The organism is Bradyrhizobium barranii subsp. apii (genome assembly GCF_011516635.5).
Classification (GTDB): Bacteria; Pseudomonadota; Alphaproteobacteria; order Rhizobiales; family Xanthobacteraceae; genus Bradyrhizobium; species Bradyrhizobium barranii.
The window spans coordinates 1,484,009-1,541,679 of the sequence record NZ_CP096255.1; the positions used below are offsets into that span (position 1 = coordinate 1,484,009).

Sequence of the window (57,671 nt, forward strand, 5' to 3'; positions counted from 1 at the left end):
CGATGAACAGTCCTGGCACCGTCGGGTCGAGCCCGCGCGAGACCAGGTTGTCCAGCAGGGCCTGAACCGTTACGGCATTCTCGGTCGCCCCTTCCACCAGCGCCAGCGGATGCTTGTTGCCTTCGCCGTCAACTCCGATCGCGGCGACCAGCACGAGATCGTCGCCGAGATGCAGCCCGTCGATTTGGACCACCAGAAGGTCGAGCGCGGACAGATCGGCGGCCATGAAGTCAGCCAGCCGCGCCGCCGACAGCGCTACGAACCTCCGCGAGGCCGCCGACTTCGAAACCCCGATCCGGGCGGTGCCGGCACGTCACCCTCGGGCAGCACGGCCGAACCGGAGCGTCGACACATTGATCAGCATCAGGTTCATCGCCCAGCGACCCAGCCAGACCCTCCTGCGCCGCCGTTTCCCAGTTCGGGATCGTGACCTCGCCGCCATCCACGCCCCGGACCCGCGGACGCTCGACCTCGATCTTGCCGCCGTGGAAACCAATCCGTCCCCGCGTTCGACCCCAACGGTGCGCCCGCCGCGCCGCGTCGCGACCGTGGCGCGGCCCGCAGGCCGCCACAACATCCGCCTCCATCGTCGTGCCGAGCGCCTCCATCCCTGCCGCAAGGCAGAACCGATCGAAGCTCGCCCGCACTTCTGCAAACGCTTCGTCCACCGCCGCGGTCGCCGACGAACCAGCCGGTTTGATATCTCTCGTCATGGCGTTGCTCTCCTTTATGGAATCAGCACCCCGAGCCTACCGGCTCAAGGTGGGCAACGCCGACCTCTTCAGAAATTCAACAGAACCCGGGAGTACGTCATGAAAGCTGATGCGCGCCTATGAGTGAGAGTCTCATCTGATCAAAGCCGTAGCGGGCAGATCAGGACCGAGTCTTGCGGGCGTCGCGGTAACGCGGCGTCTGAAGTGTAGACAGGGGCCATGTGGGGTGCGGGATTGAGCCACGAAATGCTGAATGTCACGGAGGCCGAGTGTGTTCCCGACCACGAAGGCAGAATGTGCGCCGTCGCTAAGCGAGACGGTGATGCTCCGTCGGGGTCGAAGGCCGGATCACGCATGGAAAGCACGCATCGGAACATGAGAGGCCCGACCGGGTCCGCCGGAATGTAAGCGCGAATTTCTCCGCACCTTTTGCTTTTGAGTGCCCTGATGCATGAGGTGTCCACCAAAATAAGTGGACACCTTGTGATGAGCGACGATGATCAGAAACTGCGGGTCAGGCTTGTTGGCCGGAACGGTCGGCGGCGCTACGAGGCAGCATCGAAAGAGCGTCTTGTCACGGCCTGTCTTGAGCCTGGGGTTTCGGTATCGAGGCTTGCACTCGAATATGGGGTCAACGCGAACCTCCTTCGGAAATGGATCAAGAAGCACACCGCGACCAGGTCGCTGCCGCCGTCCTCACGCCCGGCGTTCATCCCGGTTCAGCTTGAGGGGTCCGCCGATCGGGCCTTGTCGCGGCAAGGCAGCGTGGCGGCGGTGGAGTTGCCGTCGACTTGCGATGAAGTGCGAGGGTCGGAACCCAAGGGAGCGCCAGCTTTTTGTTCTCCCGCCAAAGTGAGCGTGTCCTTGCCGAACGGCGTGAAACTCGCACTGGAATGCGGCGATGTGGATGCCTTGACGGCGATCATCGGAGCCCTTGGCCATGTTCAGACTGGGCGGTGACCTGCAGGTCTATCTGCACCGTGAGCCGATCGACTTCCGGGCTGGCATCAACAGCCTTGCGGTTCTGGTCCAGGAGACGATGGCACTCGATCCGTTCGCTCCGGCGGTTTTTGCGTTTTGCAATCGCCGTTGCGACCGGATGAAGCTGCTGTTCTTCGATCGGTCCGGCTTTGTGCTGGTCCTGAAGCGGCTGACCGAGGACAAGTTCCGATGGCCGCGCCGCCAAGAGGCGGTTGTCACGCTGACGACCGAGCAATTGCATTGGATTCTTGACGGCATCGATATCGATGCGATGGTCCGCCATCCGGTGCGGCAATATCAGGTTGCCGGCTGAGCTCTCGAGTTGAGCGGTTGACGCGTCGGTACGGTTCAGATTCAAGAATCCGATGAATCGAACCGGCGATCCGAGTGTTGAGGTGCTGTTGGCGCGCATTGCTGCGCTGCAGGCGGAGAACTGTCAGCTCACGGAGCGCGTCGTCAAGCTCGAGGAAGAACTGGCGCTGGCACGCCTGCATCGTTTTGCGCCGCGCAGCGAAAAGCACGTCGATCGTCTCTTCAATGAAGCCGAGCAGGCCGCCGATGAGGATGACGCCGGCAGTGAAACGAACGATATCGCGGAACTTCCGGACACGGGCTTGCCATCCGTCGAAAGCGCGCCGGGAAAGAAGCGCGGCCGCAGGCCGCTGCCGGCGAACCTGCCGCGCGAGCGCGTCGAGTATGACCTGCTCGACGATCAGAAGGCGTGTCCTTGCTGCCGTGGCCAGATGCATCGCATGGGCGAGGCTGTCACCGAGCAACTCCATATCGAGGTGAAGGCGAAGGTTTTACAGAATGTGCGCTTCAAATATGCGTGTCGCCATTGCGATCGCACCGGGATCAACGCACCTGTCGTGACCGCGCCGATGCCGACGCAGCCCTTGCCGGGCAGCGTTGCCACGGCCTCAACGCTGGCGTTTGCGCTGGTTCATAAATATGTCGATGGGACGCCGCTCTACCGCCTGGCGCAGGCCTTCGGACGCGCTGGAGTTCCTGTCAGCCGTGGCGCTTTGGGCCACTGGGTGATCGGCTCGAGCGAGAAGCATCTGCATCGCATCTACGACGCCCTGAAGCTGCGGCTCAGATCACAACCTCTCATCCATGGCGACGAGACGACGGTTCAGGTCCTCAAGGAGAAGGACAAAGAGGCCACCAGCACATCATACATGTGGGCTTATCGCAGCGGCAGGGACAGTCGCGAGCCGATCGTTCTTCTGGATTATCAGCAGGGCCGCGGTCAAATCCACCCGCAGACCTTCCTTGGCGATTACCGCGGCATCGTGATGAGTGACGGCTATACCGCATGGCGCACGCTGGAAGGGGCCACCCACATTGGATGCATGGCCCACTCCCGGCGGCGCTTTGTCGATGCCCTCAGGGCGAGGAAGAAGGGCGGCGGTCCGCCTGAGCAGGCGCTGCGGTTCTTCGACCAGCTCTACCGGGTTGAAAGGCAGGCGCGGGACGGAATACCGGAGAAGGGTAAAACACAGGCCGACTGCATTCGCCGCTTCCGCCAGCAACATAGTGTCCCCATCCTCAATGCTCTCAAGGTATGGCTCGATGACATGGCCCCGAAGGTCTTGCCTGACAGCAAGCTCGGCGACGCCGTATCCTACACCCGAAACCAATGGGAATATTTGACGCGCTACACCGGGGACGGCAGCATGCCGGTCGACAACAATCTTCTGGAGCGCGACATCAGGGTTTTTGCAACTGGCAGGAAGAGTTGGTTGTTCAGCGATACCGTGGACGGAGCCAAGGCCAGTGCCGTCGTCTACAGCCTGATGCTGACCTGCCGCGCCTCACGTGTCGAGCCGTTAGCATGGTTGCGCCACGTCCTCACCGAATTGCCTCAGCGCGCCGGCAACGCCGATATTACCGACCTGCTGCCCTTCAACTTCCACAAAACCGCCACTGCCTGAACGGCCCGGTATCGCCCGATACGAGGGCAATCCATCAAAAACGCCGCGTCAACGTGCGGGGAAAATCGCGCTTACGCCGGAATGATCCCCGGTGGGGGATGGCGGCAAGGCAACGCCGGAGCCGCCATCCGAGCTGAGGTCGGGAGTCGGACTGGGTTATATTACCGATGAAGCCGTCGAAGGAAACGAGACGGGCTGAGGGAAGGAGCCAGCTCGAGAGGAGCCCAAACGAGAGGGACAAGGACCGGACACAGAGCCGGGGTGCCTTGCCGCCCAACCTCGCGAGGGTGAACGCAGCGGCCCGCAAGGCCGCCCGTACCCAATTCACGGCTCTGCTGCATCACGTGAATGTCGAAGCGCTCGAACGAGCGTTCCGGCGTCAGAAGCGGCGGGCAAGCGCGGGGGTCGATGGGATCACGGTGACGGATTACGAACAGAACCTAGTGAGCAATCTCGAGGAGCTCTGTCAACGAATCCACACCAACCGATACCGGCCGCAGCCGGTCAGGCGTGTACATATCCCGAAGGCAGATGGTGGACGGCGTCCACTCGGCGTGCCAACGCTGGAAGACAAAATCGTTCAAGGCGCGGTCGCCGAGGTGCTGAGCAGCATCTACGAAGTCGACTTCATGGGGTTCTCCTACGGCTTTCGGCCGGGGCGTAACCCACATCAGGCTCTCTCAGCATTGCATACAGCGATCATGAGCCAGTACGTGAACTGGGTGCTCGATGCCGACATTCGCAACTTCTACGACTCGATTGATCACGAGTGGCTGATGCGGATGGTGGCGCACAGGATTGCCGACCCTCGGATCCTCCGGCTCATTCGGATGTGGCTCGAGGCCGGTACCCTTGAGAGCGGAGAATGGTACGAAACGGACAAGGGGACACCGCAAGGGGCGGGCATCAGCCCGTGCCTCGCCAACATCGTCTTGCACTACGCCCTCGATCTCTGGGTGCATCAATGGCGCCGTCGGCACGCGAGCGGTCGGGTATCGATCGTGAGGTATGCCGATGACTTCGTGATGGGCTTCGAACGGCTGGCGGATGCCCGACGCATGATGGCAGACCTCAAGGAGCGACTGGCGCGCTTCGGCCTGGCACTCCACGAGGACAAGACGCGGCTCATCGAGTTCGGCCGTTTACCGGCCATGGCTCGACGACAACGCGGCGCACGGCGTCTAGATACATTCGCCTTCCTCGGCCTCACCCACTACTCTGGGTGGACCAGGGACGGCAGATTTATCGTAAAACGCAAAACGCAGAGCAAACGCATGACGCGAAAGCTGAAGGCGTTGCGGCAGGAAGCGTGGCAGATCATGCATGCCCCGATGGCGACACAGCATCGCTGGTACTCCAGCGTGCTGCGCGGCCACTACGGCTACTATGGCGTCCCACACAACTGGCGCGCTCTCAACGGATTCCTACAGGAGGTCCGGCGCATCTGGTTCACCTGCCTCAGGCGGCGGAGCCAGAAGAACCGGGACAAGGGCTGGGACTGGTTTGAGACTGTGGAAGCGCGTTTTCCCTTACCCCGGGCACGTGTCGTTCACTCATGGGCGTAGGAGCAAACCGATGCGGGTGACTCTCGAGAAGAGCCGGGTGCGGGAAATCTGCATGCCCGGATCTGTGAGGGCGAAGCCGAATGGCTTAGCTACTCGACCATCCCCCCGAACTCTCCCCGCGCAGAGCTTTGTGCGGATCGGCACGTAGGCCCACAGCATCGTCCGATATTACGGGAGTGGATGTCTGCGTATGCGAGTTGTTCGGTGCCCGTGACATCCTGGAAGCGATGTAGAACCGACCAGCTTGCGCAAGAAGCGACTTAGAATGGAGGACAATTTTGAGGTGAGCCCTGAATTGAGGGCAGAGGCGTTCAGTGATGGTAGCGGCCGGTCAGGAGACCTGGTTCGCAAACTGACCCTTTATTCGTTCGGCCTCTTCCCTCGACAGTTTCTCGGCCCTGTCCCCGTTTCTTAAAAGAGCCGGCCCCTTGCGTTCTCGATCGTAAACCATCCAACCTTTGGTGCCCTGACGAACGATGAACCGTTGTGCTGCCAATTCCCAGGCGGCCTCCAGTTGTACCTAGAAAAGAAGCTTCGACACGGGCAAAATGCCTAGGGCGAGGCGTTGGGCTGCCGAGAGCCAGAAATCAACTCAAGACCCGATCATGACCTGTGCAAAGCTGCAGTGGAGCTGGCGGCTTTATGAGGATATCGAGTGTGGCGCGCTTCTCCGGTAAATGCGACGATCGCGGGGATGCTGCTGATCAGATCCGCGCTTAATTCCTTGGGGGTGCCGGGTCGGCGAGCTCTAGTCGAAGCCTATCCGCGCGCTTCCGCCGTGCTCGGTTCCGGCGCGGTACGAAGTATTCGAGGCGCCAAAGATTGGAGGCATCGGAAATCGTTCGTCCCGTCGTTAACGGCCGAGCAGACGCCGTTGAGGCAGTGGTGTTCCGACTTAGCGACGAGTCGTCTTACATTGCATTACCGGTTCAGAGATGGTCGTGGATGGTAGTCTCACGATCGGCGTCCCACAGAAATCTGAAGCGCCCGAGACAATTTTCTGATTGCTATCGACTGAATGACGCGAACACACCGTTTTCGTGCGCGGTTGTCAATTATGTCAGTTGCGGCCACGTATCCAAAGTATTATGTCGCTCGATCCAATTACGCGCCTTGGATAATGTGGGTTTATCGTGCCAGCCAGCATGGTAGTCGAATTCGCGGATGGACTGTTCAGCAGTTCGTCTGCGAATCTCTTCGCGTCAGCCTCGCTTGGAAAGGTTCTGGTTTCTCGAATGGGGTATCGATTTGGCCCCTTCGACTGGTTGAAGGAAACATACCAAGTGTGTTGTAGCCATATCCTTTTCGTGCTCATCGGCCGATGATGGTGGTCATACCTCCATCAGCAGTCAATTGCGAGTATTGGTAGTTGATCGTTTGCGGCAATTGTCGTCGATGAAGGGGCTTGACTATTTGGCAGGTCGTCGGATCCACCCAGCGCAGAAGGTCGGCAAGAAGATCAGGTTACACCGGCAGACTTGACCACGCCTCGCGCCGCGGAAGCCTGAACAGGTTCAGGCCACGCCTGCTGATGTCCTCAAGCTGAAATGTGCCCACCAGGATGCGACGCAGCCGGCGGCAGCGAAGGAGGGTGTCATAAGGAATGTGTAAGCAGGTTTCTGTGAGTTTACCCTACCGAGGAGACTCACATGACGACGATAACACCTGAACTGCTTGATCAACTGCTTGCTAACTATGAGAAGCCCGAGGACCTGACCGGAGACAACGGGCTGTTCAAGCAGCTGAAGAAGGCGTTGATCGAGCGCGCGCTCGCCGCCGAGTTGAGCGAACATCTCGGCTATGAGAAGGGCGATCCGGGCGGTCGAGGGACGGGCAACAGCCGCAATGGCACCAGCAGCATGACGATCCTGACCGAGGACGGCGAGATCGAGATTGCCATACCGCGCGACCGCGCCGGCAGTTTCGAACCGCAGCTCGTCGCCAAGGGCCAGGACGCGGTTCGATGGCTTCGACGACAAGATTCTGGGCCTATATGCCCGCGGCATGACGGTGCGCGAGATCCAGGGCCACCTGGCCGAGGTCTCACCCGATCTCATCAGCCGGGTCACCGATGCCGTCCTCGATGAGGTGCGGGAGTGGCAAAATGGCCTTCGTGTCCCGGAAGGACCGCAAGGCGATCCTGCCCGCGATCAAGGCGATCTACCGGGCCGAGCACGCCGATATTGCGCTTGTCCGCCTCGAGGAGTTCGAGGCCGAGTGGGGCAAGCGCTATCCAGCGATCGGAGCGGCCTAGCGGAGCGCCTGGGATTACGTCGTGCCATTCTTCGCCTTCGCACCGCGCACCCGCAAGATGATCTACACCACCAACGCTGTGGAGGCGCTGCATCGCTCGTTGCGCAAGATCATCAAAACGCGCGGCAGCTTTCCAAACGATGACGCGGCGTCGAAGCTGCTCTATCTCGTCGTCCGTGAACAAGGCTCTAAGCGATTGAGCGAGAGTCTGTTTTTCGGATTTGAGACGGTTTGAGATTGCAGGGATTGGGAGGTAAAGACCGCCAAAGCCTGCAAATTCGATTGTGGATTGAACGAAGCCGCTGCCGCGGCGTAGGGGGCAAGGTGGCATAGATCGCCTCCTGGCTGAGAGGATGTGGGTGTTGGAGCCCACCCCCTCAGACAGGAGTATCGAGATGGCCGATTTGAGCCCTCTTCGCCGCCGCATGATCGAAGACATGACCGTCCGCAATCTGTCGCCGGCGACGCAAAGATCCTACATCAGCGCGGTTTCGAAGTTCAGCCGCTATTTTGGCCGATCGCCTGACCGGTTAGAGCTGGAAGACGTCCGCGCCTTCCAGGTGCATTTGGTCTCGACCGGCATCTCATGGCCGGCGCTGAACCAGATCGTCTGTGCGCTACGGTTTTTCTACGGCGTCACGCTCGGCGAGGCGCTCATCCCAGAGCGCATTCCCTATGCGCGAGAACCGCGCAAGCTGCCGGTCGTTCTCAGCGCCGACGAAGTGGTTCAGTTTCTTGAAGCGGTATCGAGCCTGAAGAGCCGCGCCGCGCTCACCACCGCCTATGCGGCCGGGCTCAGGGCCTCGGAGGTTGCGGGACTGCGGATCGAAGACATCGACAGCGCCCGCGGCGTCATCCAGGTGCGCCACGGCAAGGGCGCGAAGGATCGCAACGTGATGCTGTCGCCCCAGCTGCTGGGCATCCTGCGCACCTACTGGCGGCTCGCCCGGCCGCGGCTTTATCTGTTCCCTGGTCGTGACGAAGATCATCCGATCGATCAGACCGTGCTGCATGCCGCCTGCCGGTCGGCGGTGAAGGCTGCGGGCCTGACCAAGCGCGTCACGCTGCACACGCTGCGCCACAGCTTCGCGACACATCTTCTCGAGAACGGAACCGATATCCGGATCATCCAGGTCTTGCTCGGGCACAATAATTTGTCGTCGACAGCGCGCTACACGCAGGTCGCCACCGATACGATCCGAGCGACGCAGAGCCCGCTCGATCGCCTGTCGCTGGAGGTGACGCCACCTGGATGACCCGCAGCGGGATGCGGGTCATGACCCGCTCCGACATCCGCTCCAACAGGCCCGCCATCGAGATTGCCGATATTCTGCGCCGGCATGGCGACGCCTATCGCCGTGTACATGCCGGTCATCTGGGGCGGGTCGAGCGGCGCGTGATGAGCGCGATCGTTGCGTGCCGGACCGAGGCGCTCGGCGGCCACATGCAGGCTTGCGACGACTGCGGCACGACACGCGTTGCCTATAATTCCTGCCGCAATCGGCACTGTCCGAAGTGTCAGGGGAGAGCCCGAGCCGCGTGGCTCGCCGCGCGTCAAGCCGACCTGCTTCCGGTTCCCTATTTCCACGTCGTCTTTACACTTCCCGCACCGATCGCCGCGATCGCTTTCCAGAACAAGGCCGTCGTCTATGCCATCCTGTTCAAGGCTGCCGCCGAGGCGATGACGACGCTCGCCGCCAATCCACGCCGGCTCGGCGGTGCGATCGGCGGCGTCGCCGTCCTCCACACCTGGGGACAGACGCTGATGCATCATCCCCACGTCCATTGCGTCGTTCCGGGTGGCGGCCTCTCGCCCGATGGCGCGCGCTGGACCGCTTGCCGACCGAACTTCTTCCTGGCCGTCAAACCGTTGTCCAGACTATTTCGCACACTTTTTCTCAAACGTCTGTCGGCAGCCTTCAACTCCGGTGCCTTGCGTTTCTTCGGCGATCTCGGAGCTCTGGCCGAGCCGGCTGCCTTTGCGGCCCACCTCGACGCCATGCGACGCATCAACTGGGTTGCTTACGCCAAGCGGCCCTTCGGCGGACCCGCACAGGTCCTGGCCTATCTCGGCCGCTACACCCATCGCGTCGCGATCGCCAACAGCCGGCTCGTCGCACTCGACGACGATCATGTCGCCTTCTCATGGAAGGACTATCGCCAAAACAGCGCGACAAAGATCATGAATCTCAAGCCCGATGAGTTCATTCGCCGTTTCCTGCTTCATACGCCGCCTGACGGCTTCCACCGCATCCGCCACTTCGGCTTCATGGCCAACCGCCATCGCGCTGCCAAGCTCGCCCTTTGCCGCGAACTTCTCGATCATGAGCGAACAGCCCCAAACGATGGCCAGCCGTCGCCTGTGGATTCGGAGGCTCAAACCTGGGCCGAGGTTCCTGCCTGTCCCGATTGTGGTGGCGTCATGCGCATCATTGAGCGCTTTCGACATAGCTTCAGACGCCCCAGCCCTCGAACATCACCGTTCCGATGCGACACATCGTGAGCCAAGTCATGTCGTGCACGACGATCATCATTCGTCATTTCGCTCCCAGCGTCTCGATCATCGCGGACGATGTCGAATCCGTGCTGTCACACTGCGCGACAACAACCGTCCGATGCAGCAAAAGGCCTATCGCGATCTCAGGCGAAGCGCGTCTGATCTCAACTCTTCCAGGATGCGCACTCCTGTGTCTCTGCCTCACGCGCCGAGCCAGCAGATCGGGCATGGCGATCTCGAACAATCCCCATAGCTGCAAAACCGCGAATAGCCTCCCGCGCCTTCGTTCAATCCGGCTTCAATGAGGTCGCGTCATAAGCGCCTGCCGCGCCCTCGCGTGAGCGCGACCTCACAGAACCCTCCAGATTCCCTTTCGCAGCGGACCATGATTCTGTGTTGCATCGGAGGGGACGATGCGACCGAAGAAGCACAAGACGACGGGATCGAACGACCTGTTCCGGGCGCGGCTGGACCAGATCATCAATCTGAAGCACGAGCTGGTTCTGTTGGCCGGCAAGATCGATTGGGACTGGATCGACGGCGAGATCGCGCCGCTCTACAGCGAGAACGGCCGGCCGGGGATCGAGACCCGCTTCATGATCGGGCTGCTGTTGCTCAAGCAGATTTACGGGCTGTCCGATGAGGGGATTTGCGAGCGCTGGGTCCACGACCCGTATTTCCAGTACTTCACCGGCGAAGAGTTCTTCCAGCACGCCTTCCCGCACGAGCGATCGGACCTGAGCCATTGGCGCAAGCGGCTCGGCGACAAGCTGGAACTGCTGCTGGCCGAGAGCCTGCGGGTGGCGCACGAGGCCGGCGCGTTACGCGGCCAGGACCTCAAGCGGGTCACGGTCGATACCACGGTGCAGCCAAAGGCCATCACCTTTCCGACCGACGCCAAGCTGCTGCATGCGGCCATCAAGGGGCTCAATCGCCTGGCGAGAAGGCACGGCGTCAGGCTGCGGCAGTCCTATTCTCGGATCGCCAAGGCCGCCGCGATGATGGCGGGCCGCTACGCCCATGCCAAACAATTCAGGCGGCATCAGCGGCAGTTGCGTATCCTGCGCTCAAGGCTCGGCCGGATCATCCGCGATATCCGCCGCAAGATCGACGGCCAGCCAGCCCTGGAGGAGGCGTTCGCCCTTCCGCTTGGCCGGGCCAGCCAGATCCGCTCGCAGCAGCAGCGCCAACGCGGCTGGAAGCTTTATTCTTTCCATGCCCCGGAGGTGGAGTGCATCGGCAAGGGCAAGGCCTCCGCGCCGTACGAGTTCGGCGTCAAGGCTTCCATCGTCACCAACAACCGCCGAGCTCCCGGCGGTCTGTTCGTGCTACACGTCAGGGCGCTGCCCGATAATCCGTATGACGGTCACACCCTGCGCGACGTCATCGACCGCACCGAGGCACTCACCGGCTGTCCGATCGAGCGGGCCTATGTCGACAAGGGGTATCGCGGCCACGACGCTCAAAATCCACGTCGCGTCTTCATCTCCGGCCAGAAGCGCGGCGTCTTCGGGATCATCAAGCGCGAGTTGCGCCGCCGATCCGCCATCGAGCCCATCATCGGACACCTGAAGGCCGAAGGTCACCTCGGGCGCTGCTACCTCAAAGGCCGCGCAGGAGACGCCGCCAACGTCGTCCTCTCCGCCGTAGGCCACAACTTCCGCCGCATCCTCGCCTGGCTGAGAGATTTCTTGGACCTGTTCCTGATCCGGATATGGCGCACGTTCACATGTCCCATCCCGCTCAATTCGGATTCTTAACGGACGACTATCTCGCAATCAAGAATGCCGGCCTGCGCTGGCGACGCCCGGTCGAATGGACCTCCGCGATGGGCCAGTTTGCCATCCGGTTCGGCGAGCGCTTTCCGGGAACGACGCGATGACGAACGGCATCACGGCAACGGTCATGATGGCTCGGCACGCCCCTTCGCCGTCAAGTTCCTCGCCTGCGGCGCGCCGCTCCGCTCCGCGGCTTCGGGACTTGAACGCTCGGTGCGGCCAAGCAAACTCATCCACCATGCCGCTGATGCCTTGTTCTTGATGCCGGGAGACAAATTCGCCCTTCACAGAAACCCCTGACACAAAAGTTCTGACAATCCCAGCGCCAGCGCGGCCCTGGCTCGTCTGCTGCTTTAAAAGTACGGCTTCTTGCTTCTTCTCTTCATACCGCAACTCGTGCGGGCGGTCGTCAGCAGCCGCTCGCACGCTTTTCCGAGGGCGCGATGCATGTTTCGCGGGATCGTGAGCACGGATTTCAGGGGATCGTGAGCAGAGATTTCAGACGATCGTGAGCACGGATTTCGCGGGATCGTGAGCAGCTTTTCAGCAACTCAGCCCGCTTCGGCCGACAACTCAACCGGCTTAGGAACTGCCTCGTCAGTGAACGAGGAAGGCCGATGCCCACCCAGAGATTGTCGATGCGCCGGATCAAAGAGGTTCTCCGCTTAAAACATGTTCAAGGCTTGCCGGAGCGAGCCATCGCGCGCACCTTGGGCATCAGCAACGGCGCCGTGCACAGCTATCTACGCCGAGCCGGGGCTGCCGGGCTGAACTGGCCGTTGCCGGCCGGAATGAGCGACGAGGACCTGGAGCTGCTGCTTTTCCCGGCGCCGAGGCCTGCGTCGCAGAGCCCCCAGCGGGCCGTTCCCGACTGGGGCTATGTCGACAAGGAGCTGCGCCGACGCAACGTGACCCGTCGGCTGCTGTGGGACGAGTATCGCGCCACCCATCCCGATGGCTTCGGCTACACCTGGTTCTGCACGACGTACGAGGCCTGGAAGGGGCGAGCCCGGCCTTCGATGCGGCAGACGCATCTGGGCGGCGAGAAGGTTTTCGTGGATTTCGCCGGCGACACCATCGACGTCATCGATCCCTCAAACGGGGAAGTGCAGTCGATGAAGCTGTTCGTCGCGGCGATGGGCGCCTCCAACTATACCTATGCCGAGGCCTGTCCAAGCGAGGGGCTCGCCGACTGGATCCGGGTCCACATCAATCTTTTCGCCTTCCTCGGCGGCGTGCCGACATTCGTAGTCTGCGACAATCTCAAGGCCGCCGTCACCAATCCCGACCGCCACGATCCCGGCCTCAACCGAACCTATGCCGAGATGGCGAGCCATTACGGCACGGCCATTCTCGCAGCCCGGCCGCGGCGCCCAAAAGATAAGGCAAAGGTCGAAGTTGCGGTGCAAGTCGCCCAGCGATGGATTCTGGCGCGGCTGCGCAACCAACGCTTCTTTTCGTTGGCGGAGCTGAACGCAGCCATCAAAACACTCGTCGTCGAACTCAATGCAAGGCAGATGCGCGACTTTGGCGCCAGTCGCGCCGAACTGTTCGCCGAGCTCGACAAGCCCAAGCTTACAAAGCTGCCGGACCAGGCTTACGCTTTCGCACGCTGGAAGCGATGCCGGATCGGCCCCGACTATCATATCGAGATCGATGGACACTGGTATTCCGCGCCGTATCGGCTCATCCGTGAGCTTGTCGACGCACGCATCGATGACAGAACGGTCGAGATCTTCCACAACGGCCGCAGGATCGCCAGCCACGCCCGCGCGCCCAACCGGCGGGGCCACACCACCATCGCCGACCATATGCCCAGCGCCCATCGGCGCTACGGTCAATGGACGCCCGCCGGAGTGATCGTCGCCGGCGAGCGGATCGGTCCGTCGACCGCCGCCTTCTTCCAGGCCGTGATCGCGGCCCGGCCGCATCCCGAGCAAGGCTTTCGCACCTGCCTCGGCATTCTGTCACTGGTCAAAAGCTACAGCGCGGAGCGCGTCGAAGCGGCCTGCCGGCGCGGCATTCTGATCAAGGCGCGATCCGTCGCCTCGATCCGCTCCATCCTCCAGAACGGTCTGGATCGTACCTTTCTCGACGAGCCCTCCGAACACCAACCCCTGCGCCACGGCAACATCCGCGGCCGCGATTATTTTCACTGAAGCCAAGGAGACCTGTATGCTCAACCATCCCACCCACGAACGCCTGATCGAGCTCGGCTTGAGCGGCATGGCCAAGGCCTTCGAGGAGCAGCGACGATCGCCTGATCTCGAAGCCTTGCCGTTCGAAGATCGCATCGGCCTGCTGGTCGACCGGGAAGCGGCGGAACGCGACACCAGGCGGCTCACCACGCGCCTCAAGCTGGCCTCGCTCCGCCAGAATGCCTGCGTGGAGGACGTCGATTTGCGCACGCCGCGGGGTATCGACCGGGCCGTCTTCGCCAAGCTCGCCAGCGGCGACTGGATCGATCGCCACGAGAATTTGCTCATAACCGGGGCGACCGGATTGGGCAAAAGTTGGTTAGCCTGTGCCCTCGGCCACAAGGCCTGCCGAGATAATCGCTCGGTCCTCTATCACCGCGTCCCAAGATTGTTCGAAGCGTTGGGGCTCGCGCGGGGCGATGGACGTTATGCCCGCTTGCTCAAAACCCTTGGCCGCGCCCAGGTTCTGATTTTGGATGATTGGGGATTGTCGGTGCTCACCGCTGCCGAGCGGCGCGATCTACTGGAAATCCTTGACGATCGCCATGGCCGCTCCTCCACCATCGTAACCAGCCAACTCCCTGTGGACACATGGCACGAAGTTATCGGAGATCCCACGCTAGGCGACGCGATTCTGGATCGCCTCGTCCACAACGCTCACCGCCTCCAGCTTGCTGGCGAAAGCATGCGAAAACGCAACGCCAAAACCATCACCCTTGACGAGCAGCCAGAACGCTGACCCTATCACCGCCTCGGCCGGAGCGAGGCTGCTCACGATCGTCTGAATTCGGCGCTCATGATCGCGCGAAATCGCTGCTCACGATCACTGAAATATGCACGCGACTAGTCAACCGCGCGCGTCCTGTTCTTCCCTCTCTCTTTTCGTCGTGCCCGTTTGGTACGCGAGTTGCTGAGAAACGTGCGGGCTTGGCTTCTCAAACATTCACACTCGCGACCCCATGAGATGGCCAAATCTGCTCAGCCCAGACTTGCGCTTGGGCGGTTTCTCCAAGGCAGCGCCCGCGTCATTTGTAGCCACCGCAGCAACATACTCAGGAGGCCAAATTCCCCGATCATTCTCGATCCAAATTGCTGAGCTTGAAAGTTGGCTTTGGGCGAGCAACTTAGTTGCTTGATCCGAGACCCCGCGCCGCACAGTTCCCCTATTCATTGGAGGATACCGGAGTCCTACGGATAGCGACGGCGTGCGCCCTCCTCCATATTCTATGCAAGCTAGGATTTTGCATTTCCTTCCTGGGGCTAGAGCCAACGCCGCCCGCATGCATTTTGAGCGGGCGGCGTTGTGCTTTCTACAAACAAACGTCGCAGTTCAGGGCGTTGCCTCGAGGGTCGGCGTCGCGTCTCGCGTCGCAAGCGCACAGGCAGGAAGCTTCAGTGCTTCGCATCACGCAAATTCACTCGCACGTAGGCCTGCTCGTTGCAGATTGATTGCGCGCTTACGCGCGACTGCAACCCTGACGCACTGCAAAACTCGAATCGGAATTTAAGTTGTGCATCTATCGAACCACAATGTCGGCTTCTAACCAATCTGGAGGAGCGATCATGGATTCACGAATGGACCTGCCACTGAAATTTCATCCAGCGGCATTAGAGTGTCGGGATCTTGGACGCCAAGTGGCGCGGTTGGAGCAACGAACGATCGGCGAAGCTGGTCGGGGTTGCGTAGCCGATCGTCCGTTGCGGTGAGGTGGGCTGCATAGGCCGCGGGGGGTGACATACTACAGCGACGAGTGAGGCTGCCGGAGATTGTCATCGTCGACCCAGTTGGCGATCTTGGCGCGGGCGCCGCCAAGATCGAAGAACAGGGTCTCGTTGAGCAGCTCATCGCGCATCCGGCCATTGATGGGGAAGACGGCCCCGCTCCCTCGGCGCCGGCGATATGCTGGCGATGGACGAACCAGCTAACAGCCAGCAGTTCACCAATGGAAGTCGCGACAATTGGGTTGGACGTTTCGAAGCACGTATTTCACATCCATGCCGTTGATGGCCAAGGCCAAGTGGCCTGTCGCCAACGCCTCCGGCCAGGCGAGATCGTGTCGTTCTTCTCCTCGCTCGTACCTTGCCTAGTCGGCATTGAGGCCTGCGCGACTGCTCACAACCGGGCGCGGGAGATTCGCCAGTTGGACACGATGTGAGATTGATCCCGCCAGCCTATGTTAAACCCTACCTACGAAGAGGAGCCAAGCATGACGCCGTTGACGCGGCTGCAATCTGCGAAGCGGTCACCCGTCCCAATATGCGGTTCGTTCCAATCAAGAGCGTCGAGAACCATGGCTTCTTGATGCTTCATCGTGCAAGAGGCTTTGTTGGTCCGCCAACGGGCCACGACAGCCTGCGCCACTCGGGCTCATTTTGCTGAGTTCGGAATCATTGCCGGGCAAGGCCGGCAACGGGCGGACGGTCTGGTGGGCTTGTTGGATGACGAGGAACTGATGCTACCGGCCCACGCCCGAATTGCACTAGCCGTCCTTGTGAACCAACTGAAGGAATTGGACCGGCAGGTCGAGGCCATCGAGCGCGAGCTAGCTCAGATCCAACGAATAAATCCGATGGCGAAGTTGCTGTCCTCGATTCCAGGGATCGGTCACATAACGGCCACGGCTCTCGCCGCGACCGTGCCGGATGCGACAATGTTCTGCTCCGGGCGCGAGTTCGCGGCCTGGCTTGGCCTGACGCCTAAGCAGAATTTCACCGGCGGGAAGGATCGGCTCGGCCGGATTACGAACAGGGCGATTCCTATCTCAGGCACTTGCTTGTCATCGGAGCACGTAACGTCGTTCGGTGCCCAAAGGCACGCTCCCGGGTTGGAGGCGGCTGGATCAAAGTCCTGCTTGAACGGCGTCGGACATGGTCGTCGTCGCCATCGCCGTTGCCAACAAGTCTGGCCCGGATCGTCTGGGCGATGACTCTCTCTGGAGGAAATAATCAGTGGCAGGCAGCGAACTTGATTGCACAACATTCGACCGATCTTGATCTGAGACCGACAACATGCATGAATTAGATTCCCTTGTTAATAGAAGCACGTCCGCTGCGCAACCTTCGCCAATAGAGACTTTCGATGGAAGCTCGTCCCGTCCAATAATTGAACTCTTCAAAGGCATCGAACAGATGTTGGCGCCTCTATTTCAACGTTCTTACGAATGGGGCTCGAAGGAGTGGAAAGTCCTATGGGATGCAATCTTGGAGCAGTACGAGCACAATCAAGATGCGGTACTGGCTTCGATTTCACAGGCGCAATTGTCACGGCGCCCAGCACGATCAGCCGGCTTCGCTCCGGGCCCTTATCAGCGCAATTATGGGCCATGCAGGAGCGGCCCCAAGGTCAGCGTCTTCTTCGTCCAGAGCTCGGACGAAGTTGCCGGGCAGTCCTCTCAGGGGGCCTCAGTTAAATCGGACGCCAAATGCCCACGCTGCTTTGCTTTACATTTCTGGATCTGAAATGCGGGTCAGCATCTTCACGTGCGGTCCCGCCCGCTTGAAGATCGGCTCCCAAAAGGCATAGGCCGTCTCGGCGAAACTCGCGCTTATGCTGAACTTCGTGAGCGCAGCCCGATATGCGGCCTGTCGCCCGCAGCCTTGCCTCTCGACAAGGTGCCAGATGAATTGACCGACCTGGCGCGCATACGTGCTCGGACGAGCTCGGTGGTTGGGTACGATCTCAAGCCGCATGGTCCCGGTGTCGCGCGTCTCCGGTTCGATGAGATTGGCAAGCCAAATGAAGATTGATGGATCAATGCTCGCAGCATAGCCGTCGCGCTTGAGCTGCTGATTGATCATAGAGAACGCGCTAGCGGCTTCTCTGAAGCATTCGCTCAGGATGAAGTTCGCCTGAGTCTCCAGCTTGCCGCTCTGAAGATCGTCCAGCAATCTGACCGCCTCGTCAGTGAGCCGCCGCATGTATCGCAGTTGCGGCTGCCCCGCGCCGTCGGCAGGTTCCTTCTGCACGATCAACTCGGCCGCATCCGCGCGGAACTCTGTTGCGGCTTCTTTGAGAGCGGTCAAAAAGTCGCCTTCAAGACCGGAGCGGCCGATGTCTTTCGGTGCCGCTTCCCTCCCCACCCGTGTCTCTACGAGATTGGCAATCTTCACCATCATCTCAGTCGTAGCGTCGGAATCTAGAAGTTCGTCCTTGCGCGGCGCCGCCGCATTCCGAGATTCAAGCACCGCAACGGCACCCGGAGCCGTCGCTTGCCTCGCAAGCATTGTTTGATCAGGCGTCTTCTCTCCTGTGTGCTCCGATCGCGGATTGGAAGCGGCAATCCCGCTGGACAACACAAACAGGCCATCGTCAACGGCTCGGCTCGCCGCCGCGGTAAGCTCCACCAGCGAGCGTCGCGCACAGCGCGTATGGCTAGCACGACGCCTTTTTTTCGTGTGGCTCATGATCTAACGACCCCTCGACAAGCGTTTTCAAGACCCAGCGCCAAAGCTCACGAACTTCCTCCGAGGCTCTTCCCTCTTGTGCAAACTCGGTTACGCCTAATCCGGCCCCAAGCGCGTCCTGGTGGACATTGCGCTGTCCGACATAGGGATGCGCAAGCACCCCGAGCGAATTGAGGGACGTTGCAGCTTCACTCAAGCGGCAGCCCCGCGGTGGCGTCTGATTGAGGACGAAAGCGAATCGGCGGTTGAGCCTACGAATAGCAATCAGTGTCGGTATCGCAGCTTCGATGTCGGCCAGACTCGGACGCACTGGGATCAGGCAAAGATCGCCCCTCGCGATGGCGAGCACGGCCAGTGCATTGTTCGTGGCGGCGGTATCGATGACCGTAAGCCAGATTCCCTCAGCTTCAAGGCTGACGAGAGCCACTTCTAGTTCGGCGGGATCGGAGATCCGAACGACCCGCGGATAGGGATGGCAACGCCGCTCTTTCCATTTTGAAATCGTGCCTTGTGGATCCGCCTCGACAATTGCGACGCGCTCCCCGTTCCCCATCGCCGCGACCGCAATGCCAACCGCCAGCGTGCTTTTGCCGCTTCCGCCTTTTTGGGTGACCAGAACAAGGACATGCATATCCTGCGCTTCCCGGATGACAACGAGATGAGACGCATGAGTCGTCGGCTGCATGGGCGTCAGTCAACTACCAACCTTGGGAATTGATGGAGAGGACGGGCACATGGCAATCTTCGTCCTATACCCGTCAGGGACGGTCGATACGAAGCTGGGTTTAGAGAATGAAAAAGGTCCTGCTGGGCACGGTAGCCCTGATCGCGCTGGTTGCCCCTTCCTCTGCCGCTGATCTGGCCGCGGGGCCCTACGTCAAAGCGCTCCCAGCGGTCATTCCAATCTATGATTGGAGCGGCTTCTACGTCGGCATAAATGGCGGCGGCGGCTCCGCGCATCAATGCTGGGACGTGGTCAACGCCGGAGGCGCGATTGTCGCTCCGCCCGTCGGCATAGGGTTGCCATAATGCGACGGGAGGCACGGTCGGCGGTCAAATCGACTATCGCTGGCAAATAGCCAACTCGCTGTTTGGCCTGCAGGCGTAGGGCGACTGGGCCGATTTCAAGGGCTCCAACGCCAACCTCGCTTTTGCAGGCGTCCAGGATGAATCCAAGCTTGATGCATTCGGCCTGTTCACGGGCCAAGTCGGCTATGCCTGGAATAACATGCTGCTCTATGTGAAGGGTGGCGCTGCGGTTGTCCGCGACAAATACCGGGTCTTCGATTTTGCGACTGGGCTGACTATCGACAACGGCAGCGAAACTTGTTGGGGCGGCACGGTAGGGGCGGGCCTTGAATTTGGCTTCGCTCCGAACTGGTCCATCGGCGTTGAGTACGACCACCTGTTCATGGGTCATCGGGACGTGGACTTCTTTTTTCACCTGGACTCGTGGGTGGTCCGGCGGCCGCTTTCGCGGGGACTGCCCGTATCAGTCAGGACGTCGATATCGGTCTGGTCCGCCTGAATTACCGCTGGGGTGGCGCGGTCGCCACGACATATTGATCTTCGCCGGAACGGAAGCGTTCGATCACACGGAGCGCTAGAGACAATCCTTGACGCGCGTTGCTCCTCTCTCAAGGTAGTCATCTGGAACGCAAGTTCGCCACATAAATCGGCGCTGGGACCTCTGAAGCAGAGCGCTTGTCGCAAATGCAGGTGTGAGAGGCCGGCCGATCGCGCCGTTGGTGCTAAGTCAGCAGGAGCGGACGTACTTGGAGAGGCACGTTCGTCGTCACCACGTTGCCCGCTCGCTATCTGAGCGGTACCGCGCGATCCTGTGGTGTGCGGACGGCTTGCCTTAGCAAGTCCGTGGCTGCCAAACTCGGCCTCCATGAACACACCGTTGCCAAATGGAGCCATCGCGTTTTGAAGGATCGCTGTGATGGTCTGCTTGAAGAGGCGCGCCATGGCTGACCTCGCACCATCAACGCCGATCAGGTTGCCGCGGTGATCGAACGAACGTTGCGGCTGACGCCAGCCGACGCGACGCCCAGTCGATCCGCTCGATGGCGGCGGAAACTGGCTTTTTCCACACCACGATCCGCCGCATGTGGGCGGCGTTCGGCTTGCCGCACCGTAGCCAGACATTCAAGCTGTCGAGCGATCCGCTGTTCGTCGTCAAGGTGGGCAATATCATCGGCCTTTACCTATCCCAAACCGAGCCCTTGTCCTCAGCATCGATGAGAAAAGCCACATTCAGGCACTCGATCACGAGCATGGACGGCTTGCGGGCAAGCAAGCGCGCAAGCCAAGGATTTGCGGTCGAGCCTTTACGCATTGCCCAGCGCACGGCTGCGCTCGCACCGATGATTAATAGTCGGCGCAGAGTTCGTTCGCCCATGCGGGATGTCTCGCCGAGCTTCTGCTTTCCGCCCGTGGAGCGCTGCAGCGGGGTGAGCCCCAGCCAGGCCGCAAAGTCGCGTCCTCTCCTATATGCCCGAGTCGTCGGCGCCAGGGCCAACGAGCGACCGTCGCTGTGATGGGCCCGATTCATGCCGCTTGGTCGCGATTCAGGTCAACATGGTTACTTTTGTATATTGACCTCGATCCTGGCAGCCGTTTGGCGTTGCTCCTTCAGCGAAGCCTCTTGGCCGGCTCGGGCAGCGTCCATGCCAGGCGCCGGACAGCGGCCAGTGGCAACTTGTAGGCGATGGTCTCGAAGCGCCCGAATGTATTGATCTTGATGAACTCGTTTTCCCCTGTCGAATGAACATAGCTATCGCGTTTGCCGCAAACAGGCTTAATGCCTTCCAAGCTCGAAACCTTGTCGCTGCAGCTCCCCAATACTGTTATGCGTTTGCATTTGCTCGTTCGTCTGTTCGAGGTGGGCGCCGTTCGCTTTGAAATCCGGATCATTCTCCAACCGCTTACCTAACATGTTCGGGCGCCTGCGTCTCAATTGCAAGCGGCTCTCAAGCGGAGAACGAACTGTATACCGAGACAGCCGTGCCATTCCTCCTCCACCGGTTCGATGTCTAAACGGCGATCCGACTCAAAACTTGGCCTGAAGAGGGGCGCGGGTAACGCTGGCAGCCCTTTCTGGCTGCGGTGGTGCTTAAAATGAGGAGATGTTTGGGTCCTCACGAATGTTGTCAGCTTTGCCCCAACATCAACAAGCGCCGCTCTGTCCAACAGAGAATGTAGTGCTTGCAGAAGGACTTTCAGTTCGGCACGTCGCTTGCTTTGCTCAGAACACCATCACACCGCGACGAGAGGACGATGCGGAGAATGCTGTGCTGCGATAGTGCGCGACTGCCGCCTGCTGCTTCCGGTCTTCGCACCGTTCTTCGCCGCAGCGCTTCTCACAGCCCCAAGCGCTCGCGACCTTTCTGCTGCTCGAGCAGTTATTCGCGGCGTGCTCTTCGCGGAAGCACCGTTGGCGCTCTATGGCACTGCGATGGCGGCGGTGCTCGCCCGCGATTGCGGGAGCGAGGCGGCATTTCGCCGTTCGGCGCAGGCGGGTCGAGCGCCGCTCACTCTCCGACTATGGTAACGACTCTGGTCGATGGCGCGGCGCTCCCTTATCGATGGCTGCGGCACGGCGGATGATTCTTGTGCTCCTGCTGCGGCTGCAGCGTGTCCACAAAGGGCGGAGCTTAAATGTGCGGTGGCGCGGCAGATTAATAGCGCGCGTTGGACAGCGGAAGACGGGGTGAGGAATGCGTGTTTGCGAAGTCGCCGTTGTCGGCCTCGGGCTGATAGGAAGCTCTGCGTTCCATTCGCTGCTGCGTCGTGGGACCGACGTGCTCGGATTCGACCCTCTTGTCTTGGGCGAGGCTCGCGGCTCGTCGCATGGCTCATGCCGAGTGTACCGACGCTTCAATTTCGAGAGCGCGGCCTACACGGAGCTAAGCGATGCTGCCTTCAAGGGATGGCGGATGCTGGAGGCCGCCAGTGGACGGACAATCCTGATGCCGACTCGTGTACTCGAAGCAGGACCTCCCGGATCGAAGATGGTGGCCGACTCCCGCGCTGCCGCGCTGAAGGACGCCGTCCCCGGTCCAGCCACGGGAGCGGAAGCAAACGCCGCATTTCCCGCCTTCCGGCTTCCCGAACACTGGGATGTGGTCGTCCAGGAAAGCGGCGGGATCCTATTGGCCGAAGCTGCGATCCGCGCATTTCGCGAAGGAGCCGAGCACCGCATCATTCTGGCTCCGGCCCGAATACGGCCGGTGGCCGCCGGCATCCGTATTTCAATGCCCCAAGAGGTAATCTTGGCCGAGAGGGCCATCATCGCGGCTGGACCGTGGATTGCCGGGCTAGTCCCGGGACTTGCACGACACTTAAAGATCACCCGACAAACGGTCGGTTGGTTCAAGCCGGCCAAACCGGAATTGGTGCGTTACGGTGAGTTTCCGGCGTTCATTGTCGAAGGGGAGAAAGGAGTGGTATACGGCTTTCCCGATTTTGAGGGACGAGGCGTGAAGGCTGCACAGCATGACCATGGGCCGGTCGTGGGGGCAGACGCCTGGCACCCGCAGCCGACCGACGCAGAACTGGAGACTGTTGGATTGACGCTCGCCGAATTGGTCCCCGGAGCGGCGGGCCCAATCGTCGAGCGCGATATCTGCCTCTACACGAACACGCTCCGAGCAGACCTGCGACCGGACGAGGGCAACGAATTCATCATTGACCGACTTCCGGCCGATCCCCGCATCATCGTCGCCTCGCCTTGCTCCGGTCACGGTGCCAAGTTCGCCAGCGCGATCGGTACGATGCTCGCGGATTTGGCGCTCGATGCGAAGCTGATAGCGCCGAAGGCATTCCAATTAGACCGGTTCAGCGGCGTCGAGCCGCCAAGCTCCTGACAGGTCAATGGCGTCCAATTCTGGTATTGCAGACAATGGCGTAATTGCGGTCGTGGGCTCGGGAACCAATGGAGCTCCCGCAAACAACCGAGTCGCCCGCAGCTCTTGCTGGCCGATTCTAGCGGTTGATTTTGAGAGCAGCACGAGATGATGCAGGTTGCTTCAGTCCAGCGCAACTCTTTGCTCGGCGTAAGACGTCCGTTCGCAGGACGTTCGCGGCCTCGAACAGATAGGTCCGAACCTGGTGGTTGCCGCGCTTGGAGATGCCGCCAGCGCGATCGATCCCGCCGATTGATAACGTGCCGGTGTCAGGCCGGGGCGGACCTGTTTCAAGGATTCGAAGTACGAGCGCCAATCCTTCGTTCCGTTGCAAGCCATCTGGAGCCGGGCCGCAGCAATCTTCGCGCCAATGGTCCGAACCGGTCGTCGGTGGCCCTCAGGATCTGGTCCTTGAGCGCGGTTCCGGCGCGCCGACCGTCCGCGATGGCCGGACGCCTTCGGCGCCCCGGTCGGTCAAACCGCGGCTGGCGATCTCGATCTCGCGTTGAAGCGCCTCGATCGTGCGAGTGTGCCTGGCCTCTTCCTCGCGGCGGGCGTTCCGTTCCGACTCGAGAAGGATCTTCAACACCCGTATCTCGCGGCGCTCGACCGGCAGCATCCGCGCGACCTGTTCGATGTCCGCGATCTGCTCGCCAACGAAGGCATCACGGACGATCTCCGCGAGGCATTCATCATCTACCTCATCAGCCATGACAGGCCGATTTCCGAGGTCGTGGTTCCTCGTCGCAAGGATATCGAGCACGAGTTCACGCACGGCTTCGAGGGCATGAGCGCCGATGAAGTAAGTCTGGACGAGTTGCTCGAAGCCCGAGAAACGCTGATCGCCGAGATCGCGGGAAAAATGCCGCAAGCTCATAAGGATTTCCTCATAGGGTTTAAGCGCGGCGAGCCGGATTGGAGCCTGCTGGGCGTCCCTGGCGCGGCGGAGCTGCCGGCGGTGTGCTGGAAGCAGATCAATCTGGACAAGCTTCCTGCCGAGCACTGGGCGAAGCTCGTCGCGCAACTCGAGGAAGTCTTGCGTAATGCCTGAGGTCGGAGGAGGGGGATCTCCGTCGAGCACGCGCGTGGCAACTCGTTCAGACGACATGTCCAGGGAGCACTCCGCCGCCCAGCAGGACTGGAGATTGCGGCTTCAGCTCAGCCGGCGCGAGCCTGACTGCGACGGTCTCATTGCCCGCATGAAAGTTCTGAATCGCTGGCCCGGATTGATTCATTTATTTAATTGGACGGTCGATTCGGTAATTGCGACTCTGGCGCATGTCCGAACTCACGGTGCAATATCTCGTGCTCGAGCGTCGCGATCCGGCCCGCAACATGGCGCGGTTCTATGTGCTCACGATCGAACCGACGCTGTTTGGCGATACGGCATTGGTGCGTGAATGGGGTCCTCTCGGTGGGCGCGGGCGACGGCGGCTCGATCTGTTCAAGGGGCGCGTGCAGCTGTAAAGGCCCTCGAGTCTTGGCTCAGGCGCAAGACCCGCCGTGGTTATCTCCAGCGAGAATTTCCGCGTTTGGAGCCAGCGTGCGACATACCGCAAGCTGGCTGATTGGCCCGCATGCCTTTGATCGCGCTTCGCGTCCCCGATGAAGTCGCGGTGGAATTCTTAATTCTTGCCGCGACCCAGGGCGGCAAGTGCGCGCTACTGCGGCGATTTTGGAGAGTGTAGCTATCCACCCCGGGGCCGACATCTCGTTCTGTGAAACCGTCTTGTGGGCAATCGACGATCACGCCAAACCACTCCGCGACAGAGTCTCATGGTCCTCTATGAGGAGCGTCCGCCTTTCAGAAGCCACTGCCGTACCCGAAATAACTGCTATGTCCGATCCAGATGAAAACGCGCCGTATATGAACGCGCTCCGCGCCTACGAGACGGAGCGGCAAAAGCAATTCGCGGCTGAAGTTGACGCGATCCAGTTCGACGTTTCGGATTTGCGCTGCGCCATGGGCCAGCTTGTGCGAGGACATGGAAAAACTCGTCGCCGAACTTGGCGGGGCCTTCCTTTCGGCCGATTTCAACCTCACACCAGAGGTGAGGGAAGTGCACGCCGCCTATATCGGATCGTGGATTAAGATCTCGAAGAACGTTAAAAGGGGCCTCTGCACCACTTGCTCGTACGCCCAAAAGGCAGCCGAATATCTGCGCAGCTTGCAGCCCATCTGCGGCGAGGCGCCTGCGGCTTCACCGCAGGACCGGGGTCTGCAACTGGTCGGCTAAATCCCGCCGCCAGCTTCGATCTGGTGCGCCCACTGGCGATCGGCAGGCGCGGTCGTGCGTCCATAAGGACTAAACCTTTGGGTGATCTGGCAAAAGAAGGGCTTGCGGTCCCCCAAACCTAGCGCCACTCTATTTTCAAAGGGGGCGGGTGCCATGGCGGCGGCGCAGGGGCTACAGACCAAGATCTTGCGGCGAGCGAAATCGTACCAGCATTATACCGTCTATCGGGCCGCGCTTGAGTGGGGGCTGACCGATCCAATCGTGATCGAAAGCCGCGACGATTTCAAATCCGAGTTCCGTTGGAAGGGCCGACTTGAGCCCTTCCACCACCAGGTACAAAACCTCATCACATTTTGCCGACGTTTGCCGGTGACCCTACTCGCAGACGATGTCGGTCTCGGCAAAACGATATCCGCTGGGCTTGTGGCAAGCGAGCTCATGGCCCGAAATCGGGTGGCGAAGATTCTGATCGTTGCGCCCAAACTGCTTGGCCCACAATGGAAGGACGAGCTCGGGACAAAGTTCGATATCCCGGGCGAGGTCGTTACCGGAAGCAAACTTGTTTCAGCCGACCCTGATGAAATGGGCGCGGTCATTACGACCTATCATTCCGCGCGCGTCCATCTCGACAAGATTCCCGATGACCGTTTCGACATGCTTGTGCTCGACGAAGCTCACAAGCTTCGTAACCTCTATGGCGTTGATCCCACGCCGCAGGTCGCGAAGGTATTTCACAGGGCGCTGCAGCGACGCCGCTTCCGCTACGTGCTGATGCTGACCGCGACACCAATCCAAAATCGGCTATGGGATCTTTATTCCTTGGTCGAACTCCTCACGGTTGCGCGCGGACACGAAAATCTATTCGGCAACGAAGGCGTCTTTGCCCGCCGCTTCATCGACGATAAGCGCGAAAATGCGCGCGTCCTCAAGCCAGAGGCGCGAGAGGAGTTTCGTAAGATCGTCTATGGCTATATGTCGCGCGTTAGACGGGGCGACGCCAATCTGGATTTTCCCGAACGGAAGATCCAGTTGCACAAAGTCACCCCATCGGAGGAGGAGCTTGCGCTCATCAATGCCATAGCCAAACCGATCCAGAAGCTCAATCGGCTCGCCCAGATCAGCATTCTGCAAGCGTTGACGAGCAGTCCACACGCGCTCATGGCGCAACTCCAGACGATGGCCCGTAACGAGATGGTGCCACGCGAACTAGCGGAAACCGTCAAAGCGATCGTCACGCCCATGAGAACGAGCGCGAAGCTCGAAGGGCTTCGTCAACTCGTTTCGATGCTCAAGCAGCAAACTCCGACCGGCTGGCGAATGGTCGTCTTCACCGGGCGGCGCGAAACGCAGACCACAATTCAGGCATTAGAACTCGGGCTCAAGGTTGGCATTATCAACGGCTCATCGGGCCAGCGGAACCAAGAGACCATCGCGCGGTTTCGTGCCGACCCGCCCGAAATACGCGCCATCGTCTCAACCGAAGACGCCGCGCTTCTGGCCGGCAGATGAAGACGCGGCGCGGGTTCTGTGCGTCATGGCCGCGAAGCGTGGCCTTGTAACGGAACGTCTTACCGGCGCGACATTTATCCAGCGTTGCTTTCGCGATGCTGAAGAGTTTGAAAGTTGTTTGGCCACCTTGGCAGCTCTTGGCGTCGATACTACCGGTCTTGAGTCGGAAGGGCTGTTTCACGCCGATTTGCTCTTGTCCCGCCCTGAGATGGATGCGCGCGCCACCCGTCTCGAAAACATTGTCACCGTCGCCAGCGGCAGGGGTCGGCCTATCGGGCCCCGTTATGTGCATATTGGAGGCAACGCGGGCTTGCAGGTTGCGTTGGAGCCGTGACGGGTTCCTTTTCCGAGGATAGTTGTGGGTATGCCCCAAGGAACTGTACACCGAAGTGGATCATACCCTGACTTCCTGAATGATTACTTTCTATCAGGTCGGTAGTCTTACAGAGAAGCCTTGGTTATGACTACTTCGCCGATTGCGAATCCATGTGTTGCCGTGCCGTATGATCGAGGTCGCCGCTGCGTCAGATTTCTACGATCGAGTGCGGCGTATTGCCGTTTCCAACGTATCGTTCGAAGTGCGGCAAGCGAAGAAGGTCGCACTGCGGCCGACGCCAAGGCTAGGGCGAAATCGATAGCAAAGGTCAGCACGAGCCAGCCGATTAGCGCGCCAGCCAGAGCCTGTTCCAGGCCAGCCAGATCACGCCCGCAATCGCGGCCCAGAAATGGAAGCCGGTCGCGTACGAAGACGAATTTGTCGGCCGCCGCAAGAGCCGCGCCGTTGGCCGCGGGGGCATGCACTGTATAGACCGGCTTCGAACGCTCCGCCGAGGATGGACTCTTACTTACAGCATGATCTTCCGGAAAACCGGCACGACCTTTTCCGGATCATGCACCCGGAGATCAGCCGCCGAGCTGCCCCTTGGTTGAGACGCCAGCATGCATTCGCTGTGGTCTTCCATGCGAGCCTGCAGGAAGACGCCGTCTTGAGGTCTGAGGTCGAATACCCGAGCGGGTCTCGCATCGGACCCGCCTGACGACAGGAGGGGGGCGCTCCGATTCTGTCGGCACCTCTTCACCGGCCTTCGGTTTGAGCCGACGAAATTCATCGACCGACATCATAATCGATCTGGTTTGCCGTGGTTCATGATTGCGACGCGGCCGGATACGGCAGCCCGCTGCATCTCCCCGGATTGCTGCTGCAAATCCTGAGAGGAGAAGGTTCGAATAAGCGCTCAATGATCTTCACGTATTTATGTATTTTTCTCGAGTAGGTGCGCGGCGCCGTTCGAGCGCCTTGCGATCCCCATTCAAGATGCGGCAGGAAGAGTACTACCACTCTGCTTTTTGTTGGGTCGCCAAGCCGAAGAATCCGTCATTGGAGGGATCCTTCGTCGGCGAAGTCTTCTGAGCAGTTTCGAACCGGCTGCACGCCGACCATTTCACGCTGCCGCACACCGGGCGATCTTCACGGCGGTAGATGCGTGCGGCCCTCAACGGGCCGCGCCTCAGCCTCTGGCTCGAGCGCCAATCGTCAGCTCAAGGATGATGTCGATTGCGGGAATCCATCTTGAAGCAGCCCCATAGAGCAATGAAAATATCCCTGCGGGACTCTTGAGTCTCATTGTTCTAGGCCACGCTCTGCGAGCAGCCGGTGCATGACCTCGCCTTTTATCTCGGCTGCGATTTGGTTTCGGACTTGGGCTCCGAGCACCCGCTCGGCATCGACGTCGCCTACCAGACCATGTTCGGCCAGTCGCTGATCCAGACGGCTTTGAAACTCTTCGCCCATGGCTTCGACAAGCCGGTCCTGCATCGCTGCATGTTCGTCCGGTGCGATGCGCCTCAGCACCGTCTCCCAAGGTTGCCAGCGGGTGGCCATATAGTCGGTGAATTGGTTCGCTTCCCGCTCCCGGACCAGGTCCAGCGCCTCCGTCGCATCATCCTCGCTTACGCGAGAGACCGCCAGGAAGCGCATGTCAGGGGCGACGTGACTGAGCTCCAGCGGCTCGCGCAGCCGATGTTGATAGGCCAAGTAGACTTCCACGTCGTCTATGTCTGGGTCGAGGCTGAGGAGCGAGTTGACCCTGTCGCGCGCGATCTCGTCAAGCGCCTCCAAGCGGAACGCAACACGGCCGCGCTGGATCAGTTCGCCAAGACGATCGTCATAGACGCCGCCCTCGACATCAGCGTTGAGGCGCGCGGTCTGCATACCGTTCCAGTGCAAGGTAACTCGATCCTCGCAGCTCGCGTTGGCCTCGGAAGCCTGTGCAAAAAACTGCTCGCGCAATCTCGGATTGGCCGCCGCCTGCCGCAGATCATCAGCCACTCTCTGCCGAAACTCGTGATTGCCATAATTAACGGTCTCTCGTAGCCTCTCTAGGAACCGTGCGTAGTCCTGCGCGCCGGGCTCATCCGCAAAGTGCTGCCATTCGGCCGGTGCCGAGGGGGCGTCTCCCAGCCAGTGCGCGGCAGCCTCATACAGAGATTGCTGCGCAAGCTGAGGTGGCGCTTCAGCCGCCGCCAGATTAGCGAGGACGTCGTCCGGCAGCGGGTTATCCCCGAACTCGAGGTTCTCCAAATGCGGGTAGCTAAAACTCGATAAAAGATCCTCAGGTAGGCTGGTCAGCCGGTTACCGCTGAGATTGAGCGATTGGAGCGTGCTCGGAAGAGGGGCGGGGAGGTTGGCCAATTGATTGCTGCTGACATCGAGTTCAATGAGCCCCGATGGGAGGGAGTCGGGGAGGTCGGTCAGCTGATTGCCACTAACCGCGAGCGAGGTGAGCCTGCTCGGGAGAGCGTCCGGCAGGCTAGTTAGTCGGTTGTCGCTTGCGTTCAGGATCTCGAGCCGAGCCGGAAGGTTGGCCGGCAGACTGGTCAAGCTGTTATCGGCCACCTCCAGCCGAGAGAGGGTCGCCGGAAGAGCGTCCGGCAAACTGATCAACCGGTTATGGCTAATGAGAAGATGCTGAAGACCGGGTGGGAAGCTAGCGGGCAGGCTGCTTAGCTCGTTGTGCCTGGCGCGCAGTTCAAGCAATCTTGGCGGCAGGGCGGCGGGCAAAGCGGTCAGGGAGAGGGAGGACAAATCCAGCAAGTGCGAGCCCGCGTTGTCCGAAACCCTAATTCGTGTGCGCCCCTGTCGCCGATTCTCGGCTTCGCCCTGCCCCTCTTCGGCAACCCAGTTGTCCAGGATCTGCGCGCGCGCGGAGGCCGGGGTCCGATATCCTGTCATGGCTTCGACCAAATCCGCCACGGCTCGGCTGAAGCCGCTGAGGTAACTTTCCTGCTCCCCCTCTTCAGAAGCGTCCGAGGAAGAACCTGCACTCCGCTGTGCCTGTCCTGTGTTCATCAATTTCTCCATCGTCAGAACAAGAATGCCCCCGCTTCTCAAGGTCGCGAAGCAGGCTGGTTGTCATGATCATTCGAGAGCCAGCGCACGTGCGCTGCGGCTCCCGCCCGACTCGAGCCGGTACAGGTTCACATGAGCCCAAATGCGGCAAATGGATCGCTACTGCTGCGAGGCTTCCTGCCATTTCGTTGACCAGATTAAGTCCCGGAGGACCGTCAACGTGGCAGCGTTCTGCCCTTAGCAGGCCTACCTGTCGATCAGCTGACGAGTGTCGCTGCAGAACCCCGGGTCGCTCGGTTGCCAGCGGTGACAGAAGTAAGCCCGCCTCTTTATTCCGAGGATGCTCGCCTTATTTCGGGGCTTGAGGAGGTCCTCCGCAATGGAAGCAGCGCCGGCGCCCGCTGCCAGGACTCGCTCAGACACCTACGGCGGTTTTCCATTGGTTGATCTGACTGCGCCCACGCCGTCTGAATCACGCGACGATGCTAATTCTGTACGGCCGTTTCCGAGCACCTCCGCTGATGCTCAGATCGGGGCTTTAGGTCCGACAGCCTCGTCCCACGGCCGCGGGCTGGTGCTCGAGGACGGAATGGCTGGGCGACGAGCATATCGACAGGGATCACCGGCTCCAGGAGCAGGATTTGCAGAGGTACCATCCAAATCTCGCCGCCCGGACGCGGTTCGTGAATCCCCTCATCGTTCTAAATTATCTGCGCTCTGACGACGATGGCGTCGTGCGAACCGAATTCCAGCGCATCGTCGATGATGATAATGGTAATGATGCAGCCGACTTCCTGTTCCTGCTCGTGATTAATGCCGATCCTGAAGATCCTAATAGCCTCGGCAACCACTGGTCGCTGCTGTTCGTTGATCGCAGCGACCGGGGCCGGCCGGTCGCCTATCACTACGATTCCTACGGCGGACTCAACAACAAGGATGCAGAACATCCCGCAAGTCGGCTGGACCTCCGCCTGGAGCCGGCATGGCCCGGCAGCGGAACGGCTATGATTGCGGCGTCTTCGTGGTGGACGGCACGCGGGCGCTGGTTAGGCAATTGGAGCAAGGACGGGAGCCACACCTGCTGAACCTCAGCAACCTCGTTGCCAATCGGCAGGCACTGCAGAACCGACTCAGGGGCTGATGTCGCCGTGGGCGGATAGCTCGTCGACGATGCCGCCAACGTCATCCTCTCCGCCGTCGGTTACAATTTCCGCCGCGTCCTCGCCTGGCTAAGGGCTCTTTGGTACCTCTTCCTGGCTGCCTTCTTCTCAGTCACCAGCCACCGCACGCCACTCAAATCGGCTTCTTAACCGACGCGCCGCGACGACGACGATACTGAAGATCTACTCCCTCTCAACTTCCCCAAAAGCCGCAGCGCCGAAAACCCGGCCTGATATAACATAATCTCTCGTCCAGCAGCGAATCCACTGGCTCTCGTAGGGGCCGACTGATTCTATGCGAGATTCAATGTGACGAGAAAGTCGCGCTTACGTTCAAGCGGCACCAGCGGCAGTTGCGCATCGTGCGCAGCCGCCTGGGCCGGATCATCCGCGACATCCGCCGCAAGATCGAAGGCCAGGATGCGCTCGAAGAGGCGTTCGCACTCCCGTTGAGCCGGGCCACGCAGATCCGCTCGCAGCAGCAGCGCCAGCGCGGCTGGAAGCTGTATTCCTTCCATGCCCCCGAGGTGGAGTGGGGGATGTCCCGATCGCTGTTGAACTACGTCGGGTCGACGTTGCCGGAATGAATATTACGCAGCCCTCGTGACGTGGGCAACGGACTTGATTGTCATGCGATCGTGGTGAGCTTGAAGGGCCGCACGCAGAACCGACAATTGCTTATGCGCCTTCAATCGTCGGAAGCCCTTGTTGGCCTCGATCATACCGGCCGCGACCCATCGCAAGGCCATACCGGCATCCCGCCAGCGTTTAACGTTGCGCGTGACGCGGCGAATGGTGCCCATCATGTTCTCGGCGATATTGGTACAGGCGAGCGATCGGCGAAGCTCCTTCGGCAACTTCAACCGGACGACAGTCAGGATTTCGTCGAGGCCTTCGAGGATACTGGCCGCAACGCCGGGCCATTGCTGGTCGAGTCGACGCGCGAGATTGCGGATCAATTTTTCAGCCTTGTCGGCGTCATCGAGCTCCCAGGCCTGGCGCAGCACCCGGCGGGTGGCCGCATGATGCTCTTTCGGCAGGCGTTCCATGATGTTGCGCGCCTTGTGGATCTGGCAGCGCTGGATCGCAGCGGCCGAACCGAAGGTGCGGCGGATCGCCTTCGACAACGCCTTCGCGCCGTCGGCGATGAACAGTCTTGGCACCGTCGGGTCGAGCCCGCGCGAGACCAGGTTGTCCAGCAGGGCCTGAACCGTTGCTGCATTCTCGGTCGCCCCTTCCACCAGCGCCAGCGGATGCTTGTTGCCTTCGCCGTCAACCCCGATCGCGGCCACCAGCACGAGATCGTCGTCGAGATGCAGCCCGTCGATTTGGACCACCAGAAGGTCGAGCGCGGACAGATCGGCAGCCATGAAGTCGGCCAGCCGCGCCGCCGACAGAGCCACGAACCTCCGCGAGGCCGCCGACTTCGAAATCCCCGATCCGGGCGGTGCCGGCACGTCACCCTCGGGCAGCCGGACGGCGCGGCCGAACCGGCGCGTCGACACATTGATCAGCATCAGGTTCATCGCCCAGCGACCGAGCCAGTCCTCCTGCGCCGCCGTTTCCCAGCTCGGGATCGTGACCTCGCGGCCGTCCATGCCCCGGACCCGCGGGCGATCGACCTCGATCTTGCCGCCGTGGAAACCGATCCGCCCCCGCGTTCGGCCCCAACGGTGCGCCCGCCGCGCCGCATCACGACCGTGGCGCGGCCCGCAGGCCGCTGTCACATCCGCCTCCATCATCGTGCCGAGCGCCTCGATTCCTGCCGCAAGGCAGAACCGATCGAAGCTCGCTCGCACTTCCGCAAATGATTTCTCCACAGCCCCGGTCGCCGGCCAACCAGCCGGTGTGATATCTCTCGTCATGGCGTTGCTCTCCTTTGTGGAATCAGCACCCCGAGCCTACCGGCTCAAGGTGGGCAACGCCGACCTCTTCAGAAATTCAACAGAACCCGGGACATCCCCGTGGAGTGCATCGGCAAGGGTAAGGCCAGCGCGCCTTACGAGTTCGGCGTGAAGGCTTCCATAGTCACCAACAACCGGCCTGCTCCCGGCGGCCAGTTCGTGCTGCACGCCAAGCGCTGCCCGATAACCCTTACGACGGTCACACCCTGCGGGACGTCATCGACCGAACCGAGACACTCACCGGGTGCGCGATCGAGCGCGCCTTTGTCGACAAGGGATACCGCGGCCATGACGCACAGAACCCGCGCCGCGTCTTCATCTCCGGCCAGAAGCGCGGCGTCTTCGGCACTATCAAGCGCTAGCTGCGGCGCCGTTCCGCTATCGAGCCCGTGATCGGCCATTTGAAGGCTGAAGGACGCCTCGGCCGCTGCTACCTCAAAGGCCGCGCCCGCTGGGGCAATTCGGTGAGGACATGTCGCAACCATGCGAAGGGCTCAACGCTACAGGCGCGACAGGTCAGCACCAGGCTATAGACAACGGCACTGGCGCTGGCTCCATCAACGGTATCGCTGAAGAGCCAATTTTTCCTGCCACAGGCGAAGATTCTGATGTCGCGCTCAAGAAGGTTGTTGTGGATCGGCATCTCGCCGTCCTCGTTGTAGCGCGTCAGATATTCCCACTGATTGAGCGTATAGGAGACAGCATCGCCGAGCTTGGTGTCGGGCACGACCTTTGCGGCGATTGCTTCGAGCCATGCCTTGAGAGTGTTCAGGACAGGAATGCTGTGTTGCTGGCGGAAGCGGCGCCTGTAATTGGCCCGCGTTTCGCCGTCATCCGGTTTTTCTTCACGCACCTGTCTTTCAATCCGGTAGAGTTGGTCGAAGAACTTGAGGGCTTGCGCCGGCAGCCCGCCGGGTTTCTTCCTCGCTTTGAGGGCGTCGACAAAGCGCCGCCTGGCGTGGGCCACGCATCCGATATGCGTGGCGCCTTTCAACGTGCGCCAGGCCGAGTAACCGTCACTCATCAAGATGCCGCGGTAGTCGCCAAGGAAGGTCTGCGGGTGTTCCTGCCCACGACCAGGCTGATAATCGAACAGCACAATCGGCTGCTCACTGTCCTCGCCGCTGCAATAGGCCCACATGTACGAGGTGCTGGAGGCTTCCTTGTCCTTTTCCTTCAATACCTGAACCGTTGTTTCGTCGCCGTGGATGAGGGCCTGGCACCTGAGCCGCAGTTTCAGTACGTCGTAGATGCGCACATTGATCAGCATCAGGTTCATCGCCCCGCGACCGAGCCAATCCTCCTGCGCCGCCGTTTCCCAGCTCGGGATCGTGACCTCGCCGCCATCCACGCCCCGGACCCGCGGGCGCTCGACCTCGATCTTGCCGCCGTGGAAGCCGATCCGTCCCCGCGTTCGGCCCAAGGTGCGTCCGCCGCGCCGCCTCGCGATCGTGGCGCGGCCCGCCACAACATCCGCCTCCATCATCGTGCCGAGCGCCTCGATCCCTGCCGCAAGGCAGAACCGATCGAAGCTCGCCCGCACTTCTGCAAACGCTTCGTCCACCGCCCCGGTCGCCGGCCAACCAGCCGGTGTGATATCTCTTGTCATGGCGTTGCTCTCCTTTGTGGAATCAGCACCCCGAGCCTACCGGCTCAAGGTGGGCAACGCCGACCTCTTCGGAAATTCAACAGAACCCGGGACATCCCCAGTTCTTGTTCTAAATGGGCGATCTTCTCATCCAGGGACTGCAACTGGTCGACAGCAATCGTAGGATCGATTGGGCCATCGCGGGGGTATCTGCTATCCTATTCAGGAGTTTGGCCAGATTGATCCATCATTCCGATCGCGGCGCCCAGGGCGAACTCCGTCGGAACACCTGTTCTCACTCATGACAGCAACTTGTCCAGCACCTCTGCCGGTTGGCAACATGATAAGGGTCCCAGAGCGGTCGGATCGAAACCGGATCAAGTAGTCCTATCCACGTGGTCCACTTCAGATTTCCACCAGATCGGTCGTGTGTGTTGCAGGCGCGCGAAATCTTGAGCGTCGAAAAAGGTGCTTGATCACAGTCTGCAACCAAATTCCAATTTGCCACCGCTTGGGTCACCAGACTGCCTATTTTGTCTTGCCCAGCTGAGGCGCCCGCGCGCCGGTTTTTGCCCGACGCGGCTGCCATTGCGACACGAATCGTAGCTTTGATCGGCCTGGGCGGCAATCAACATCTCGCAGTCGCGCAGCGCCTTGATGTTGCAGGCATAGGCTGGTCCACGGCGGTTACCTTTCTGTTGGGGATGTCCGGCTTGAAGTTGCATCGCGCGGGTCTTGTTGGCGACCAGCGCCGGGTGCGCCCACAGGTAATCCTCGCTCTTCGTCAGCAAATGCCAGCAGAGCACAGTAAGCTTGCGAGCCACGGCGACCGCGGCGATCTGATGGCCGCGCCGGGTGCGGATGCGCACGAAAAAAGCACGCAGTGGACCGGGCGCCTTGGCCGCTGCCCAGGCCGCCTCGACCAGCATGGCGCGCGCGTGACTGCGCCCGATCTCGCTGATGCGACGTGATGGGCGGCTCCCAGTCCCGACTGCCGCACCCGCGGGTTCAGCCCGAAATAGCTCGCTAGGGGGCGCCGGCCGTCCGGATCGCGGTCGGCACCAGGCGCATACTCCTCCATCCTTCAAGTCAGAGGGACAAGCAGGACTCGATCGCGCCGGGGCGGGATGACAACCGAAGGACGGCTCACGCCATTTAAGGGGCAATCCGTTCTGCGGGTGAGCCTTGGTGTATGTCGTCCGGCAACGTCGTCGCCAAGAATAGGCGTCTCTCCCGCAGGACCCTGGGGGCTTGGGGCAGCTCAAAAATACCGCAACCCCGTAGGATCCCGCATTGCCAAGCCGCCAATAGAGCAGCATGTTTCCTCTGGAATTGGAGGGAGAACCGTAGTGATCTTCGCAAGCGGACGTCGGAGCGGTCGGTCATTCAGCCGTGCCGGACGATTGAGGAAGCAGAGGCCGTTGCCGCGGAAATGAACGGCGCCGGGTTTAAGAATGTTGCGATCGGGGACACAAGCCGGCCCGCGAAATGAACAGTCGGTGAGCAGTCTTCTCTAGTATGGAAATGCTGCTCGGATAGCTTGGGCACCTTGCCCACCGGCGCGCGGTGAACTCATCCACTGATAGGACCGATCCCTCGGGATCACCGAGCGCACGGCCGATGAAGGAGCAAAGCTTGCAGCCGTCTGGCGCTCTCCGCTTCTGTTGCCGTCTGCCGACCAGGGTGATCTGGTTGCTCTCGCTGTGGGTACGGTTTCGCTGTGGGGGACGGTCTGGAGCACGACACGGGATACCGCGCGCAATTCGGGCGCGTGCGAACTGTCGATGATCTGTTGGTAGGTGAGGAGTTCGAGCGCCGCCAGACAGAGTGCGACCTACTCGATCTGGTGCGAAACAACTACGGCTTAAAGAAAGGAGTAGCCACATGCTGTTCTTTGTCGATCTCGCCCTCGCGCCTCTGCAGTTCATGGCCTCGTTTTGCGACGAGATGGTGAGGCCGCTGACGCGGTCGGTGCGCCCTGCCATCGCGGGCCCGGCCCAGATAATCCATATCACCCCAGAGCGTCGGGCGCGCCGAAAGCGGAAGATTCTGCGTCGCCTGCAGCTCGGCTATTGAGGAGGCTGCGCTGATGACCGTGGGGATGTCCCGATCGGTGTTGAACTACGTCGGGCCGACGGGAGTGAATGTTACGCGGGCCTCGAGACGTGGGCAATGGGCTTGATCGTCATGCGATCGTGGCGAGCTTGTGGGCCGCACGCAGAACCGACAATTGCGGGCAGCCGGGCGGCGCGGCTGGCTGACTTCATGGCTGCCGATCTGTCCGCGCTCGACCATCTGGTGGTCCAAATCGACGGGCTGCATCTCGGCGACGATCTCGTGCTGGTCGCCGCAATCGGAGTTGGCGGCGAAGGCAACAAGCGTAAGCGCGAAGCCGATACCCTGGCTTCAGAGTTAGAATGAATGTGCGAAGAAGCCTCCGGCTTGGAACGGAGGTTTGGATGGGATTGGACAGCAAAAAGGACGTCCATTTGGGCGGCTCACCGGTAGGGCTGGTGAGCCGGCTGGAGGTCCTCGAAGGACCGTCGGGGCGCCGTGTGTGTTCGGAGGCTGAGAGAGCCCGGATCGTCGCCGAGAGTCTGCTATCTGGTGCCCAGGTGTCCGAGGTGGCGCGCAAGCACGGAGCGACGCGCTGGCATATTTGCGATTGGCGACGCCGCTTTCGACAGCGAGGCATGTTGGCGCCGTGCGAGGCATCGCAGTCGACATTCGCAGCGCTGGTCGTGGAAAGCGCGTTGGAGGAGCGTCAGGTTCCGGCGATCAAGCTTGAGATCGCGATCGGCGATGTTGTGCTGCGGACGGACACAGCCATAGATGGCGAGCAGCTGTCCCGGGTGATCCGCGCAGTCCGAGCGTCACGATGATCGCGGCCGGTGCCGATCTGAAGATTTACATCGCGACGCGGCCGATCGACTTCCGCTGTGGCCACGATGGGCTTGCGGCGAAGGTGCAGGAGATGCTTCGTCTCGACCCGTTCAGCGGCGCAGCCTTCGTGTTCCGATCGAAACGAGCACAGCTCGTTTCATTGTACGTCCCTTTGTCAGAAGAGCTGGCTCCGCAAATTCGGACAGTAGCTTGAGTGGATTTTCTGCCTGAGAGCGGCGAGGCTTCTTGCCGCGAAACAGGAGCGAAGATGACGAAGAGGAGTCGCCGGACGCATTCTCCGGCATTCAAGGCAAAGGTGGCTTTGGCGGCCGTGAAGGGGGAGAAGACATTGGCCGAGCTGGCGCAACTGTTTGATGTCCATCCGAACCAGATCACGACCTGCAAGTCCCAACTCCTGGAAGGCGCCGCCGGAGTGTTTGGGCAGGACAACGGACCGGCCGAGGCGCCGGTCGATTTGAAGCGTTACATGGCAAGATCGGCGAGCTTGCGTTGGAGAACGATTTTTTGTCCGGCGCGCTCACCAAGGCGGCCCTGCTGAGCGCAAAGCGATGATCGACCGCGACCATGATCTGTCTGTCGTGCGCCAGGCGAAGGTCCTGAACCTTGCCCGCAGTACGGTTTACTACGAACCTCGGCCGGTTTCGGCCGAGGACTCGTCTTGATGCGCCGGCTCGATGAGCTGTACCTCGATTATCCCTTCGCAGGGGGGCGCATGCTGCGATCGCTGTTGCAGCGTGAGGGCATGCAGGTTGGCCGCCGCCACGTCGGGACGCTCGCGACGCTGATGAAGCGCATGGGGATCGAGGCGATCTATCGCCGTCCGAACACGAGCAAGCCCGCACCGGGCCACAAGATCTACCCGTACCTATTGCGCGGATTGAAGATCGAGCGGCCGAACCAGGTCTGGGCAATGGACATCAGCTACATTCCGATGCGACGTGGATTCGTTTACCTCGCCGCGGTCGTCGATGTGTTCAGCCGAAGGGTATTGGTCCATCGCGTATCGATCACGATGGAGACGATATTCTGCGTCGAAGCGCTCCAGGAGGCGTTGGCGAAGCACGGCAGGCCCGAGATCTTCTTCAACACGGATCAGGGTAGCCAGTTCACCAGCCTCGACTTCACCGGCGTGCTGCTGGACGCGAACATCGCCATCAGCATGGACGGCAAGGGTGCCTGGCGCGACAACGTGTTCGTCGAGCGGCTGTGGCGCACTGTCAAATACGAGGAAGTCTATCTGCGTGCTTACGACAGCGTGCTCGAGGCGCGAGCATCGATTTCCAAATATCTGGCGTTCTACAATCGAGGACGTCCTCACTCGAGCCTTGACGAACGCACGCCCGACGAGGCTTACTTCGGCGCGCAAACGATGGTGACGGCCGCATGATCGTCGCCAACGATTTTGCTGCGGCTCTGGTCGGGCTTGCGCCCTCCCGACGCCACAGCAAAATCGTAAAGCCCCGCGCTCAGCATAACCCGGCAGGAATCCACTTAATTTTCGCGGGGCCCTGTCCAAACAACCGGGACCAGCTCTGTTCTCTCAGAGTCTGTCCGGAAAGATTACCTTGGATTGCATAGCTTTCGCAGCATGAGTCGGATGGAGGCCAGCTTGAGAAAGGCGAGCGCCCTGTGATTGAAGCATTCCCAATCTTTGGACAGTCTTCGGCATCGCCCGAGCCAGGCAAAGGTACGCTCGACGATCCAGCGTTTGGGCAAGACGACGAAACGGTGAGCCTGATCGGAGCGTTTGACGATTTCGAGGTTCACGCGCTTCAGAGCGCTACGCAGCCCCTTCTGGAAATGTGGCCCTTGATATCCGCCGTCGGCGTAGAGCTTCAGAAGAAAGGGATAGAGGCCGAACAACGTTGCCATCAGGAGCACGCCGCCGTCGCGATCCTGGATGTCCGCCGCATGCACGATGGCGTGCATCAAGAGGCCTTGCGTGTCGACGAGAATGTGCCGCTTCTTGCCCTTGATCTTCTTGCCCGCGTCGTAGCCATGGAGATCATGAGGCCCCCTTTTTCAGCGCTTTTCACGCTCTGGCTATCGATGATGGCGGCGGTGGGAGAAGCCTCGCGCTCGGCCCTTTCGCGACATTCGACATAGAGGGCGTGATGAATTTTATCGAGCGTGCCGTTCCAGCTCCACAGATCGAAGTAGCCATACAGCGTCGAGCGCGGCGGCAGGTCCTTGGGGATCGCGCGCCACTGGCAACCTGTGCTCAGGATGTACATCTGCGGATTCCGACGAAGCCGGCCATGCATTCCAATTCGAAGCCGGCCGGGTATTCCGATCTGAAGCCGGCCACCCGTGGCGTCGTTCGCATGGGTCAATTTCATGATGTCGTCGAGGGCTGGGAAGGTCAAGAGACCGGTTGATCTTGAGCGGGTTGCTTCTGCTTCCTGAGGCTCTCTCCTTTGAGTTCGATGCGGTAGGCATTGTGGACGAGGCGATCGAGAATCGCGTCGGCGATGGTGGGGTTGCCGATGATTTCGTACCAGCGATCGACGGGCAGCTGGCTGGTGACGATAATCGAGCGGGCTTCGTATCGATCCTCGACGATTTCGAGCAAATCACGGCGCTGGTCGGCGTCGAGAGGTTCTGGTCCCCAGTCGTCCAGGATCAGCAGATCAAGTCGTGCGATCGCCCGCAGCATCTTGGTATAGCGGCCATCGGCGCGGCCGAGTGCGAGAGCGGCGAAGAGACGCGGCACACGATGGTAGGCAACTGAGAAGTCGTCTCGGCAAGCCTTGTTGCCGAGGGCACAAGCGAGCCAGCTCTTGCCGACGCCGCACGGCCCGGTAACAAGGAGATTATGTCGTGCCCGGATCCAGTCGCCAGCGGCGAGTTTTAGAAAGAGCGTGCGGTCGAGGCCGCGGATAGCGCGGTAATCGACATCCTCGACGCAGGCGGCATGACGCAGCTTGGCGGCTCGAGCTCTGCTTTCGAACCGCTTTTGCTGGCGCAGCGTTTTCTCGTGTTCCAGGAGCAACGCCAGCCATTCGGCGTGTTCGAGGCTGCGCGCTTCGGACTGGGCATCGAGGTCCTTGAAGCCTTTGGCCATACCGTGGAGACCAAGGCTATGCAGCAGGTCGAGGGTGGGATGGGTGAGCATGCTGGATAATCCTTTCAATGGAAGTAACCGGGGCCGCGCAGATTGGGATGTTCGATGATCGCGTCCTCGGTATCGCGAGAACTGCGTTCGAGCTTGTTGGCGATGATGGAGGCGATGCTCTTGTAGGTCAGTGCGCTGACCGCGACCGCGCGGGCCGCGATCAGCTCGGCGCGTTCGGGATCAATATCCTTGAACAGCCGAAGCACGCCGAGACAGGTCCGGAATCCCTGTTCGGGATGAGGCCGATTGGCCAGGATGGCGAGAACGAGCCCCTCGGTGTTGGGCCCGATCGACCGCCCCCAGCGCCGGAATCGATCGGGAGTCCACTCGGCGTAACGCCGATGCGCACTGGGCATGTGATCGGGATCAGTGCCGTGCCGGCGGCCGCCATAACGGCGCTGGTGAGCAGCAACACGCAAACCCCGATGGAACAACTCGATGGTCCGGGTGGTGGCGCGAACGTCGACCTGCTCCCGGATCAGGCCGTGTGGAACTGAGTAGAAGAAGCCGTCGACCTCGACGTGATAATCGAGCGAGACGCGGGCCAGGAGCCATTCCGCGAACTGATAGTCGGCATCCGGCAACGGCGCCAGGACAGGCATCTCGACGGTCTCGAACAATTGTCGGCGGCTGACGCCGATCCGGCGCATGACGTGGGCGTTGATGCGCTCCAGCGCGGCGGCGATTGCCGCATTCGCCTCAGCCAGCGAGAAGAAGGTCTGCCGGCGAAGCCGCCCGAGGATATAGGTCTGGGCAAAACGCACTCCGGCTTCCACTTTTGCCTTATCCCGGGGCTTTCTTGGCCGTGCCGGAAGGATGCCAACGCCGTAATGGGACGCCATCATCCCGTAGCTGCGATTGATTTCGGGGTCGTAGAACGACGCCCGGTGCACGCCGGACTTCAGATTGTCAGGGACGACGAGGCGTGGCACCCCGCCAAAGAACCGGAACATTCGGACATGAGCCTCGATCCAGTCCGGAAGTGTCTGCGTCCAGGTCGCCTCGGCGTAGGTGTAATTCGAGGCGCCAAGCACGGCGACGAAGATCTCCGCGTCGCGCACAACCCCGGTTGCGCGATCAACGATCATGATCTTCTTGCCGGAGTAATCGACAAAGACCTTGTCGCCGGCCGGATGGTCCTGCCGCATCGTCGGAGACAGCCGCCGCTCGAATTCCCGGAATAAATCGCAGAACCGGCTGTAGCCATAACCTTCCGGATGGACCGCCCGGTACTCCTCCCACAGCACCATCAGATTGACGCCAGGCCGCTTCAGCTCACAGGCCAGCGAGGCCCAATCCGGCTCCCGGCGCCGGCGGAAGCCGCGCCTGACGCCGGCATGGGCAAACAGACGTTGTTCAAGAACGGCGTCGGTCAGATCGCCCGCCAAAGGCCACGCCAGCCCGGCAGTCGAGGCACGCTTGAGATTGTCCTGGATCGTGCTGCGCGCCACCCCGAGCGTGCGCCCGATCTCCCGGGCGCTCACCCCATCACGGGCAAGCCGCAGCATCTGTCGTATCTGTCGCATGGTCAGTTCTCTCTTGGCCGGCATCCGCTTCCCCTCGTGGATCAACGAGGGACTTGATGCCTGAAGGACTGACCCAAACGAAAACGCCGACTTCCAAAACCCGGCCGGCTTCAAATCGGAATGCCGGCCGGTTTCATTTCGGAATCGTGGCCGGCTTCAAATCGGAACGATGGCCGGCTTCAAGTCGGAATACCCGGCCGGAATAAATCGGAATCCGCAGTACATCAGCCCGTTGGCAATCTCGCGCAGGTCCACCGTACGCTTGTTGCCGCCGCGCTTGGCCGGCGGGATGCGAGGCGCGATCAGCGCCCACTCCTCGTCGGTCAAGTCGCTCGGATAGCGCAGGCGGCTGCGGTCGTAGCGTGCACGGTTCTCGGTAGTCCACATTGGCGGCGCGTCCCCATCGAATCAGGCCGCTCACCTTGAATCACAATCGATTCATTCGACTCAACATGTTTTGGAACAGACACTCAGGCCTGCTTTGGGTTCAAATAGAAAGGGGAACTGTGGTCAACCTCCAACCTTCAGAGCGGCGACCGTACGACTGACTTGCGCAGTATCGGGGATAGGGGCGCGGAGGCTCAAGACGACTGCGTTATTTCCACCACGCATCATTGCCACCACGCATCGCTCGTCGAGGATCCGTCCCTTCTCCGCTCGTGTGGCCGACCCGTAACGCTCCGTTACCGCCGACACCACCTCGCGCCGCGCGCGCATGCTGATCTTTCCCGCATAGACGCCACCGAACCAATTCGATGGCACCGCCCCAATCATCGGCGAAAAGTTGTCCAGTAACATTCTGGGTGAGGCAATGCGGGGGTCAAATTTGCAAACGATGACGTAATTGCGGTCGGCGCCCGCGGCTCGAAAGGTCCGCTATCTTCAAGCCTTCCCGCAATCTCGCGAATCGGAGGGGGCTATGAAGCAATATGTTGGGCTGGATGTCTCGCAAAGAGAAACGTCAGTATGTGTGGTCGACGAAGTGGGTCAGGTCTTGTTCGAGGGAAAGGCCAAGTCCGACCCGGGGGCGCTCACGGCACTGCTTCGCAAGCGGGCGCCACAGGCGGAGCGCATCGGATTTGAGACCGGGGCGATGGCGAGTTGGCTATGGCATGAACTTCGTAGGGTTGATCTTCCGGTGGTCTGCATCGACGCGCGGCATGCCCACGCGGCTTTGTCCGTACGCATGAACAAGAGCGATCGGAATGATGCTCGAGGTCTGGCCGAATTGGTGCGGGTTGGCTGGTATCGAGAAGTCAAAGTCAAGAGTGAGGAAAGTCAGAAGATCCGCGCGATACTCATCGCGAGATCTCGGCTCGTGGCCATTCGTCGAGATATCGAGAACCAGGTCCGCAGTCTAATCAAAGAATACGGCTTGCTCTTCCCACGCGCGATCGGACTGAAGTTTCGCAATCAGGTCTGCGAGCTATTGGGCGAAGATCATCAACTCCTCGGTGTGATCGCGCCGCTTCTGTCGATCCATGAGCAGATCTGCAAGCAGCAAAGCAAGTTCGACGACGAAGTCCGCCAGTTGGCGAAGTCGGATGAGACGACGCGCCGCCTGATGACGGTTCCTGGTGTCGGCGTCGTGACCGCCTTGGCCTTCCGCCATACGATCGACGACCCATCGCGCTTCCGATCGGCATCAAGCGTCGGCGCCTATCTGGGTCTTACGCCCCGACGAAACCAGTCTGGTGAAACTGACATCAACGGCAAGATATCACGATGGGGCGACCGTCTTCTCCGAACGTACCTGTACGGGGCGGCGACCGTCCTGCTTTATCGAACGAAGAAATGGTCCTCTCTCAAGGCTTGGGGCATGAAGCTCGCCAATCGGATTGGCATGCGAAAGGCAAAGGTCGCCATCGCGCGCAAAATCGCCATCGTTCTTCACTGTATCTGGGTCGACGGCGGATTCTCGCCTTTGACGGCCTTACTGCCGGAGAAGGCTTCTAGCCGGTCGAAGAAGCTCGAGTCGTCCGCGGTGACTGTGAACGATTCCCATTTGGACTGACCGATCTTGGAAGCGAAGGCGGCGGGGTAGCCGAAATCCGGACTCTTGGCAGCCAGGCGCTCCCAAAGTTTCCACGTCCTCCAGTTCGCTCCGTATTCAGCACGGGAACCGTGTCCATCGAACCGTAGCTCGTATCGGATGTCATTGGCCCGTTGGTCACGAACACAAGATCCCGTTCGGCCAGATCGATGGCGCGATCTTCGCCGCAATGCCGATAGCGCAAGCGCGTCGCGGTCTTCGTCCCGCCTTCGGCGACAATGTCAACATCGGTCACTTCCGTCCCCATCTCCAGCCGCACGCCCCGCGCCGTCAACCATGCGACGGTCGGACGGACCATGGCGTCGAACTGGTTGAGCTGGGTGCGGTAGATCCCCGCGAAAGTGTCGATCGTCGAGAACAGATGCAGGAAGCGCAGACAGTATCGCTTGAACTCGACGGCACTGTGCCATGGCGCAAATGCAAAGGTTGTAGACCAGATGAGCCAGAACTTGCTGCGGAAAAGTGGGGTTCGAACCAGTTCTGGATCGTCCTGGCGTCGAGCACCGATTCTGGAGCCGCGCAAGGCGCGCTCAGGTCGAGCCGATCTTTCTCAGTTCGTCCTTCGCCGATTTGGTCTCGTCGGCAATCGAGGGAATGAAGGATAACAAGTCGTAGGTACAGTTGAACTTTTCCTCGAACATGCGCCCGCCGCGCATGACATATCCGTCCTTCGGATCGCCATGTGCGTCGAGGCTTCCGCCGAACTGCTCCATTTGCTCGAACAGGACGACATTCGGGCCGGATAGCCCGCCCTCCTTGACGAGGTAAGCCGCTGCGGCCAGGGCGGCGATGCCTGTTCCGACCAAATAGGCCTTGCGAGGAGCCGCCTGCTTCGGTGGATTAAGGCGAGAAACGAGAGAAGCAGAGGACATAAAGTTCGCCAGCATCTAGCGGTTGGAATGTCTATGCAATCGGCGCGCCGATGGCGCCGTGCAAAACAATATGATCGCGAAGCACAGCTCCCGGACTGCATCATAATCAACAAGCGCCAGAAGCCCTTCGGGGTGCACAGCCACATGCAGTCGCCGTCGAGCGCCTGACCATAAGCAGCAACGGCGCCGCGATCATCGAATTGGATCAAGCCATACCAGCAGCGGCTGCGCGGCGCGCAAAAGCTGATTGCGGGCTTTGCTCGAAGACGGAATAGGAGCGCCGTCATGTCGGGCTTACAACCATCTCCGTCTTCAACCAGACAAGACAGAAAGCAACCGGACAAGACGGAAATTGAGACGGTGCCAGTTGTCGCCTTTGCCGAAGTCGAGCATACGTCAGTACGAAGATGCCCAAGGCGACCTTACAAGGTGCTTGGCCAGCGGCCGGGTTGAGTTCGAGCGCAAGCACATACCCGGTCCTTTGCGCATCGCGAAAGTCTTTCGGGATGGCGCCACACTTCTGAACCAGGGTCCGTGTTACCTCCTATCTCATCTGTGAGGCGCTCCATACCCTGAGAGCCCGGGCTGTGAGGCTGGCGTTCGCCAGTTCTCTCCAGGACTTCCGTACTTCCATCCAACGGATTTTTCGAGCGGGCAAGGTATCAAGCAGTTTTCGGGCAATTGGTACAAACCGCACAGCTTCCGAGTTCGGGTCGCGCTTGGCATCTTCGAGAATTTTGAGAGTGGCCGCTTCGGACCGTCTCCAGCCCGACTCGGTGAACCTGCTCTCCGCGAAATACTCAAAACAGGTCCGGAACCTCAAAGCGCGGCCGATGATCGTATGGGCTGGCAATCCCGCCTCGCTCAGCCACCTCCGAAGATGGTCACACCACCCTTTGCTGCTGCATTCGAGAAGACCACCACCTTCCAAGACCAGAAGCGCTGCCATGCCAGCGATCTCGCATCGTACCTCCTCATTCTGGCCTTCGAACCAGTTCCGGACTGCATGCAGTGGCGTCACCGGCCGATTCACAATCGATACCTGTGCCGCGCCGGCGCGATAGAACGGAACCACGTTTTTCAGCGATGGCAGGCGCGGCCACGGCCTCCCTTCTGCGTCCCACAAGACCCAACGCTCAGCGATCCTCTTTGCCTCGTCGGGCGACCTGCTTCGCCAAAGCTCTTTGAGCGCCTCATTGACGTAATATGAGACGTCAGCTTTCAGACCGCATGTACGTGCTATTGCTGCGAGGCGACCGGCGTCAATGAGCCGCGCCGCGAAGTTGTTCTCCGCGTTCATTTGCCGACGTGCTTGGTTTGCTGCTCAGTTCCGATCATCAACCTTCAGAAGGTACCACAATCTCCAACTTGTCATACCCACCTCATTCGGTACGGCGTGGACGTATGCAAAGCCAATGGAAGTGGGCTGGCTGGGCCTTCGCGCTCTTATTGATTTTCGGAGAAGTCACTGACGGCGAAAAGGACAATCCACTTTCAGGCTAAGAAGTGCCACTTGGACTTTGCCAAGAAATCCTGGTCGAGGTCGTTCCGCGAGGGATCGAAGATGCTGGATCGTCGCAAAACACAGCCCCCCTCTGCGGTGAGGTAAGCTATTCACGCATCGCCGCACGAAGGGGACGATTCCGTGCAAAGACCCCGCTGCTGTCCCGCTCAGAACTGAACGCCATGCCGAATTCGGTTGCTATGATACAGCGCCGCCTCAGGAGCGCGTTGGTTGGGCGTATAGCTAGGACGACTCCACATTCATTGAAGCCAAAAGCAGATTGCGGCGAGATGGACAAACGCGAGGAAGTTCGGCCCGTCGGTCGAATCGCGTAGCGAAGCGGCGGAAGTGTTTTGAGCTTGTTGAGCAGCGCTCGATGCGGTTTCTCAGCTTGTAGATGTAGATCGTTTCGTCGTGGGGGATCGGGACCTTGCGAGAGCGGCTGAGGAATTCTGCTTGGGAGTTCCTGTCTGCGATGGTTTTGCGCAGATGTCGTTGTAGTCATAGGCCCTGTCGGCTAGCACGGCCTCGGCCTCAAAGCCTTCGAGCAGGGCTTTCGTAGTGAGATTGCCGTGTCGTTGACCGGCCATGAGACGACCGAGGCCGTTGCAGAGCATCTGGATCTTGGTCGTCAAACAACCTCCGGAGCGCCCGAGTTCTTGAGTTTTGGCCCCCTTCTCCGCTCGCGGCCTGCTGGTGGACGCGAACCAGAGTGGTGTCGAGCATCAGGTATTTATTGTCGCGATCCCGGATCAGTTCGGCAAACACTTTCTCCCACACGCCGCTTTGGCCAGCGGGAAACCGCGCAGGCACGCTGTTCCACTTGCCATAGCGCTCCGGCAGGTGCAGGTGCTGCCAGTAGGCGCCGGACCGCGGAACCCGCAACCCCGTTCACGAACAGACGGTTGTCGACACCGCTGCGGTCGCGATCACCCACCTTGCCCGCCAGCATCTGCCCGAGGATCGATAGAACGCGCTGTCCAGGCGCAGGATCACGCAATTGATGAATGGGCGATTGCGGCCGACGTCATGATTCTTCTTCGACTCTTCCTCGACCGGCTGCGCGACTCCCGAGAACCGTCCCAGTTAAGCCGCGCTCCACCTAGAAGGTGCCGGCATAGTCGCTTGCCTGGGTTAGTGCGGTATGGGCGATCTCCGGCAACTGGATTTTCCCGAGCTTTTTGAGCAACGAAGAATGCGGCGCGCCTGCTCGACCAGCTTCAGCGCGAACTTTCTGACCGAGAAGCCATTGCCCTGCTCCGGACTCATTCCGAAAAACTTTCTCGCTTTCGCGATGGTCGACGAAGAGAAATTGGTAAGTGGAGCTTCGGATCTGACCTGGAGAATGACAGCGAAAATGAGCGCCATTGCGCGGAGCGCCTGAGGCTAAGCGCGCGAATGAATGAAGCTTACGCGGCAATCACACGATTGCGACCTTCATGTTTTGCGCGATAGAGCCGCTGATCGGCGACGTTCAGCAATCCGTCAAGCGTGTCTCCATCGCGCCCGAACTCCGACACCCCAACGCTGATGGTGACGCCGACCGACGGCTGAGCTTCGACGTCGAATGCAGTGCCTTCAATCGTCGATCGAAGGCGTTCGGCTACCGCGTAAGCCGTGTCGAGCGTCGCCCCGGGCAGCAAGACCATGAATTCTTCACCGCCCACGCGTGCGACAGAGTCATAAGGGCGAATTGCCTCCAAACACTTTCGCACAAATGCGCGGAGCACCCCATCGCCGACGCTGTGACCACGTGAGTCATTGATAGCCTTGAAATGGTCGAGATCGAGCGACAGCAGAGATAATGGAGCACCGGTTCGTTTGGCCCGCGCGATCTCGGCGCCGATATGGTCGAGGAAGTGTCGCCGATTTCCGGCACCGGTCAGTGGGTCGGTGGCGGCAAGGCGTTCTAACCTTTGATTGCTCACCTGCACTTGCTGTAGCGCCCTTTGAGTGTGGGCCATCGAATCGGCCAGGCGGGCCATCATTTCTTCCTGGCTATAGATGGTCGAGAAGGATTGCGTCGTTCGGAAAGCCTGGACAACGCCATAGCTGAGCAGGAAGAACCCGCCAGCAAAGATCGCGTGGGCGAGCCACCACATATGATTCCACGGTGCCGCCAAAATGAATGCGAGCGACGATAACGCAAACCACGCGACCGAGATGCCGAAAACAAGCATGAGCGGCGAGTGAATCCCTCGCATGAGCATGACCGCGACGTTCAGCGCGCTGAACACCAGTGCACCGCCCTCCATGGACAAGCGTACCGCCGGGTGTCCCGCATAGGGGGAGTAGGCGATCAATGCGACAGCTATATCCACGGTCAGGAACAGGCTGGTCCACATCAGCCATGTGCGCGCATCCGAACGCTTCTCGACCTCGTCTGATGGCTGGTTATAGCTGAGCAGCCCAACGAAGAGAAGAATCGACATCGCGAGACGCGACGCCGGTCCATAGAGCAGAAACAGCCAGATGTTGCGGTGTGCCATCCTGGTGAAGGCGCCGTGCAGTAAATAGATCAATACGAAGCCGAGAAAACCCAGCGTCAACCAACGCAACAGAGGTTCGCCGGAAGACCGGTAGCAGCGACACGTCACGTAGGTGACGAACAGCCCTTCGAGGGTGGCGAGGGCAATCGCGAATTCATGGAATGGGTGATTTTCGAATTTTAGCGTGGGATCCTGCTGGAAATACAGGTAGGCAATGAACTGGGCAGGCATCAAGGCGAAGGCGATGAGGAGAAGGCTCATATACGCCTGTGTGATCAGCCGGAGCGCATTAGGCGGCTCGGGTACCGCACGATTGGTGCTCATATGCAATACCGTCTCCCATGATGACGTCAGATCGTTTCGTGGACACTTGAGCGTCTCCGAAGGATACTGTCCCAGAGCACCTTCGGTCCTTGTGTACTAGCCAGTTGAAGGAACCAGGATGCGTCGCGGCCGGAGGCCGTTCAACAACTCGGAGCCCGCGATCACCGCTGCGACGGAGGCATGAGCTTGACCTTTCCGTCCTGCGGCACCCCATCGAGCAGGCGGCGGCGCGGATAGGGTCGGCCTTGTCGTCCAGCAGCGGCCAGCTCCCGCCGCCGCCGGGATCAGCAGCGCCGCGGACTGCGTTTATGTATTCGAGCCCACCGCGTTCAGGCCGCCCGCTCCGCTGGGTCAACGTGTCGTGTGTTCAGCAGATTATTCCGGCCCCTCCCGCGAGTTGTCACGGTCTGCGAGGCGCTCGAAAACCTCCATCGAAAGACAAGGAAATCACGATCCCGTTGGAAAGGAGTCTGCGTATTACCGTACTCAATCGTCTGCCTACCGCCCCCCGGTAGTGCCGCCGCCACAATCGGTCCGTTACCGGTTCGGCTCCGAGTCAACACGCGTAATGAGCAAAACCGTAAGCGTCAGCCCGCTTTGATTGGCGAGTTTCTTGTAGGCCATCTGCGATCTCCTTCGTCTGGGATGTCCCCGCACTGCGCGACCGGGGCCGTAGGATACCTAAGCTGGTTGAGTTAGCCGCCTGCCAAACCTTGTAGGTTCCCTAACGCAACCTGTGAGATTGGCTTACGGCAAGGACGAGTTACTCGATCCGTCATGGATCACGCACGAGGATATATCCGCGAGAAGGTAATCGCCGGTTGGCTCTATCGAATGCTTGGGCGGGGCGGGCAAGTGCTTCGGCCGAGCGGATCTACGCGCACTGGGCGTTCAACATCTACGACTATGACGATAAAGGTACGCTCGAGATCGGGTTCGTGCCGTGCCCGCTGCATTTGCCGGAAGAGAGGCTCATCGCTGGCGACGCGTCGGTCCGTATCCTGATGGACCGCGTCGAAGCCCATCGACCGTGAGGTCGGCATGCCAATTGGTTGGTTCTTCTTGATAATTCATGGTCATCAGGCTAAGCGAGAGGTTGGCCAAGCGATCGCCAAGGGGCTGCGTAATCTTTGACAGTCACTTCGGAGGAAGGCTCCTTGCTGGTCGATGCATGGATCTGGATCTTCCTCGAGGCCTTCTGCGATTCCAGGCCTGAGAGTGGCAAGCGGGAGCTGCGCCGCCGCTCCGCCATTCTTCCGATTTCGCGTCTGCTCTCCTGACGGCCCAATCGAGCGGTGCAAAGGTCGTCGCTTTGCCCGATTCGGGGGCAGACTTCGCCAATGCCCTGAAGCGGGCTGAGGAGTTCGGGCTCACGCAGAAGCAGCAGCTAGCTCCGCTGGGATTGATGATCAATCAGACGCACAGCATCGGCCTGCAGCCGCTGCAGAATGTACGTCTGACCACCACGTTTTACCGGGATAGGACGGACGAGACGCGCGCCTTCGCGAAGCGCTACGAGGCAGCATTCGATGGGCGGATCCCGAACGAGGCGCACGCGAGCACCTACAGTGCAGTTATGCACTATCTCAAGGCGATTGCCGCGGCGCAGACGGACGAAAGGCGAGGCGGTGGTGCGACAGATGAAGAACACCCCGGCTAATGATTTCGAGATGAAGAATGTTAGGATCCGCGCCGACGGTCAGGTGATGCGACCGCTCTATGCCGCGCGCATAAAGGCGTCGAACGAGTCAAAATATCCTGATGACTACTACGAGATCACGCGGACCATTCCGGCCGAAGATGCTTGGCGCCCGGCCGCGGACAGCGCCTGCAATCTCCTGAAGACGCAGTAAGTCGGACGGGCGGGCCAGCCCGATCTGTCTCGATCGGGCTACAGACAGTCAATCCGCCAACAACAATAGTTCTGCCCGACAACAGGGCGCTGGATAGACAACGTGTTCATCGAACGCCTGTGGCGCGCTAAAATATGAGGACATCTCAAGGGTTATTCGGATGGCCATGAGGCTGTAGATATGACGCTTCTCGCAAGCGAGACGCTTGGACAACGCTGCGCGTTGCCTACATCCCCAGGGCCACAACAGCAGCAAGCAAGAGTAGCGTAAGGCTATTGAGAAGAACGAACGGCAGCGGCTCCACTTAAGAAACCGGACCCAGCGGTCCTCAGTGTAGGGTCCATTTCAGTTATCCGAGCTAACCGGGCGAGCGGCGTAAGCGCGGCCGCTGATCCGCTGCAAACTACCGTTTCTCATAGGCTTTGCAGGTCACCGAATGTGGTCGAATGGGTATGGCGGAACGCACCATCGCCGGAGACCACCGATGTATTTCCACCTCTGTCAGGACGACAAGCGAGAGTGGTGTTGGTCGCTGCACGGCGGGAATCACCATAAGATTGCCAGCTCCGGTGAAGGCTACCATCGCAAGACCTGATGCTGTCCCTGCCCTTGGACTAGTCCAAGGGACGAACGAACGGTAAAGGACTGAAGACTGCGAATTGACCATCGTCGGAGACTTACGATGCATTTCGAATTATACCGAGACGAGCACCAGGAATGGCGTTCGAAGCTTCACGCGCGGAATGGTCTCTATATCGTCACCTCCGGCGAAAGCTACCACAAAAAGGATGATGCTATTCGCGCCATCAGGCTCGTCCAAGCCACGACTGACGAAACTCCGATCCGTATATCCACTACCTAGCGTCGGTAGCGTTGATAGGGAAATCGACACATGTAACCGTAACTCATCGGCGATCATCAATGCTGCCGATCAAAATCAGGAGAGACGCCTATGCCGATCCATATTAGCTACGCTGAGAAAGAGCTAACCAACGAACGGCGCGCGTCGCAGCCGGCGAACGCCGCGCTAGCTCAAGCAACCCAATACTCGCTGTTGCTCAAGAATCGATCCGCTCAGCCCTGGATATTTTTCGTTTATCAGAGGTTGCCGCGCCTGCACGCGGGATATCTTCTCCTTGGCTTGGTTCTGCTCCCCCTATCAGATCCAAGTCGGCGATCAGATCAGGTTCACGTGGGAAATCGACTAAGTGCGGGGTCAATGTTCAGCGTCGATTCACAATCGAGGTCTCCGGCCTCGACCTCCCCGGCCTGCTCTACCAGCTGACCACCGCGACCTCGAAGCTCAACCTCAACATCGCCTCGGCGCATGTCGCGACCTTCGGCGAGCGCGCCCGCGACGTGTTCTATATCACCGACCTGCTCGGCGCCCAGATCACCGCGCCGACCCGGCAGGCCGCGATCAAGAGCGCGCTGCTGCATCTGTTGTCGACCGAGGACCAGGCGGCGAAGCCGGCGGCCTGACGCGTCGCCTCTCTCCACTCGTCATTCCCCGATGCGCAATTGCGCATCGGGGAATGACGACGGATGGGACTGCTGCAGGCCCACCTCATTCATGCCGCTCTAGCCGAACAGCCGCATCAGCAGGGCCTTGCCAACCGGCGCTGCGCGGACACTGCGGAAGGCGCGGACATATTCGCCGGCATAGAATGCGCGCACGACATTGATCCGCGTCGCAACCGCGTCCTCGAAACGGACGCCGAAGCCATCGCGGGTGCGGCGGACCACGAGCGCGGCCACGTTCTGTCCGTAGACATTGCACTTGATCGAGGCGCCGATTGCGGGAGGGGCGGGATCGATGAAGCGCGCGCCCGAGATCGAAATGTCGACCATCCGGACCAGCCGCGGCTCCGTACCATCGTGAATCAGGATCGGCTCGTCACGCTCGAAGCGCTCGGCCTTGCGACGCCGCGGCTGCTCGATGCAAATGAAGCACACGATCGCGAGCGCGACGCAATTATAGAGGCTCCAGGCCAGCGCCAGCCCGCCATAGGCGATGCTGTCGCCGCGCAGATGCAGGATGAATGCGTAGGCGATCGCCAGCAGCGTGATGAGCAAGGCGCTGCCATAGAGCCGCAGCAGCGGCCACTCGATGAAGCGGCGATTGCGGTCGCCGCCCTTGGCCGTCACCTTGAACTTGTGGCCTTGCGGCTTGGCGAGGCCGGTCACGACCGCCTTCAAGACCGCGGGGGCTGCGATGTATTGCGACACGTCGGTCATGATCGCGAGCGAGCGACCGCGCGAGATCCAGGCCATGGTGAAGGCGTGCCAGACATAGAACGGCATGAAGTACTTCAGAAGCTCGAACAGATCGGCGTGAACCGCCTTGATGCCGAACAGCAGATAGAGCCACGGCACGACGAGGCCGAAAACCTTGGTGCCATAGACCGCCGCCCAGCTCATGAAGGCGTCGACCAGCGACAGCCGGTCCATGAAGGCGAGCTTCGATTGCCGCGAGAACGGCCCGCTGCGACCCCTGAAGATCTGCATGAAGCCGAGACACCAGCGCCCGCGCTGCGTGATGTATTCCTTCAATCCCTCCGGCGCGAGGCCGATGGTCAGGCGCTCGTTGAGATAGACCGTGCGCAATCCCCTTTCCTTCAGGCGCAGCGTGACGAGATAATCCTCTGTGACTGAATCGGTCGGAAAGCCGCCGATCTGCATCAGGCCGGAAAAGCGGATCAGCGATGAGGTGCCGCAGCAAAATGCCGTGCCCCAGGCATCCTTGGCCGGCATCAGGATGTCGAAGAAGAAACGCTGTTCGTCGGGCCAGACGTCGGTTGCGGCGAGATTGGTCTGGATCGGATCCGGATTGATGAAGTGCTGCGGCGTCTGCACGACGCCGACGGTGCCGTCCTGCATTAGGCTCATCGCCCGCGTCAGGAAGTCCGGCATCGGGACAAAATCCGCATCGAGGATCGAGACGAACTCCGGCCGGTCCGGCAGCCCGGAAACGTGCTGGAGCGCATGATTGATGTTGCCGGCCTTGGCATGGCGGTTGTCCGGACGGGTCAGATAGTTGCAGCCGAGCTCCTGGGCGAGCCGGCGCAGCCAGAGCCGCCGTCCGTCGTCGAGCACCCAGACGCGATAATTTGGATAGTTCAGCCCAGTGGCGCCGATGATGGTGCGCTCGAGGATCGCCTTCTCTTCATTGTAGGTGCAGATGAAGACGTCGACGCGCGGCGCATCCGTCAATGCCCTGGATTGACGCAGGATGGCATTGACCGCGGGCGAACGGTCGATGGTCCGGCTGAGGAACAGCAACGACAGGCACACCGCGATCATCGAGGCCGCCTCGGCCGCCACGAAGGGATAGCCGACCACCGCGTCGGCGGTGAGCCCCAACGGCGGCAAGGTCTGGGTCACCCGCCAGACGAAGTAGTGCAACAGCAGCAGGAACGATATGCCGGTCATCATGACGCGCCCCAGCGTCTGCTCGCGCCGGAGCATCGGCAGGATCGCAAGACAGGCGCCGAAGGCGACCAGCCCGGGCGCGAATGCCGCCATCATGGCTTTGCCGCGTCCGTGTTGAAGACCACCCGCCCGGTGCGGCCGACTGCGCATTCCTTGCCCGTGGTATCGAGCTCCGGCATCGAGACCGTCACCCGGTACGGTTCCTTGTTCAGCGCATCCGGATTGATCGCAAGGTTCGCGGGCGCCCCCGATGCACCGGTGAGGTTGACGATCTCACCCTTGATCGAAGCGCTGCCGTCGTTCGGCTCAAAGCTCGCCTGCTCACCAAGCCTGAGGCGGTTATAGACGCCTTCGGTGACATTGGCGGTGACCACCGCACCGTTGCAATCAAGCAGCTTGAGCAGGGGCTGCCCGGCCCTGACGTCCTCGCCTGGCGACGTCATCATCTCCCAGATGCGCCCGGCGACCGGCCCCTTGATGTCGGCTTCGGCCCGGTTGATGTAGTGCAATTGCTCCGAGGCAATCTCGTGGGTAAGCCAGTCGATCTCCGCATCGGAATGCACCAGATCGGCGCGCAGATCGCTGACGCGCTGGCGCATCTCCTCTTCGCGTTGCACGGAACTCGGCCGGTCATTGTAGCTGTCGCCAAGATAGGTGCCGTTCCTTGCCGCGGTGAGTTCGACCTTGGCGGCGTCGAGCCGGCGCTGCGCGCCTATCTCGGTCTGATGGGCGATCGCCTGCTCGCGCGTCAGCCGGGCCATTTCGACCGTCGAGACGCTGCCCGATTTGATCAGCGACGAGGCGCGTTCAACCGCCGCCGTCGCTTCTTCCCGTCGCGCGGCCGCGGCCTCGATCGCGGTCTGGATTTCGGCGATGCGCGCCTCGAGCTGGAGGATGCGGCCGTCGCGGAACTGGGCCGCCTGGCGCGCGAGGTCCTGTTGCGACGTCTCGGCGGCCGCAAGCTTTGCGGCGAGGCTCGGGCGCTCATTCTCCATCCGGGACATCTGCCGCCGGAGATCGTCGAGCCGCACCCGATCGCCGCGCGCGTTGACGACATGAAGGATCGTATCGCCTTCGTGGACCACACTGAGCTGCGTGGAGATCTGCGGCTTCGCACTCACGGTGCCGTCGATCGGCGAGCGCAGGGTTACGATCCTGGCATTGACCACGGCCTCCACGCTCGAGGTCTGCAACACGGCTTTCAGCGGCAGCCATCCGAAGATCGCGACGAGGGCGAGGCCAATGCCGACCTTGAGCAGGCGTCGAACCCACCGGCCCGAGCCTGCAGGCGCTTCGGGATGGGGGGGGGCTATCATTGACAGGCTCGCTGACCGGCTCGTCGTCCGCCGGACGCAAGCGGTCCTGCAAGTCGCGCTGCAATCCCCGCGCGCCCGCTTCCTCGTCCTTGATGACGGGAATATCGCCTTCGGGAAGCGGCTTCTGCGGCTGTGCCTGATCCATGATGACCGGACCTGAACTGTCAGTGCGCGCGGGGTTCAGAAACCATAATCCTGAACGGCCAATGTGCTTTTGGGGTGCCCCTTAGACATAGGCGCACCGTCCCACCGAACGGGGCCGTTATACGCTGGCCCATTGATGGCCACTGATGCTATCTTAGGTTTCTGAGGCCCAAGCCGAGGGTTGCAAACAACCTAGACGTTTGCAACAGTTAGTTTCTACTTAGGGTGCGGCGAAACCGCGCGCTCTCGTAAAGCGGTTGCAAGGCTCGACGCTGACGGAAGCCCCTGTGAATCGGCGTGGAATCCGGACGCCGATCGGCGTCCCAAGTGCTTGATTGACTTCGCGCGTGCGGAGTCACACCTGTGAGCGTGCCGCGCTCGATGCCACTAGCAGCGGCCGTTCTCGATTACGTCAAAGCACACTGGATGGGCACCTGCCGTTCCTGGACGCGCAGTGGTCGTGCGTAGTCCTGCGCGCCGGGCTCATCCGCAAAGTGCTGCCATTCGGCCAGTGCCGAGGGGGCGTCTCCCAGCCAGTGCGCGGCAGCCTCATACAGAGATTGCTGCGCAAGCTGAGGTGGCGCTTCAGCCGCCGCCAGATTAGCGAGGACGTCGTCCGGCAGCGGGTTATCCCCGAACTCGAGGTTCTCCAAATGCGGGTAGCTAAAACTCGATAAAAGACCCTCAGGTAGGCTGGTCAGCCGGTTACCGCTGAGATTGAGCGATTGGAGCGTGCTCGGAAGAGGGGCGGGGAGGTTGGCCAATTGATTGCTGCTGACATCGAGTTCAATGAGCCCCGATGGGAGGGAGTCGGGGAGGTCGGTCAGCTGATTGCCACTAACCGCGAGCGAGGTGAGCCTGCTCGGGAGAGCGTCCGGCAGGCTAGTTAGTCGGTTGTCGCTTGCGTTCAGGATCTCGAGCCGAGCCGGAAGGTTGGCTGGCAGACTGGTCAAGCTGTTATCGGCCACCTCCAGCCGAGAGAGGGTCGCCGGAAGAGCGTCCGGCAAACTGATCAACCGGTTATGGCTAATGAGAAGATGCTGAAGACCGGGTGGGAAGCTAGCGGGCAGGCTGCTTAGCTCGTTGTGCCTGGCGCGCAGTTCAAGCAATCTTGGCGGCAGGGCGGCAGGGCGGCGGGCAAAGCGGTCAGGGAGAG

The 57,671-nt window shown here is 60.7% G+C and carries 38 protein-coding genes and 20 pseudogenes (2 of these 58 running past the window's edge); 35 read left to right on the forward strand and 23 right to left on the reverse strand.

What is annotated here, in order from left to right; all coding sequences use genetic code 11:
* Nucleotides 1-713: pseudogene (locus tag HAP41_RS07025) on the reverse strand (IS256 family transposase); it reaches 555 nt to the left of the window's first position.
* 486 nt (nt 714-1,199) lie between these two features.
* Here HAP41_RS07025 and tnpA point away from each other — a divergent pair.
* The 10 genes and pseudogenes from tnpA to istB (HAP41_RS07075) all read left to right on the forward strand — a co-directional run bounded on the left by tnpA (nt 1,200) and on the right by istB (HAP41_RS07075) (nt 14,661).
* Nucleotides 1,200-1,673 carry an IS66-like element accessory protein TnpA gene (gene tnpA / locus HAP41_RS07030; RefSeq protein ID WP_166096489.1) on the forward strand — a complete coding sequence of 158 codons (474 nt, stop codon included), beginning with the start codon at nt 1,200-1,202 and terminating at the stop codon, nt 1,671-1,673.
* Nucleotides 1,654-2,007 (forward strand): IS66 family insertion sequence element accessory protein TnpB, encoded by a 354-nt coding sequence (tnpB, locus tag HAP41_RS07035; protein ID WP_148750250.1) that lies wholly within the window; start codon nt 1,654-1,656, stop codon nt 2,005-2,007. The genes tnpA and tnpB (HAP41_RS07035) overlap by 20 nt, the downstream gene beginning before the upstream one ends.
* A 52-nt stretch (nt 2,008-2,059) precedes the next feature.
* Nucleotides 2,060-3,631, forward strand: a complete 1,572-nt coding sequence (gene tnpC / locus HAP41_RS07040) for an IS66 family transposase (RefSeq protein ID WP_166100179.1) — start codon at nt 2,060-2,062, stop codon at nt 3,629-3,631.
* Between the two features lie 266 nt (nt 3,632-3,897).
* The gene (ltrA, locus tag HAP41_RS07045; RefSeq protein WP_224496557.1) at nt 3,898-5,196 is read left to right on the forward strand and encodes a group II intron reverse transcriptase/maturase; all 1,299 of its coding nucleotides are present in this window, start codon (nt 3,898-3,900) and stop codon (nt 5,194-5,196) included.
* A 1,649-nt stretch (nt 5,197-6,845) separates the two neighbouring features.
* Nucleotides 6,846-7,624 (forward strand): annotated as a pseudogene (locus tag HAP41_RS07050) (transposase); the annotation flags it as partial.
* A 220-nt stretch (nt 7,625-7,844) separates the two neighbouring features.
* A complete protein-coding gene (locus HAP41_RS07055) occupies nt 7,845-8,705 on the forward strand; it encodes a tyrosine-type recombinase/integrase (RefSeq protein WP_029085027.1) in 861 nt (286 codons plus the stop codon).
* A 20-nt stretch (nt 8,706-8,725) separates the two neighbouring features.
* Nucleotides 8,726-9,952 (forward strand): IS91 family transposase, encoded by a 1,227-nt coding sequence (locus HAP41_RS07060; protein WP_166061603.1) that lies wholly within the window; start codon nt 8,726-8,728, stop codon nt 9,950-9,952.
* A 407-nt stretch (nt 9,953-10,359) separates the two neighbouring features.
* Nucleotides 10,360-11,706, forward strand: coding sequence for an IS5 family transposase (locus HAP41_RS07065; protein WP_166053956.1), 1,347 nt, complete (start codon nt 10,360-10,362; stop codon nt 11,704-11,706).
* A 635-nt stretch (nt 11,707-12,341) separates the two neighbouring features.
* Entirely contained in the window at nt 12,342-13,883 is a 1,542-nt protein-coding gene (gene istA, locus HAP41_RS07070) for an IS21 family transposase (RefSeq protein ID WP_166065845.1), read from the forward strand.
* Between the two features lie 16 nt (nt 13,884-13,899).
* A complete protein-coding gene (gene istB, locus HAP41_RS07075) occupies nt 13,900-14,661 on the forward strand; it encodes an IS21-like element helper ATPase IstB (RefSeq protein WP_166063422.1) in 762 nt (253 codons plus the stop codon).
* Between the two features lie 822 nt (nt 14,662-15,483).
* Here istB (HAP41_RS07075) and HAP41_RS07080 read toward each other — a convergent pair.
* Nucleotides 15,484-15,796: pseudogene (locus HAP41_RS07080) on the reverse strand (integrase core domain-containing protein); the annotation flags it as partial.
* A 69-nt stretch (nt 15,797-15,865) separates the two neighbouring features.
* On the opposite strand from HAP41_RS07080, the pseudogene HAP41_RS50690 reads away from it, so the two are divergent.
* Nucleotides 15,866-16,944 (forward strand): annotated as a pseudogene (locus HAP41_RS50690) (IS110 family RNA-guided transposase).
* Between the two features lie 419 nt (nt 16,945-17,363).
* On the opposite strand, the gene HAP41_RS07090 reads toward HAP41_RS50690, so the two are convergent.
* Nucleotides 17,364-18,326, reverse strand: coding sequence for a hypothetical protein (locus HAP41_RS07090; RefSeq protein WP_175618161.1), 963 nt, complete (start codon nt 18,324-18,326; stop codon nt 17,364-17,366).
* Nucleotides 18,295-19,011 (reverse strand): ParA family protein, encoded by a 717-nt coding sequence (locus HAP41_RS07095; protein WP_224580932.1) that lies wholly within the window; start codon nt 19,009-19,011, stop codon nt 18,295-18,297. Before HAP41_RS07095 ends, HAP41_RS07090 begins: the two co-directional genes overlap by 32 nt.
* Nucleotides 19,012-19,118: 107 nt before the next feature.
* On the opposite strand from HAP41_RS07095, the pseudogene HAP41_RS07100 reads away from it, so the two are divergent.
* Nucleotides 19,119-19,892: pseudogene (locus tag HAP41_RS07100) on the forward strand (outer membrane protein).
* Between the two features lie 155 nt (nt 19,893-20,047).
* Nucleotides 20,048-20,604: pseudogene (locus HAP41_RS07105) on the forward strand (helix-turn-helix domain-containing protein); the annotation flags it as partial.
* Here the strand turns inward: HAP41_RS07105 and HAP41_RS07110 are convergent.
* Together HAP41_RS07110 and HAP41_RS07115 are read right to left on the reverse strand one after the other, a co-directional pair.
* Nucleotides 20,596-20,879, reverse strand: a pseudogene (locus tag HAP41_RS07110) (transposase); the annotation flags it as partial. The pseudogenes HAP41_RS07105 and HAP41_RS07110 sit on opposite strands and share 9 nt — an antisense overlap.
* 84 nt (nt 20,880-20,963) lie before the next feature.
* A complete protein-coding gene (locus HAP41_RS07115; RefSeq protein ID WP_166104026.1) occupies nt 20,964-21,143 on the reverse strand; it encodes a hypothetical protein in 180 nt (59 codons plus the stop codon).
* A 905-nt stretch (nt 21,144-22,048) separates the two neighbouring features.
* Between HAP41_RS07115 and solA the strand changes: the two genes are divergently transcribed.
* The 3 genes from solA (at nt 22,049) to HAP41_RS07130 (ending at nt 24,703) form a co-directional block, all read left to right on the forward strand.
* Nucleotides 22,049-23,197, forward strand: a complete 1,149-nt coding sequence (solA, locus tag HAP41_RS07120; RefSeq protein ID WP_166104023.1) for an N-methyl-L-tryptophan oxidase — start codon at nt 22,049-22,051, stop codon at nt 23,195-23,197.
* 544 nt (nt 23,198-23,741) lie between these two features.
* Nucleotides 23,742-24,287 carry a nucleotidyl transferase AbiEii/AbiGii toxin family protein gene (locus tag HAP41_RS07125; protein WP_166104020.1) on the forward strand — a complete coding sequence of 182 codons (546 nt, stop codon included), beginning with the start codon at nt 23,742-23,744 and terminating at the stop codon, nt 24,285-24,287.
* A 227-nt stretch (nt 24,288-24,514) separates the two neighbouring features.
* Nucleotides 24,515-24,703, forward strand: coding sequence for a WGR domain-containing protein (locus tag HAP41_RS07130; RefSeq protein ID WP_321576397.1), 189 nt, complete (start codon nt 24,515-24,517; stop codon nt 24,701-24,703).
* A 337-nt stretch (nt 24,704-25,040) separates the two neighbouring features.
* Here HAP41_RS07130 and HAP41_RS07135 read toward each other — a convergent pair whose 3' ends face one another.
* Nucleotides 25,041-25,223, reverse strand: coding sequence for a hypothetical protein (locus tag HAP41_RS07135; RefSeq protein ID WP_166104017.1), 183 nt, complete (start codon nt 25,221-25,223; stop codon nt 25,041-25,043).
* Here HAP41_RS07135 and HAP41_RS07140 point away from each other — a divergent pair.
* From HAP41_RS07140 to HAP41_RS07150, 3 genes and pseudogenes are all read left to right on the forward strand, one after another.
* On the forward strand, nt 25,222-25,473 hold the full coding sequence (locus HAP41_RS07140; RefSeq protein WP_166104014.1) for a zincin-like metallopeptidase domain-containing protein: 252 nt from the start codon (nt 25,222-25,224) through the stop codon (nt 25,471-25,473). The genes HAP41_RS07135 and HAP41_RS07140 overlap by 2 nt on opposite strands.
* Nucleotides 25,474-25,626: 153 nt before the next feature.
* The gene (locus HAP41_RS07145) at nt 25,627-26,982 is read left to right on the forward strand and encodes a DEAD/DEAH box helicase (protein ID WP_224580931.1); all 1,356 of its coding nucleotides are present in this window, start codon (nt 25,627-25,629) and stop codon (nt 26,980-26,982) included.
* Nucleotides 26,983-27,013: 31 nt separating this feature from the next.
* A pseudogene (locus HAP41_RS07150) lies at nt 27,014-27,316 on the forward strand (class I SAM-dependent methyltransferase); the annotation flags it as partial.
* A gap of 328 nt (nt 27,317-27,644) precedes the next feature.
* Here the strand turns inward: HAP41_RS07150 and HAP41_RS07155 are convergent.
* Entirely contained in the window at nt 27,645-27,779 is a 135-nt protein-coding gene (locus HAP41_RS07155) for a DUF2628 domain-containing protein (RefSeq protein ID WP_371821700.1), read from the reverse strand.
* Nucleotides 27,780-28,603: 824 nt separating this feature from the next.
* Nucleotides 28,604-30,331 (reverse strand): T3SS effector NEL-type E3 ubiquitin ligase NopM, encoded by a 1,728-nt coding sequence (nopM, locus tag HAP41_RS07160; RefSeq protein ID WP_175618160.1) that lies wholly within the window; start codon nt 30,329-30,331, stop codon nt 28,604-28,606.
* A 641-nt stretch (nt 30,332-30,972) separates the two neighbouring features.
* On the opposite strand from nopM, the gene HAP41_RS07165 reads away from it, so the two are divergent.
* The 3 genes and pseudogenes from HAP41_RS07165 to HAP41_RS07175 all read left to right on the forward strand — a co-directional run.
* A complete protein-coding gene (locus tag HAP41_RS07165) occupies nt 30,973-31,416 on the forward strand; it encodes a hypothetical protein (RefSeq protein ID WP_248577186.1) in 444 nt (147 codons plus the stop codon).
* Nucleotides 31,417-31,500: 84 nt separating this feature from the next.
* Nucleotides 31,501-31,641: pseudogene (locus HAP41_RS07170) on the forward strand (IS5/IS1182 family transposase); the annotation flags it as partial.
* A gap of 173 nt (nt 31,642-31,814) precedes the next feature.
* Nucleotides 31,815-32,024, forward strand: a pseudogene (locus tag HAP41_RS07175) (IS5/IS1182 family transposase); the annotation flags it as partial.
* 57 nt (nt 32,025-32,081) lie between these two features.
* Here the strand turns inward: HAP41_RS07175 and HAP41_RS07180 are convergent.
* The gene (locus HAP41_RS07180; RefSeq protein WP_166064748.1) at nt 32,082-33,356 is read right to left on the reverse strand and encodes an IS256 family transposase; all 1,275 of its coding nucleotides are present in this window, start codon (nt 33,354-33,356) and stop codon (nt 32,082-32,084) included.
* A gap of 99 nt (nt 33,357-33,455) precedes the next feature.
* On the opposite strand from HAP41_RS07180, the pseudogene HAP41_RS07185 reads away from it, so the two are divergent.
* A pseudogene (locus HAP41_RS07185) lies at nt 33,456-33,844 on the forward strand (IS5/IS1182 family transposase); the annotation flags it as partial.
* Here the strand turns inward: HAP41_RS07185 and tnpC (HAP41_RS07190) are convergent.
* Together tnpC (HAP41_RS07190) and HAP41_RS07200 are read right to left on the reverse strand one after the other, a co-directional pair.
* Nucleotides 33,826-34,650 (reverse strand): annotated as a pseudogene (gene tnpC / locus HAP41_RS07190) (IS66 family transposase); the annotation flags it as partial. The pseudogenes HAP41_RS07185 and tnpC (HAP41_RS07190) overlap by 19 nt on opposite strands.
* A gap of 809 nt (nt 34,651-35,459) precedes the next feature.
* A pseudogene (locus HAP41_RS07200) lies at nt 35,460-36,013 on the reverse strand (transposase); the annotation flags it as partial.
* An 854-nt stretch (nt 36,014-36,867) separates the two neighbouring features.
* On the opposite strand from HAP41_RS07200, the gene HAP41_RS07205 reads away from it, so the two are divergent.
* From HAP41_RS07205 to HAP41_RS07225, 5 genes and pseudogenes are all read left to right on the forward strand, one after another.
* Nucleotides 36,868-37,059, forward strand: a complete 192-nt coding sequence (locus tag HAP41_RS07205; RefSeq protein ID WP_166104006.1) for a hypothetical protein — start codon at nt 36,868-36,870, stop codon at nt 37,057-37,059.
* A gap of 189 nt (nt 37,060-37,248) precedes the next feature.
* Nucleotides 37,249-37,404, forward strand: coding sequence for a hypothetical protein (locus HAP41_RS07210; protein ID WP_166051853.1), 156 nt, complete (start codon nt 37,249-37,251; stop codon nt 37,402-37,404).
* A gap of 38 nt (nt 37,405-37,442) precedes the next feature.
* Nucleotides 37,443-37,865 (forward strand): transposase, encoded by a 423-nt coding sequence (locus HAP41_RS07215; RefSeq protein ID WP_166104000.1) that lies wholly within the window; start codon nt 37,443-37,445, stop codon nt 37,863-37,865.
* Nucleotides 37,862-38,080: an IS66 family insertion sequence element accessory protein TnpB gene (gene tnpB, locus HAP41_RS07220; RefSeq protein ID WP_166103996.1), complete on the forward strand. Its 219-nt coding sequence runs from the start codon at nt 37,862-37,864 to the stop codon at nt 38,078-38,080. Before HAP41_RS07215 ends, tnpB (HAP41_RS07220) begins: the two co-directional genes overlap by 4 nt.
* 54 nt (nt 38,081-38,134) lie before the next feature.
* Nucleotides 38,135-39,274: pseudogene (locus HAP41_RS07225) on the forward strand (IS3 family transposase).
* A 173-nt stretch (nt 39,275-39,447) separates the two neighbouring features.
* On the opposite strand, the pseudogene HAP41_RS07230 reads toward HAP41_RS07225, so the two are convergent.
* The 4 genes and pseudogenes from HAP41_RS07230 to HAP41_RS07245 all read right to left on the reverse strand — a co-directional run.
* Nucleotides 39,448-40,226 (reverse strand): annotated as a pseudogene (locus HAP41_RS07230) (IS5 family transposase).
* A 23-nt stretch (nt 40,227-40,249) separates the two neighbouring features.
* Nucleotides 40,250-41,002, reverse strand: coding sequence for an IS21-like element helper ATPase IstB (gene istB, locus HAP41_RS07235; RefSeq protein ID WP_166057122.1), 753 nt, complete (start codon nt 41,000-41,002; stop codon nt 40,250-40,252).
* Between the two features lie 14 nt (nt 41,003-41,016).
* Complete coding sequence (gene istA, locus HAP41_RS07240; RefSeq protein ID WP_166105319.1) at nt 41,017-42,528, reverse strand: IS21 family transposase; 1,512 nt, start codon at nt 42,526-42,528, stop codon at nt 41,017-41,019.
* Nucleotides 42,529-42,702: 174 nt separating this feature from the next.
* Nucleotides 42,703-42,915 (reverse strand): annotated as a pseudogene (locus tag HAP41_RS07245) (IS5/IS1182 family transposase); the annotation flags it as partial.
* A gap of 532 nt (nt 42,916-43,447) precedes the next feature.
* Here HAP41_RS07245 and HAP41_RS07250 point away from each other — a divergent pair.
* Nucleotides 43,448-44,440: pseudogene (locus HAP41_RS07250) on the forward strand (IS110 family RNA-guided transposase); the annotation flags it as partial.
* Here the strand turns inward: HAP41_RS07250 and HAP41_RS07255 are convergent.
* From HAP41_RS07255 to HAP41_RS07265, 3 genes and pseudogenes are all read right to left on the reverse strand, one after another.
* Nucleotides 44,419-45,104, reverse strand: a pseudogene (locus tag HAP41_RS07255) (oleate hydratase). The pseudogenes HAP41_RS07250 and HAP41_RS07255 overlap by 22 nt on opposite strands.
* Nucleotides 45,105-45,111: 7 nt before the next feature.
* The gene (locus tag HAP41_RS07260) at nt 45,112-45,468 is read right to left on the reverse strand and encodes an oleate hydratase (RefSeq protein WP_166103990.1); all 357 of its coding nucleotides are present in this window, start codon (nt 45,466-45,468) and stop codon (nt 45,112-45,114) included.
* A 529-nt stretch (nt 45,469-45,997) separates the two neighbouring features.
* Nucleotides 45,998-46,753, reverse strand: coding sequence for an HAD family hydrolase (locus HAP41_RS07265; RefSeq protein WP_166103985.1), 756 nt, complete (start codon nt 46,751-46,753; stop codon nt 45,998-46,000).
* Between the two features lie 1,348 nt (nt 46,754-48,101).
* Between HAP41_RS07265 and HAP41_RS07270 the strand changes: the two genes are divergently transcribed.
* The gene (locus tag HAP41_RS07270; RefSeq protein WP_166103982.1) at nt 48,102-48,341 is read left to right on the forward strand and encodes a hypothetical protein; all 240 of its coding nucleotides are present in this window, start codon (nt 48,102-48,104) and stop codon (nt 48,339-48,341) included.
* A 25-nt stretch (nt 48,342-48,366) separates the two neighbouring features.
* On the opposite strand, the gene HAP41_RS50300 is transcribed toward HAP41_RS07270, so the two are convergent.
* Nucleotides 48,367-49,770 carry a GGDEF domain-containing protein gene (locus HAP41_RS50300; RefSeq protein ID WP_166103979.1) on the reverse strand — a complete coding sequence of 468 codons (1,404 nt, stop codon included), beginning with the start codon at nt 49,768-49,770 and terminating at the stop codon, nt 48,367-48,369.
* 821 nt (nt 49,771-50,591) lie between these two features.
* Here HAP41_RS50300 and HAP41_RS07280 point away from each other — a divergent pair.
* The 5 genes and pseudogenes from HAP41_RS07280 to HAP41_RS07295 all read left to right on the forward strand — a co-directional run.
* Nucleotides 50,592-50,804: a hypothetical protein gene (locus HAP41_RS07280; protein ID WP_166051786.1), complete on the forward strand. Its 213-nt coding sequence runs from the start codon at nt 50,592-50,594 to the stop codon at nt 50,802-50,804.
* 278 nt (nt 50,805-51,082) lie between these two features.
* On the forward strand, nt 51,083-51,430 hold the full coding sequence (locus HAP41_RS07285) for an ABC transporter substrate-binding protein (protein WP_414643265.1): 348 nt from the start codon (nt 51,083-51,085) through the stop codon (nt 51,428-51,430).
* Nucleotides 51,411-51,623, forward strand: a complete 213-nt coding sequence (locus tag HAP41_RS07290) for a hypothetical protein (protein WP_224580929.1) — start codon at nt 51,411-51,413, stop codon at nt 51,621-51,623. Before HAP41_RS07285 ends, HAP41_RS07290 begins: the two co-directional genes overlap by 20 nt.
* A 682-nt stretch (nt 51,624-52,305) precedes the next feature.
* On the forward strand, nt 52,306-52,485 hold the full coding sequence (locus HAP41_RS50695) for a YegP family protein (protein WP_166103976.1): 180 nt from the start codon (nt 52,306-52,308) through the stop codon (nt 52,483-52,485).
* A 377-nt stretch (nt 52,486-52,862) separates the two neighbouring features.
* Nucleotides 52,863-53,105, forward strand: a pseudogene (locus HAP41_RS07295) (hypothetical protein); the annotation flags it as partial.
* Between the two features lie 99 nt (nt 53,106-53,204).
* On the opposite strand, the gene HAP41_RS07300 reads toward HAP41_RS07295, so the two are convergent.
* The 3 genes and pseudogenes from HAP41_RS07300 to HAP41_RS07310 all read right to left on the reverse strand — a co-directional run.
* On the reverse strand, nt 53,205-55,151 hold the full coding sequence (locus HAP41_RS07300; protein ID WP_166103973.1) for a glycosyltransferase: 1,947 nt from the start codon (nt 55,149-55,151) through the stop codon (nt 53,205-53,207).
* Complete coding sequence (locus HAP41_RS50305; RefSeq protein ID WP_321576672.1) at nt 55,148-56,371, reverse strand: HlyD family secretion protein; 1,224 nt, start codon at nt 56,369-56,371, stop codon at nt 55,148-55,150. Before HAP41_RS50305 ends, HAP41_RS07300 begins: the two co-directional genes overlap by 4 nt.
* Before the next feature lie 602 nt (nt 56,372-56,973).
* A pseudogene (locus HAP41_RS07310) lies at nt 56,974-57,671 on the reverse strand (E3 ubiquitin--protein ligase); its annotated part runs 90 nt beyond the window's last position; the annotation flags it as partial.

Bases quoted from the DNA above. Each gene is read 5' to 3' on its own strand.
- istA (WP_166105319.1), bottom strand. From the start codon at position 42,528: ATGCGACAGATACGACAGATGCTGCGGCTTGCCCGTGATGGGGTGAGC.
- HAP41_RS07130 (WP_321576397.1), top strand. From the start codon at position 24,515: ATGTCCGAACTCACGGTGCAATATCTCGTGCTCGAGCGTCGCGATCCG.
- istB (WP_166057122.1), bottom strand. From the start codon at position 41,002: ATGCTCACCCATCCCACCCTCGACCTGCTGCATAGCCTTGGTCTCCAC.
- istB (WP_166063422.1), top strand. From the start codon at position 13,900: ATGCTCAACCATCCCACCCACGAACGCCTGATCGAGCTCGGCTTGAGC.
- HAP41_RS07260 (WP_166103990.1), bottom strand. From the start codon at position 45,468: ATGCTGGCGAACTTTATGTCCTCTGCTTCTCTCGTTTCTCGCCTTAAT.
- tnpB (WP_148750250.1), top strand. From the start codon at position 1,654: ATGTTCAGACTGGGCGGTGACCTGCAGGTCTATCTGCACCGTGAGCCG.
- HAP41_RS07205 (WP_166104006.1), top strand. From the start codon at position 36,868: ATGCTGTTCTTTGTCGATCTCGCCCTCGCGCCTCTGCAGTTCATGGCC.
- HAP41_RS07065 (WP_166053956.1), top strand. From the start codon at position 10,360: ATGCGACCGAAGAAGCACAAGACGACGGGATCGAACGACCTGTTCCGG.
- HAP41_RS07270 (WP_166103982.1), top strand. From the start codon at position 48,102: ATGGGCGATCTCCGGCAACTGGATTTTCCCGAGCTTTTTGAGCAACGA.
- HAP41_RS07180 (WP_166064748.1), bottom strand. From the start codon at position 33,356: ATGACGAGAGATATCACACCGGCTGGTTGGCCGGCGACCGGGGCTGTG.
- tnpB (WP_166103996.1), top strand. From the start codon at position 37,862: ATGATCGCGGCCGGTGCCGATCTGAAGATTTACATCGCGACGCGGCCG.
- nopM (WP_175618160.1), bottom strand. From the start codon at position 30,331: ATGAACACAGGACAGGCACAGCGGAGTGCAGGTTCTTCCTCGGACGCT.
- HAP41_RS07265 (WP_166103985.1), bottom strand. From the start codon at position 46,753: ATGAACGCGGAGAACAACTTCGCGGCGCGGCTCATTGACGCCGGTCGC.
- HAP41_RS07215 (WP_166104000.1), top strand. From the start codon at position 37,443: ATGGGATTGGACAGCAAAAAGGACGTCCATTTGGGCGGCTCACCGGTA.
- HAP41_RS07140 (WP_166104014.1), top strand. From the start codon at position 25,222: ATGGAAAAACTCGTCGCCGAACTTGGCGGGGCCTTCCTTTCGGCCGAT.
- HAP41_RS50695 (WP_166103976.1), top strand. From the start codon at position 52,306: ATGCATTTCGAATTATACCGAGACGAGCACCAGGAATGGCGTTCGAAG.
- HAP41_RS07145 (WP_224580931.1), top strand. From the start codon at position 25,627: ATGGCGGCGGCGCAGGGGCTACAGACCAAGATCTTGCGGCGAGCGAAA.
- HAP41_RS07055 (WP_029085027.1), top strand. From the start codon at position 7,845: ATGGCCGATTTGAGCCCTCTTCGCCGCCGCATGATCGAAGACATGACC.
- solA (WP_166104023.1), top strand. From the start codon at position 22,049: ATGCGTGTTTGCGAAGTCGCCGTTGTCGGCCTCGGGCTGATAGGAAGC.
- tnpC (WP_166100179.1), top strand. From the start codon at position 2,060: ATGAATCGAACCGGCGATCCGAGTGTTGAGGTGCTGTTGGCGCGCATT.
- tnpA (WP_166096489.1), top strand. From the start codon at position 1,200: ATGAGCGACGATGATCAGAAACTGCGGGTCAGGCTTGTTGGCCGGAAC.
- HAP41_RS50300 (WP_166103979.1), bottom strand. From the start codon at position 49,770: ATGAGCACCAATCGTGCGGTACCCGAGCCGCCTAATGCGCTCCGGCTG.
- HAP41_RS07090 (WP_175618161.1), bottom strand. From the start codon at position 18,326: ATGAGCCACACGAAAAAAAGGCGTCGTGCTAGCCATACGCGCTGTGCG.
- HAP41_RS07300 (WP_166103973.1), bottom strand. From the start codon at position 55,151: ATGATGGCGGCATTCGCGCCCGGGCTGGTCGCCTTCGGCGCCTGTCTT.
- istA (WP_166065845.1), top strand. From the start codon at position 12,342: ATGCCCACCCAGAGATTGTCGATGCGCCGGATCAAAGAGGTTCTCCGC.
- HAP41_RS07210 (WP_166051853.1), top strand. From the start codon at position 37,249: ATGGCTGCCGATCTGTCCGCGCTCGACCATCTGGTGGTCCAAATCGAC.
- HAP41_RS07095 (WP_224580932.1), bottom strand. From the start codon at position 19,011: ATGCAGCCGACGACTCATGCGTCTCATCTCGTTGTCATCCGGGAAGCG.
- HAP41_RS07290 (WP_224580929.1), top strand. From the start codon at position 51,411: ATGAAGAACACCCCGGCTAATGATTTCGAGATGAAGAATGTTAGGATC.
- HAP41_RS07155 (WP_371821700.1), bottom strand. From the start codon at position 27,779: ATGCCCCCGCGGCCAACGGCGCGGCTCTTGCGGCGGCCGACAAATTCG.
- HAP41_RS07135 (WP_166104017.1), bottom strand. From the start codon at position 25,223: ATGTCCTCGCACAAGCTGGCCCATGGCGCAGCGCAAATCCGAAACGTC.
- HAP41_RS50305 (WP_321576672.1), bottom strand. From the start codon at position 56,371: ATGATAGCCCCCCCCCATCCCGAAGCGCCTGCAGGCTCGGGCCGGTGG.
- HAP41_RS07060 (WP_166061603.1), top strand. From the start codon at position 8,726: ATGACCCGCTCCGACATCCGCTCCAACAGGCCCGCCATCGAGATTGCC.